Origin of the sequence: Qipengyuania sp. NPDC077563, assembly GCF_044901345.1 — a bacterium.
Taxonomy (GTDB): Bacteria; Pseudomonadota; Alphaproteobacteria; order Sphingomonadales; family Sphingomonadaceae; genus Qipengyuania; species Qipengyuania aestuarii.
In genome coordinates this window covers 334,861-390,325 of the sequence record NZ_JBJDPC010000003.1, presented here as the reverse complement: position 1 = coordinate 390,325, position 55,465 = coordinate 334,861, and the positions used below count along the sequence as shown (strand labels likewise).

Here is a 55,465-nt window from a genome sequence, read left to right as displayed (position 1 = left end):
GCTGTAGGCAGGACGGGCGAAACCCGCATTGCCCTTCTTCGCCGGGATTGCGTCAAGGAAGAGCTCCACTGCCATCACCGGGCCATCGACATCGAAGGCCTTGAGTGTGGCAGGGTGAAGCGCACCGAAGCGAGCTAGCACGTTCTTGGGGCCGAGCCGCAGGGTGGCCGACTGGCCCGGGTGGAACTGGTCTCCTGCTTCTCCCATGACCATCAGGTTGGCAACCGGTGCGCCCGCCGCTTCGAGCAGCGCCATGGCTTCGGCCTTCGCGTCATAGGCATCGAACATGCGTGCCTTGCCCTGCGCCCAGCCACGTGCGTCCCTCTGTCCGGCGAGGACAACACCCAGCGTCGGCCGTTCGTCGCTGGCGCCGTTCTTGCCGCGGAAATAGCGCCGTCCGATCTCGAACAGACGCGCGCCAGCTGCGCCGCGATCGGCGTTGCGCTTGGCAGCTGCAAGCAGGCCGGGAATAAGCGAGGGCCGCATTGCCTTCATGTCTTCGCTGATCGGGTTGTCGAGCACCCACAGCGCGTCGGCATCCTCCGCGAAATGCGCGGCATCTCCTGTCGGCAGGAAGGACCAGGTGACCGCTTCGTTCAGCCCGCGGGCCGCAGCAGCACGGCGCAGCTTGCGCTCAAGCTTCTGCAATGGGGTTGCGGTCGGCCGGGCAACGCCGGGCTGACGCGGCAGCGGCACGCTCTCGACCTTGTCGAGCCCGTAGATGCGGACCACTTCCTCGACCAGATCGGCCGCGCCTTCGATATCGTGGCGGCGCGGCGGACAGGTCACCGACCAGTCGGCACCGACGGTGAAATCGAGCGATTCGAGGATGGCACGTTGGGTATCGTCGGCAACCTCGACCCCGCCGAGCCGCGCTGTCAGCGCAGGATCAAATGCGATCACCTGCGCTTCAACCGGCGGCTGACCGGCGCGAACGACCTCGCTCGGCGTGCCGCCGCAAGTCTTGACAATCAGGTTGGTCAGCAATGCCAGCCCTTCATCGAGGAAGGCCGGATCGACGCCGCGCTCGAAGCGCGTGCGCGCGTCGGAGGCGAGGCCCAGCTTGCGACCAGTTACGCCGATGCGTTCGGGATCGAAATAGGCGATTTCGAGCAGCACGTCGGTCGTGTCTGTCGTCGCCCCTGAATGCTCGCCGCCCATGATGCCGGCGATATCATGAACACCCTCATCGTCCGCGATGACAGTCATCGTGTCGTCGAGCGTGTAGGTCTTCTCGTTCAGCGCCTCGACCGTTTCGCCGTTCTTCGCCCGGCGCGCCACCACGCCGCCCGAAAGCTTGGCAAGATCATAGACATGCGCGGGGCGCCCGAAGGCGAGCATGAGATAGTTGGTCGCGTCGACCAGCGCCGAGATCGGCCGCTGGCCCGCCGCGATCAGGCGGCGCTGCATCCATTCGGGCGATGGCCTGGTGTTGTCCACCCCGCGGATGACCCGGCCATAGAACGCCGGGCAGCCCTGCGGATCGTCGGTTCTGATATCCACCGGGCACGGTCCGGAGGCGGCGACATCATCCGCCTCAACCGGCTTCAGCGTGCCAAGGCCGGCCGCCGCAAGATCGCGCGCGATGCCCTGCACGCCCATGCAATCGGGACGATTGGGCGTGATCGCTACATCGAGGATCGGAGAGGCTGAGTGATAATCTGCGAAGCTCTGCCCAACCGGCGCATCTTCCGGCAACTCGATGATGCCGTCGTGCTCGTCGCCCAGCTCGAGCTCGCGAACCGAACACATCATGCCGTTGCTTTCGACGCCGCGGATCGCGCTCTTGCGCAATTCCATCCCGTTGGCGGGCACGACTGCGCCGGGCAGACCGAGCACGCCCTTCATCCCGGCGCGCGCATTGGGGGCGCCGCAGACCACCTGCAGCGGATCGCCCTCGCCCGTGTCGACGGTGAGGACCTGCAGCTTGTCGGCATCGGGATGCTTGGCAGCGGTCAGAACCTTGGCGACACGGAACCCGGCCAGCCGTTCCGCGGGATCCTCAATCCCTTCGACCTCATGGCCGATCTGGTTCAGCGCGGCGGCGATCTCCGCCACCGATGCGTCGGTATCGAGGAAGTATTCGAGCCATTCGACGGAGAATTTCATGCGCCTGCTCCCACGCCTGCCGACAGCGTCGGTTGGTCGAAGGGCGAGAAGCCGTAATGATCGGCCCAGCGGTAATCGCCGTCGAAGAAGGCGCGCAAATCATCCATCCCGTATTTGAGCATGGCGAGGCGGTCGACGCCAAGTCCCCATGCAAAACCCTGCCATTCGTCGGGATCGAGCCCGGCGAATTCGATCACGCGGCGATTGACCATGCCGCTGCCGAGCAATTCCATCCAGCCATGGCCCGGCGCATCGCCGTCTCCGCCCAGAACCTTGCGGCCATTCACATCCTGCCACCCCACATCGACCTCGACACTCGGTTCGGTGAAAGGGAAGTAGGACGGACGCAGGCGCAGCACGATGTCCTCGCGCTCGAAGAAGGCTTTCAGGAACGTCTCCAGCGTCCATTTGAGATGACCGAGGTTGATATCGCGGTCGATCACCAGCCCTTCGACCTGGTGGAACATCGGCGTGTGGGTCGCATCGCTGTCGCTGCGATAGACGCGGCCCGGAGCGATGATGCGGATCGGGGCACCCTGCTCTACCAAGGAGCGGATTTGCACCGGCGACGTATGTGTCCTCAACAGCATCCGGTTTCCGTCGGCATCGCGATCGGGGAAATAGAAGGTGTCGTGCATGGCGCGCGCGGGATGCGTTTCGGCCATGTTGAGCGCGGTGAAATTGTGCCAGTCGTCCTCGATCTCGGGCCCGGTGGCGACCGAGAAGCCGAGGTCGGCGAAGATTTCCGCCAGTTCGTCCATCACCTGGCTGACCGGGTGGACCGAGCCCTTGGGTGCTTGCGGAGCGGGCAGGGTCAGGTCCAGCGTTTCCGAGGACAGCTTCTGCGCCAGCGCTTCCGTTTCGAATTGCGCCTTGCGGGCAGCGATGGCTTCGGTGACTGCGCTGCGCGCACCCTGAATTTTCGGCGCCTGCTCCTGCCGCTCTTCCGGGCTCATCTTGCCCAGAGTTTTCATCAGGGCCGAAATGGAACCCTGCTTGCCTAGATATTCGATCCGCAGGCCTTCCAGCTCATCGGCATCCGCGGTTTCGGCAATGCGCGCGAGCGCATCGGTCTGCAATGTGAGAAGGTCGGTCATCTAACTCTCGGAGAAAATAGGTCTGCCGCCAGCCCCTAGCGGCATTGGCGCGATAGCTAAAGCCCGGTCTGGCGGATTAACCGGCTTGCGTCGTGCTGGCGGGAATATCGGCAGAAGTCGGCGCCGGAAGGCCCCATATCCGGCGGCGCTCCGCTACGAATGCGTCGAGGATCGGATGATCCATTTGCGCATATTGCGTGGGGCTCATGCCCATGAAGCTATGGAATTCGCGGACGAAATGGGCGTGGTCGTGATAATGCCTGTCCATCGTCCTGGACCAGTTCTGCGCGCCATCGGCAAGAAACGCGGTAAGGCTTCTGATGAGGCGCTGACGCCGCAGCATGAGCCGCGGCGGGAACCCGAAATAGCGGGCGCACATCCGCTCCAATGTCCTGACGGTCATCCCGATCCGGTCCGCAAGCTCCGGCACCTCGATCAGAAAAGGGTCGGCCATCGCTGTATGAATGGCCGTTATTCTTGCCTCGTCTTTTGGCGGCGGCGCAAGTGCGCGAGAGAATTCGACGATACGGGCGAAGTCTTCGTCCTCCGACGCTTGCGAGGCACACAGCTCCTTGCAGAGCGGAGTGAAGCCGGAAAACGGGCTCAGGGCCATGCCGTCGAATACGCGGTCGGCACAGTCCTTGGCCGAAGCGTTGATATATCTCGCCCAGCCGACAGGAAGGATTGCCATGCCCCACAAGGTGCAGGGACCGACCTCGAAATTCACCGGATGGGAGCGCGGGCCCGTTGCCGCGAAGTGGCTGGTTACTTCCCGGCCGGTGGACAAAGTAAATGTAGGAGGGTTTTTGATAACCATTCGCATGTTGCCCCATTCCGGCAACAAGCAATCATCGACCTTTCCGCCAGGAATCGGCTGAACAGTCACCTTGTAAATAGTGCTGAAGCAATTCGCGAGATCATCAGGCAGCGCAAAAAAGCGCACATTTACTGCCCCGGACAGACCCTTTGTCGCAACCTCTCTCACAAGACTACTGTAGCGACACTTTCATATTCGCGCCAGCTTACATTACAAAAAAGCGAGCGCTTCCCATTTTGGGAAACGCTCGCTTTTTGATTTTCCATCGAATTTTTGTTTAGGCGGGAAGCGCCTTCTTGGCCTGTTCGATGATAGCCTTGAATGCCGCACCTTCGTTCATGGCGAGATCGGCCATGACCTTGCGGTCGAGTTCGATGCCCGCCAGCTTGGTGCCGTGCATGAACTGCGAATAGGTGAGGCCTTCTGCGCGGACGGCAGCGTTGATACGCTGGATCCACAGGGCGCGGAAATTGCGCTTCTTAACCTTGCGGTCGCGATAGGCGTACTGGCCGGCCTTCTCGACGGCCTGACGAGCAACGCGAATCGTATTCTTACGACGGCCGCGATAGCCCTTGGCCTGATCTAGGAGCCGCTTGTGCTTCTGGCGCGTGGTGACGCCGCGTTTAATGCGAGGCATATCTTTTTCTCCTTAGTTCGCGATCAGTCGAGGCCGTACGGCGCCCACTTTTTCACTGCTTTCCAGTCCGCTTCGGACAGGACAGTCGTGCCGCGGTTCTGGCGGATATACTTCGCATTGTGACTGGACAGACGGTGGCGCTTGCCGGCGACACCATGCTTGACCTTGCCGGTTGCGGTGAGTTTGAAGCGCTTCTTCACACCGCTCTTGGTCTTCAGCTTGGGCATTTTCATCTCCTTTGTCAGAGACACGTTCGAACCAGCCCTGGCAGCCCTTGTCGCCAGGCCGGCTGAGAATCACGTGTCGGTGAAGCCGCGCGAAATAGCGCTTCTCCGCGCAAATGCAAGTCAGAAGTGGGTTACATAGCCCCCGTCGACCACCAGCGTATGGCCGGTGACGTAGGAGGCGTCGGGGGAGGCGAGGAAGGCGACGGGGCCGGCGATTTCCTCCGGCCTCGCCCACCGGCCGAGCGAAGTGCGGCCCTCGAGGTGGTCGGCGACCTCGGATGTCCGGGTGAACCATTCCTCGTTCCGCTCGGTCAGGACGAAGCCCGGGGCGACCGAATTCACGGTAATCCCGTCCGGCCCGAGCTCGGCGGAAAGGGCGCGAGTCAGGCCGTCCAGCGCGGCTTTGCTGGCGGTATAGGAGGCATCGCCGCGCGCGATCAGCGAGGCGATCGAGGTGATGTTGATGATCCGGCCATAGCCGCGGGAGCGCATCAGCGGGGCGGCGTGGCGGGCCAGATCGAAGGGCGCGACGAGGTTGGTTTCGAGCAGGCGCCGCATGTCCTCCCGCCCGATTTCCGCGAACGGACGCCGGTCCCGTTCGCCTGCATTGTTCACCAGAATGTCGAGACCTGTTCCGGAAAAGGCCCCGAACACCTTCTTGATCGGGGCCTGATCGGCCAGATCGAAGGCCAGCGGCCGAACAGTGCCGCCGATCGCGTGACAGGCCTCCTCGAGCGCCGATCCGTCCCGCCCGCCAAGCCAGACCTCGGCGCCGTCCGCCGCCAGCCGCTGCGCGATCGCGAAGCCCAATCCGCGCGCCGCGCCGGTGACCAGCGCGATCCGGCCCTCGAGTGCTTTTCCCCCAGCCATGGTCAATGCTCGTAGATCATCTTGACGGTCATCCCGCCATCGACATTAAGATGCTGGCCGGTGACGAAGCCCGCCCCGTGCAGATAGTCGACCGCCGCGGCGATGTCTTCGGGCGTCCCGATCCGCCCGACCGGATGCTGGTCACGGTCCTTGTCGCGGTGGTCCGGATGCGAGCGCGCGGCGCTCTTCTGCCACGGCCCCGTTTCGATCCAGCCGGGGCGGATCGCATTGACGCGGACCTTGGGGCCGAGCGTCACCGCCATGGAGTGCGTCAGCGCATCGAGCCCGCCCTTGGCCGCCGCATAGGCGAAGGTTTCAGGCTCGCTCATCACCGCGCGGGTGGAGGAGATGTTGGCGATGCTGGCCGTTTCTGCGCGGCGCAGCAGGGGGATGGCCGCGCGGCTGACGAGGAAGGCCGCCGTCAGGCTGGCATCGATCCACCCCTGCCACTGCGCCAGCTCGACATCTTCCAGCGGCCCGCAATAAGGATCGGCAATGCCCGAATTGTTGACCAGGCAATCGATCGGGCGGCCATCCAGCCATTCATCGATCCGCTCGAACGCGCGGGCGACTTCGCCTTCCTTGCCGACATCGCAGGTGAGCAGCAGCGCTTTCTCGCGCGGCAGCGCTTCCCGCAGTTCGGCCAGCGCATCGGCATCCTTGTCGAGGCCGATCACGTTCCAGCCCTTGCCGGCAAAATGCATCAGGGTGGCGCGGCCGATTCCGTTGCCCGCGCCGGTGATCATGATGGTGGTTTCCTGAGTCATGCCATCCTAACGCGCAAGCCGGGAAAAGGGCGGGAGCAGTAAGGCCCGGTCAGTCGTGGCCCATGGCCTCCAGCACGTCTTCCAGCCGCGCCGGATCGCCGATGGCCAGCACGGTGCCATCGCTTTCGGCATGCAGCGGTTCGCCCGCCCAGTCGCACATCAGGCCGCCCGCGCCTTCGACGATCGGGGCCAGCGCGGCGAAATCATGCAGCTTGAGGCCCGCTTCGCAGACGATGTCGACATGCCCGCTGGCGACGAGGCCGTAATTGTAGCAATCCCCGCCATAGATGATCTTGCGTTCGGCCACGGCCTTGGCGAGGCCCATGAAATGGTCTGCCTCGTGGTCGGAGAAGTGGTGCGGGCTCGTCGTGCCCAAGACGGCATCGGACAGTTCGCGGCAGGGCGCAGTGCGCACCGGCTTGCCGTTGAAAGTGGTGCCTTCGCTCATCCGGCCTGCCCAGCGTTCGCGTGCGATCGGCTGGTCGATGATGCCGAGCACGGGAAAACCGTCCTGCAGCAGGCCGATCAGCGTGCCGAAGATCGGCCGTCCAGCGATGAAGCTGGTGGTGCCGTCGATCGGATCGAGCACCCACTGGCGCCGCGCCCCTTCGTTGCGGGTCCCGTATTCCTCGCCGATGATGCCATCGTCCGCACGCTCCGCCTCGAGGATGGCGCGCATCGCGGCCTCTGCCGCCTTGTCCGCTTCTGTCACGAAACTTCGGTCGGCTTTCTGCTCCTCGCTCCATTCGCCGCGGAAAAGCGGACGGATCGCCTCCCCGGCAGCATCGGCGAGGCGGTTGGCGAGTTCGAGATCAGAAGGGGTAGCCATAAGGCGCATTTGACAGGTCGAGAGCTTTGGTCAAGGTGTGAAGGAAATGCCAACTCCCTTCGGGTCGCACTGAAGGGGCGCAGATGATTATTGGTAAAAACAAGGCCGACAGGCCGCCGTCATGACCGTGCAGAACGCACCACCAGCCATGGTGTCGGCAACGGGTTCGACACTCGAGGGCATGCCCCTGTCGCACAACCGTGCGCCAAAGGAATGTCTCCAGCCGTGGATCGCGCGGCTCGGGGTGACTGCCGTCGCCCTGCCGCAGGGCCAGAGCATAGCCTGCGGGGCCTTTACCGAATTTCCGCTGATCCGGGTGATCTATGGTGCCCCGTGGACAGCCGCCACCGCCAGCGGGCTGAAGACATTCGAACCGGGCGAAAAGGGTCTGGCGCTGTATTTCGGCCCCTATACGAAGAGGATGGACCTCACCGCACACGGCAGCTTCAAGGTGGTGTCCATCAATTTCGCGCCGGGGGGCACGCGGGATCTGCGCCTGCCGGACCCGGGCACGGTGACCGACGAAGTCATGCTGCTCGACAGTGCGATCGGCGAAAAGGTGCCGGTGCCCGACCTTGCCCCGGACGATGATGCCATCACCTGGATCGGCAGCGTGGAAGACCATCTGGCCGCCGAATTCGCCCGGATAGGCCCGCCCCGCCCGCCATCGATAGTGCAGGATTTCGAGTCGCTCTGCCTGACCGATCCGGGGGCCTCGCTCGATGATTTTGCCGATGCCCACCGGATGACGCGGCGCACGCTGGAACGGGTGATCGGGCGCGAGTTCGGCGTGTCACCGCGCTTTGCCACGCGCCGCGCGCGGGCGCTCGACATGGCGGCGGCGCTGCTCAACATCGCCATGGAGGACGAGGAGGCCGAACTGCATCTGCGCTATTTCGACCAGTCCCACCTCACGCGCGAAATGCACCAGTTCTTCGGCATGACGCCGGGCAAACTGCGCAAGGGCGCGCATCCGCTGCTGCGGATCAACCTGGAAATCCGCCAGTCGCGCAGGCTGGAACTGCTCGAACGCCTGTCCGGCGACGAACCGCGCCCGTGGCGCGATCCCGACGCGGAGCCCGCCTGAAACGCCGCACGCGAAAGGCCGCGCGCGGCGAAAACGGGATCAGTCGAACAGCGAGCTGACCGAGCTTTCATCGGCAATCCGGCGCACCGCTTCACCGATCAGCGGCGCGATCGGCAGAATGCGGACCTTTTCCGAATCGCGGACGGCATCGGTCGGCCGGATCGAATCGGTGATGACCAGTTCTTTCAGCGACGAGCCGTCCACGCGGGCCACCGCGCCGCCCGACAGCACGCCGTGGGTGATATAGGCCGCGACCGAGGCCGCACCCTGATCGAGCAGAGCCTGCGCCGCATTGCACAGCGTGCCGCCCGAATCGACGATATCGTCGATCAGGATGCAGTGGCGGCCCGAGACTTCGCCGATGATGTTCATCACTTCGCTTTCGCCGGGGCGATCGCGGCGCTTGTCGACGATGGCCAGCGGCGCATTGTCGAGCCGCTTGGCCAGCGCGCGGGCGCGCACCACGCCGCCCACGTCGGGGCTGACGACCATCAGATCCTGATCGCCGTACCGCGCCTGGATGTCCGCCGCCATGACCGGCGCGGCAAAGAGGTTGTCGGTCGGAATATCGAAGAAGCCCTGGATCTGGCCGGCGTGCAGATCGACTGCCAGCACGCGGTCGGCCCCGGCTTCGGTGATCAGGTTCGCCACCAGCTTGGCCGAGATCGGCGTACGCGGACCGGGCTTGCGGTCCTGCCGCGCATAGCCGAAATAGGGAACGACCGCCGTGATCCGCCGCGCCGATGCCCGCTTCAGCGCATCGATGCAGATCAGCAGTTCCATCAGATTGTCATTGGCCGGGAAACTGGTCGACTGGACGACGAACACGTCCTCGCCGCGCACGTTCTCGTGGATTTCCACGAAGATTTCCTCATCCGCGAAACGCCGCACCTGGGCGTCGACGAGAGGCATTTCGAGATAGCCTGCAATCGCACGGGCAAGCGGCAGGTTCGAATTGGCGGCCATGATCTTCATTGGGACGAATCCTTGGGCATTTGCTGCGGTCGGCCCGCACTAGAGGGCTGACCCCAAAACGCAACAATTGGCAGGCGTGCGGGTGGGGGATAGGCCACCCGCAAGGCAGGCAGGCAGGCAGGGAGGAGGCGGCGCGCCTCCCCCGCCAGCCTCAGTCGCGGTGTTCGCCCTTGATCCAGCGCACGGTGCCGCTGGACGCGCGCATCACCACGCTTTCGGTCGTCATCGTGCCGTCCCGGCGATATTTCACGCCTTCGAGCAGGCTGCCGCTGGTCACGCCGGTGGCCGCGAAGATGCAGTCGCCGCGCACCAGATCGTCGCGCGTGTAGATACGGTCGAGATCCTCGATCCCCCATTTGCGCGCCCGGGCCTTTTCGTCATCGTTGCGGAAGACGAGGCGGCCGTTGAACTGGCCGCCGACGCAGCGCAGCGCCGCCGCGGCCAGCACGCCTTCGGGGGCGCCGCCCTGACCCATATACATGTCGATAGTGGTGTCCTCATCGGTCACCGCGATCACGCCCGCGACATCGCCATCGCCGATCAGCACCACGCCGCAGCCGATCCCGCGCAGTTCGGCGATCAGATCGGCATGGCGCGGCCGGTCGAGCACGCAGACGATGATATCGGACGGCTTCACGCCTTTGGCCTCGGCCACGGCGGTCACATTCTCGGTCGGCGTTTTGGCGAGGTCGATGATGCCGTCGGGATAGCCGGGGCCGACCGCGATCTTGTCCATATAGACGTCGGGCGCGTTGAGCAGGCAGCCTTCCGCCGCCGCTGCGAGCACGGCCAGCGAGTTGGGGCCGGCCTTGGCGGTGATGGTGGTGCCTTCGAGCGGGTCGAGCGCGATGTCGATCTTCGGCCCCTTGCCCGGCGCGCCGCCGACCTTCTCGCCGATGAACAGCATGGGCGCCTCGTCGCGCTCGCCCTCGCCGATGACCACGGTGCCGTCCATATAGAGCGTGTCGAAGGCCTTGCGCATGGCTTCCACCGCAGCGGCGTCGGCGGCCTTTTCATCGCCGCGCCCGATGAGTTTCGATGCCGCCACCGCGGCAGCCTCGGTCACGCGGACCATTTCGAGCACAAGGACACGATCGAGCGGATTCGAAGATGGCGAATTCATTGAAGGTTCATTCCTTGAGCCAGAGGTGCGAGTATGCGGTTCGCGATTGCATGAAATCGTATGCGCGGCGGATAGCCAGAGAGGGGTGGAATGTCGAGACTGGCGCTGTTGGCCCTGGGCTTTCCCTTATTCGTGCCCCTGTTCGTGGTCGCTGCGGTGCCGGGCGCCGCCCAGACCATGCCGCCGGCGCAGACGGGCCGGGCGCCGGGCAAAATCGACATCAGGGTCGATACGACGCCCGAAGCCGGGACCTATGAGGATTGCGAAGACGATCAGGACGCCGCGATCATCACCGGCGAGATTGTCGTCTGCCGCAAGCGTTCGGATGAAGAGAATCGCCTCTATGACAAGGAAAGCGCCGAGCGGCGTCATGCGCAGCGCACGATGAACCACAATGAGATACCGGCACCCGATGTTGCAGGGGACGGGATTTTTCGGGGGCCCGCGACCGTTTCGGGGCTCTGCTTCATTCCCCCTTGTCCCAAGCCGCCGGCCTACATGATCGATTTTGCCACACTGCCCGATGCTCCGCCCGGCTCCGACGCTGACCGGATCGCGCGCGGGCTCGCGCCGCGCGGCAACAGTAATGGCACGGTCACGCCGCCGCCCGCCCCGGCGCAGGGCCAGCAGGACAATGCCGAGGTGCTGGGCCTGCCGCCGCCGCTGGAGACGGACGAGGCCAGTCGCCCGGAAGAGGTCAATCGCTCAGGATCGGCATCACCAGAGGACGAGCCGTCAGGCTAGGCGAGCCGTCGAGCAGGTCGAGCGCCTTGGTGACGCAGCGCTCGGGCCCCTCATGCGTGACCATCGCCACCTGCACATCGCCGCCGTCTTTGTCACGCCCGCGCTGGATCAGGCTCTCGATCGAGACATCGGCATCGCGCATGGCGGCCGTGATCTCGGCGAGGACGCCGGGCCGGTCGGCTACGGTGAAGCGGATATAGTCGCGCCCGATGCGCGTGCCGGGATCGGCGGGGGCGCATTGGACGAGGCTGGTCGTCGGGACGGAGAACGGCGCCCCGCTCTGCCCGCGGGCGATGTCGATAAGGTCGGCCACCACGGCGCTGGCCGTGGGCTTGTCGCCCGCCCCGGCGCCCTGGAAGAGAAGACGGCCCGAAAAATCGCCTTCCGCCACCACGGCATTGGTCGGCCCGGTGACGGCGGCCAGCGGATGGCGGAACGGTACGAGGCAGGGCCGCACGCGCTGGAGCAGGCGGCAGTCCTCGCCTTCGCCCACCAGCGCCGCGATCCCGACCAGCCGGATGACATAGCCGAGCGTGTCCGCCTGCTGGATATCGCTGGCCCGGACCTGGGTGATACCTTCGGTCTTCACATTGGGAAAGTCGATCGTCGTGCCGAACCCGATCGCGGCGAGAATCGCCAGCTTGTGGGCCGCATCGACGCCCTCGATATCGAAAGCCGGATCGGCTTCGGCATAGCCCTTGTCCTGCGCCGCCGAGAGCATTTCGGCAAAATCGGCCCCGGTCTGCTCCATCTCGGACAGGACGTAATTGCAGGTGCCGTTGAGAATGCCGTAAATCCGCGTCAGCGCATTGGCCGCCGTCCCTTCGCGCAGGCCCTTGAGCACCGGAATGCCGCCCGCAACCGCCGCTTCGAAGGCGAAAGGCGCGTTGTGGATCGCCGCCGCTTCGGCCAGCTCCAGCCCGTGATGCGCAACCATCGCCTTGTTGGCGGTGACCAGCCCCTTGCCCGCATCGAAAGCCGAGCGCGCCAGCGTCAGCGCCGGACCGTCGGACCCGCCGACGAGTTCCACCACCACGTCGACATCCTGCCGCTGCGCCATGGCCTGCATGTCGTCGACCCAGGCATAGGGCGCCAGATCCACCCCCCGGTCCTTGCCGCGTTCGCGGGCGGAAACGGCCACGATCTCGATCGGCCGTCCGGCGCGCGCGGCGATCATGTCGCGGTTCGTCTCGATCAGGCGGATAACGCCCGCTCCGACGGTCCCGAGCCCGGCAATGGCGATTCTCAGCGCATCAGCCACGGGCGCCGCCCTGTTTCAGAGAGCAGGGTGCTACGCTTGCCGCGCAAAGTTTTTCAACGAGCGGGTCGGCTTCATCACGAATACATGTCATGGCCGGGGGCCTAGCGCATGGCCGCGGCATCCGTGAACCAGTTTGTCTTGAGCCCGGCTAAGCTGCGCATTCAGAGCGAGCGTTCGCATGCCCCCAGCTGCTGGATCACGAACGCATAGTCGCGGCTGGCAATCTCCCGTGCCCGCGTATCGCGCGACAGGTTCGCTTCTCCGGGAAGCTCGGCCGGCAGGCTGCAGGCCAGACGGTACCATTCCACCGTGTTTTTCTGCGGCGGGCGCGCGGACTGGTCGACGATTTCGGTCCAGGAAACACCCCAGCGCGGCTGCTGATTGGGCCGCCGGACAACTGTGATCGAAACCGGCTCGTTATTCGCGGTGTCGAGGAAAAGCTGGGTTTCCGATTCGCCCGTCAGCGCACCTTCCACTGCCAAGGCATCGGCGATCCGGGTGATCCGGGGCGGCGCGTCGGCGGCCACGAGCGATGCCAGAACCGGCCTCAGGCGCGCTTCCAGTTCGGGAGTATAAGGCTGCTGCGCGTCCGGCCCCACCAATTGCAGCGAACTGGGCTTGCCCGGAACGCTGCGTGCAAAGAGCAGGACTTCCTGCTTCTTCAGCTTGGGCACCTTGCCCTTCTGCGTCAGCGGGACATCGACCAGATAGGTCAGCTCCTTGCCCAGCGGGACATTGCCGGAAAGCAGGGCGACCGTTTCGGCTTCGACGAAAAGGCGCACATGACCGGGCGCGAGACCGGGGGCGCGCTCAGGCTTGAGCGCGACCTGGTCCGCGATCCTGGCCCGGACCACCAGAGGCGCCCCGTCCGCCAGATCGACGATGTCCGCATACGTAAGCGCGGCGGGAGCGGGAGCCTGGGCGAATCCGGGAGCGGCGAGGGCCAGAAGGGCGGCGGCTCCCAGCAAGGGCTTATTCAATGAATACAAAGCAGACCTTCCGAAAATTCCTGACGTTGACACAATCTTGCAAACCAATCGAAGTAATTATCCGTTCCCTTCACACAAGGCCGTGAATCGGCGCTTAACCGATAAAGCGTTTGCTCCACATGTCCTGCGACGCTAAGGGGTGCGGCAGGACTGTGCTAATGATACAATATTGCCGGATCGTTGCGTTTTGCGACGTTATCGGGAACAAGCCCAGCCATGCGCCATCGTACCTCGAACGGGATCGCGAAGGTGTTATACGGAATGCGGCGTCGGGGACACGGGCTGGTGTCCACCCCCACGGCGCCGAAAAATGGCCCGATGCAAATCGGGCGGACACGATGGAGTGATGCAACCGAATGGCTTATGCTGACCAACAGATGAGTGGGAATCGCGTCGTCGCGATCATCATCGTTGCCATTATCCACATTGCCCTCGGTTACTTGCTCATCACAGGTCTCGCTATCGATGCGGTGAAGAATGTGGTTGAGCGCGTAACGACGATCGACGTGGAAGAACCCCCGCCACCGCCGCCGCCGGAAGACGAACCGCCGCCGCCACCGGAAGACATTCCGGAGCCGACGAGCCCGCCTCCGCCGGTTTCGCCGCCGCCGCCGATGAACATTTCGCCAGCGCCGCCGACGATCCGGACGACTCCGAATATTCCGCCGCCGGCTCCGCCGACGCTGCGTATTCCGCCTCCGGCACCGCCGGCACCGCCAGCGCCCGCGCCGGCACCGCCAGCACCTTCGAAGGCTCGTGGTGCATCGCCGGACGGCCTGAACCGCTGGGCTGCGCGAATCCAGGGTGACTATCCCTCCAGCGCGCTTCGTCGCGAAGAATCGGGAACCGTCTCCATGCGCATCACGATCGGTGCCAACGGCCGCGTCGAGGCGTGTTCGGTAACCGGCAGCTCGGGTTCGAGTGCGCTCGACGACGCAGCCTGCCGCGGCATGCAGCGTTACGCACGGTACAATCCGGCACTCAACGCAGCCGGGGACCCGATCTCTTCTACCACAACTCAATCGATCCGTTACGTGCTGCCCGACTAAGGGACGTCGGCAGCCTAAAAACGTCTATTTCAAGAGGATAATCCGCTATGTTTTTCACACTTCTCGCTGCTGGAGCTGATGCGCCGCAGAGCTCGTTCGGCTTCCTTCAGGCAATGGAAGAAGGCGGCCCCGTTGCGTGGTCGATCCTTGCGGTCATGATCATCATGTCGGTCGGTTCGTTCTACATCCTGTTCACCAAGTTCTTCGAACAGCGTAAGGTCATGAGCCAGTACAAGGACGTGCGCGGCGGCTTCTGGCGCGCCAACACGCTCAAGGAAGGCTCGACCAAGCTCGAAAAGAACAGCGCATGGCGCCAGCTGGTGGATGATGCCGTGTCTGCCGAAGAAAAGCATGCCAAGCTGAACGACAGCCTCGAAGCCCACGACTGGCTGCACGGCTCGCTCGAACGTTCGGAGCACGCCATCATGGCCAAGCTCAACGGCGGTCTGCCCTTCCTCGCAACCGTGGGTGCTACCGCACCGTTCGTCGGTCTGCTCGGTACGGTTATCGGTATCTACCGCGCCCTGATCAACATCGGCATGGCCGGCTCGGCCTCGATCGACAAGGTTGCCGGCCCGGTTGGTGAAGCACTCATCATGACCGCCATCGGTCTGCTGGTCGCAGTTCCGGCCGTGTTCGCCTACAACTGGCTGCAGAGCCGCAACCGTCGCATCGCCGACATGATGAGCGGCTTCTCGACCGACCTGCTTGCAAACATCAACTCGAGCGGCGCCATCAAGCCCGCAACGATGACTGCAACCTCGACGCAGGCTTCGGGCAAGGCAGCTGCTGGCCGCACCACCACCACGGCGACCACGCCTGCTGCCGGTGCGACCACCACCACCACCACGACCAAGCGCTAAGCAGGGTACGCGGGCGGCAGGCGCCGCCCGCGTCCTTCGCGTCAATCGTGTGAAATTGAATACGGATAGGATGTAAATATGGCGATCCAGATGGGAGGCGGGGCAGACTCGCCGATGTCGGACATCAACACCACTCCGCTCGTGGACGTGATGCTGGTGCTTCTGATCATCTTCCTGATCGCGGTTCCGGTCGCGATCCAGACCATCGAGCAGCTGGAAATTCCGGTGATCGAATCGGTCGAATCGAAGGATAAGGTGGAAAACCTCCTCCTGACGGTCAGCACCAGCGACGATGCGGGCCTTAGCGCCGGCGATTCCGGTTACAGCGGTGCATCGCGCACCGGCGAATGCCGCGTCTACTTCAACAACCTTACCCCTGTGACCTCCGAAGAACTTTATGATCGCGCGTTCGAGCGCCTGGACACCATCGTCCAGCGTGCCGGCGGACCCGAAGCGATCATGGACGACCCGGAAAAGATCCCCCAGGTCCACATTCGCGGCGACGTCAACGCTCCGTGGTCCTGTGTTGCAGGGGCGATCTATAACGTTCAGGCTGCCGGTTATCCGATCGTCGGCTTCATTTCGAACCCGATTGATCCCAACGCCTGAGCGTAACCCGCGACGGCCCCGGACAAGAATTCAGGAGTAAACCACCATGGCTATGGCAGGCGGCAAGGATGATGGCGCCCCGATGATGGACATGAACATGACGCCGTTGATCGACGTCCTGCTCGTGCTCCTCATCATGTTCATCATCACCATTCCGATCGCGACCCATTCGGTCGACATCGATCTTCCGCAACCCAATCCCAATCCGCCCCCGGTGGATGTGGAGCCCGACAAGAACAAGCTCGTTCTCACGCAGGATGACCGGATGCTCTGGAACGGTGAGGAAATCCAGATGGGCGACCTCGTCAACCTTCTCGAGCAGTCGACCCGGATCAACCCCGAGCCGGAACTTCAGTTCGAGCCGGAAGCCCTCGCAAGCTACGACCTTTCGGCCAGCGTGCTTCAGGTCATCAAGGCCAGCGGCGTTTCCAAGTTCGGCTTCGTCGGCAACGAGCGCTACCGCACCTTCGGCAAGGCCGGGATGCAGTGAGGCGCGAAAACCAGACTACTTGCAAAGAGGGGCGGAGCGATCCGCCCCTTTTTCTTTGCCCCACGCAAATTTCCCAGCCCCTCCCACGAGGCCTGCGATAACGGCGTGATCGGCGGCAGATATTCAGCTCGGAGTGACGCATGGTCGGTGCGGGGCACCGGCCCGCACTTGAAGCGCTACTCCAGGAAATCCTCGTCGAGAGCGCTCACCCGCATGGCGGCGCTGGCGAGGTCTTCCGCTTCTAGCAGCAATTCATCGTCCACGGCGCCCTGAGGGGTCGCCTCGCGCCCGATCATCACCATGACTGGCACGGCCAAGGGGCTAACCCTGTCGAGTTCCACATGCACCAGTTCGCGAGCCGAGCGATCAAGCAGATCGCCGAGCCTCCCGACATCGGTCATCCGCTCACGGGCATCGGCCCACGCGGCTTCGAGAAGGACATGGTCGGGCTCGTATTTGCGCAGGACGTCGTAGATGAGATCGGTCGAGAACGTGACCTGCTTGCCGGTCTTGCGTTTTCCCGGGTGCTGGCGTTCGACCAGCCCGCCGATCACCGCCACCTCGCGAAAGGCGCGCCGCAGGAGGTGGGAATTCTGGACCCATTCCATAAATTCATCCTGCAAGATGTCAGGTGAAAGCAGCGGGGCCGGATCCTCGACGGGTTTGAGCCCCCAGACTGCCAGCGAATAGTCATTGGCGACGAAACCGCCGGGCAGCAGCCCCCTGTCCTCCATTCGGCGGGTAATGAGCATGCCGAGGCTCTGGTTCGCATTCCAGCCCTCGAAAGTATAATAGACACTGTAATGCCGCTTGGCATGGGGGAAGCTCTCGACCAGCAGCTGGCCCGGCCCGGGCATCTGGCTGCGCCAGTCCTGTACTTCGAGCCATTCGCGCACATCGTCGGGAAAGCGCGCCCAGCCCGGCCGATCGACCAGCATTGTGCGCACCCGCTCGGCCAGATGCGTCGTCAGCGGCATGCGTTGGCCGCCGTAACTCGGGATCATCGCATTGGAGGTGGCCGCCTTGACCAGCACTTCCATGTCCTGCAGCTTGACGACCTCGAGGCTCATCCCGGCAAAGGCGAAGGTATCGCCCGGAGAGAGCGAGGCGGCAAACCGTTCCTCGATCTTGCCCAGGCTACGCCCTCCCCGCCCGCGGCCGGAATTGATCCGCACTTCGAGCATTTCGCTGTCGATAATGATGCCTGCATTGAGCCGGTGCCGCGCTGCCTGATCGGGATGGGTCAGCCGCCAGACGCCGTCCTTGTCGCGCACTATCCGCTTGAACTTGTCATAGGCCTTGAGCGAATAGCCGCCGGTCGCGACGAAGGTCAGCACGCGGTGCCAGATCTCCTCGTCGACCCAGGCATAGGACAGGCTGGAGCGAATCTCGCCCAGCAGCGCCTCTTCCTGGAATGGACCGGCGCAAGCGCATGCCATGACATGCTGCGCCAGCACGTCGAGCCCGCCCGGCCTAAAATCCTCGCCATCGCGCTGGCCTTCATCCACGGCTTCCTTCGCAGCCGTCGCCTCGAGGAATTCGAACCGGTTTCCCGGCACCAGCAGCGCCCGGCTTGGCTGGTCGAGCCGGTGATTGGCCCGCCCGATACGCTGGAGCAGCCGGGAGGAACCCTTCGGCGCGCCCATCTGGACGACCAGGTCGATGTCCCCCCAATCGACGCCCAGATCGAGGCTGGCGGTCGCGACCAGGGCGCGCAGTTCCCCCCGGGCCATCGCACCTTCGACCTTGCGGCGTGCCTCCTTCGAAAGCGACCCGTGATGGATTCCGATCGGCAGGGTGTCCTCGTTCACATCCCACAGATGCTGGAAGATATATTCCGCCAGAAAGCGCGTGTTGGTAAAGACCAGCGTGGTTCTGTTCTGCCGAATCTCTTCATAAAGCTGCGGTATCGCCCATGTCGCCGCGTGGCCGCCCCAAGGTACGCGCTGTTCCTCGGGCAACAGGATCTCGACTTCGGCAGGCGCACCTTCTTCACCGTTCACCAGCGCCACGCTGTCGATGTCACCCCACGGTGCCAGCCACTCGCGGAAGGCCTCGGGATTGGCGACAGTTGCCGATAGCGCCGCCCGCTGCAGATCGGGCGCCAGCGCTTGCAGCCGGGACAGCGCGAGCGCGAGAAGATCGCCGCGCTTTCCGGTGGCGAAGGCGTGGACCTCGTCGATCACGATGCGTTTCAGGCCAGCGAACATCTCTGCGCTGTCGGGATAGGACAGCAGCAGCGAGAGGCTTTCCGGGGTCGTCAGAAGAATGTTCGGAGGCTTCGTGCGCTGGCGTTTCTTGCGGTCGGAAGGCGTATCGCCGCTCCGCGTCTCCACCGTGATGGGCAGAGACATCTCATCCACGGGCGTAAGCAGATTGCGTTGGACATCGTGGGCCAGCGCCTTGAGCGGCGAAACATACAGCGTGTGCAATCCCTCCGGCGCATTACCGCCATTGCGCGAGGGTGCGAATGCCGCGAGCGTAGGCAGAAAACCGGCCAGCGTCTTACCGGCACCCGTGTCCGCCACGAGAAGGCTGTGCCGGCCTTCGTCGCTGGCGTGAAGCATGTCCCGTTGATGGCGCCGTATGCGCCAGCCCCGGCTCGCGAACCAGTCGGCGATTTCAGAAGGAACGGCGCTCTGCATCTCTGCTCAAGCGAAGGAGCGAGAACGCGGTTCCCCCGATTGCCAAGCGGGCGAAGAAGTTCTCAATCGACCTCGACCGCTTCTTCCGGCGGTCTCGGCGGTTTGATCACGCTGGCCAGTTCATCCTGATCGATACCCAGCAGTTCACTCATCCGCTGCCGCTGGGCCGCGGTAAGGTCCGCATAGGCCCGCTCCTGCGGAAGATCCGCCATCGCCTCGGTCATGGCCGTTTCCATATTCCCGAAACCGCTCATCATCGTCGGCAGAGCCTTCATGCTCGCCTGCATTACCTGCGGGTCGGAAAACAGCGCCATCGATTCGCGCGCGTAAACGCCGCCCGTCGGCGTCGCGAAGAAAGCGGCGATATCGGCCAGTTGCCGATCATCGAAACGGACCGCGTAGGCTTTGGACAGGCCTTCGCGCACCGGCTCTTCCATCACGGCGAACATGCCGCCCATCCTGCCCGTCATCACATCGATGATTGCATCGACCCGCCGGTCGAGCGCCGGATCGAGCATGGCGGAAATCTCGGCCTGCTCTTCCTCTGTCAGTCTGCCGATAGCCTCTTCGTCCAGATCGAGACGGGCTGCCAGAACGAAGTCCGGCGATGAAAACATGCTCATCATGGGCCGGATCATCTTGTCGACCATTTTGCCCATCATGGTGCCGTAAAACCCGTCGGGCATCATCGTGCCCACCACGGCCTGCGCCGCGGGAAGCCGGGCTTCCTGCTCGGCGGTCAGGGGATCCGCGATGAACAGATTGCTCATCATGCCGGCGATCTCGTCGAGCTGCGGTTGCGAGACCTCTTCTGTTTCTGCCCCGGCCTGCTCTTGCGCCGCAAGAGGTGCTGCAATGAGAGCGGCGCCACACGCAGCGACATGAAAGAGATTTCGCATAGTCATACCCCCGTCTGAAATTCCGAGCTTAGTGCCCCACGCTTTCACCGCGCTCGAGGCCCGAAAGCCGCAGCTGCTCGTCGATCTGGGCCATGAGACGCGCCAGGCCATCTTCACTGTCGCTTTCGGCGCGAGCGACCAGAACATCCTGCGTGTTCGAAGCGCGCAGCAGCCACCAGCCGTCCGCCGTGTTGACCCGGACACCGTCCGTCCCATTTACATCGGCATCGGTGTTCGAAAGCCGGTCCTTGACCTCCTCGATCGCGGCAAACTTGCGGCTTTCATCGACCTGGAAACGCATTTCGGGCGTGTTGATCATCTGCGGCATATCGCTGCGCAGCTGTGTGACGGATTTACCCAGCCTCGCCGCGGAGGTCATGAGACGCACCCCGGCATACAGCGCATCATCGAAGCCGTAATAATCATCGGCGAAAAAGACATGGCCGCTCATCTCTCCGGCCAGCGGAGAACCGGTCTCCTTCATCTTCGACTTGATGAGCGAATGGCCTGTCTTCCACATCAGGGGTTCGCCGCCGCACGCTTCGACATGATCGTAGAGGACTCTGCTTGCCTTCACATCGGCGATGATCGTCGCGCCCTTGCGTGTCCGAAGCAGGTCCTCCGCATAGATCATCAACAGCTGATCGCCCCAGATAACACGGCCTTCGCCGTCGATCGCCCCGATACGATCGCCATCGCCGTCGAACGCTATGCCGAAATCCAACGATTTCTCGGCTACCAGCGCGCGCAGGTCGGCGAGGTTTTCCTCCACGGTGGGGTCGGGATGGTGGTTGGGAAAGGCCCCATCCACGTCGGTGTACAGCAGATGGTGTTCACCCGGCAGGCGCGCCGCGAGCTTTTCGAGCGCCGGTCCGGCCGCACCGTTCCCCGCGTCCCATCCGATCCGCATGCCCGCCAGAGCCGCAGTATCAACGCCAGCGATGGCCTGCAGCATGCGCTCGACATATTCGTCGAGAATGTCGCGCTCTTCGACATCTCCGGCACCATCGGACCATTCGCCGGCAGCCGAACGTCGGCCCAGTTCCTGAATGTCGCTTCCGAAGAACGGCCGCCCCTGGAAGACCATTTTGAAGCCATTGTAATTGGGAGGATTGTGGCTTCCGGTAATCTGGATCCCGCCATCGACACTTTGATCGCTAGCTTCGGCGTAATAGAGCATGGGAGTCGCGCCAAGGCCGATCCTCACGACGTCGCAGCCGCTTGCCGTAAGCCCCTCGACGAGCGCGTGTTCGAGCATGGGCGAAGACCGCCTGCCATCATATCCAACGGCAACCTTGTTACCGCCCTTTTCGCGCAGCATCGAACCGAAAGTCCGGCCGATCGCGCGGGCATCGTCCGCGCCCAGGGTCTCACCGATGATACCCCTGATGTCGTATTCGCGAAGGACGGTTGAATGGAATGCGTGTGTCATCGGGGAGGCTCCGGAATTTCATAGGGTAGATCGTCTAGAAGAAGGTCGCGAGCAGCGTTGAGTTCCTGCATCTGCGCCTTGCTCCCACCCCGATCTGGATGAGCGAGCGCGGCCATGCGGCGATGGGCTTCGCGGATTTCCTTATGGTCTGCCCGCGCGGACACATTGAGCAATTTGCGCGCCCGGAAGATCGCCTGACTGCGCGTCGATGGCGCGCGAAGATAATCCCAGGGCCATTTGCCGAGCGCCCAGCGGCACAGGAACGACAGCCCGATCGCCAGCGCCAGCAGCTTGATCACGCGTCGACCTTTTCGGCAGCAGCCTCTGATCTTTGGATATCGGGAAAACGAAGAGCTGCCATGAGCTGGCGCAGCTCCTGGCGCGCGACCAGATGGCTGGTTCCCAGATCGCCCAGATGGCCCTTGTCGAGCAGGGTCAGGCCGGAAGGAAAGAGTTCGCGGTAAATCACCCGCTCCGAAAGGCCCTGCGTGACGCGGAAGCCCACACGCTTCGACATCTCACCCAGCGCCTGTTCGATCCGGTTGCGGTTGCGCGCTTCGGTATGTCCGGTGCGGTTGCGGACCACGACCCAATCCATTTCGGCGCGCCCTTCCTCGATCGCGAGGCGGCTGCGCTTGATCCGTGCCTCCCAGATCAGCTCGGCATAGAACGAGAGCTTGCGCACTTTGAAATTCTCACCCTCGACCTGGCCGATGAGATCGAAATCGACAAAGCTGTCGTTCATCGGTGTCACCAGCGTGTCGGCATGCGTGGCGGCAAAGCGCGCCAGTGGATCGTCACGTCCCGGCGTATCGATAATGATGAAATCGGCGTCTGCAGCATGGCACTTGAGGATATCGCCGAATTCGTCGTCGGGAATGGGCGGGATCGTCTGGCATTCGATCGTCGGAAGATCGATTTTGCGCCGCTGCATGGTTTCGGCGCGATTTTCGACATAGCGGGCGAAGGTGCGCTGTCGGTGGTCGAGATCGAAGCCGACTACTTTCGCACCGCGATAGGCCAGCGCAATCGCTACGTGGATCGCAGTCGTCGATTTACCTGTCCCGCCCTTTTCGTTGGCGAAAGTAATCCAATGGGGGCCGGTCTGGGACAAGACGTGTCGCTCTTCTTCTCGTTGTATTCGATGCCGCTGGGGTATTAGGGCAATTCTTCCTAAACCATAATCGAGGGGAGTCGGTGTTGCAAATCGCTCGCACACTGGAAATGTTGAGGAAACGCCTGGATGATCTGCGGACTAAAGGCGAAACGATCGGGCTGGTCCCGACGATGGGAGCGCTTCACGAAGGCCATCTGACGCTGGTCCGGCGCGCTGCAGCGCAGGCGGACCATGTGGTGGTCTCCATATTCGTCAATCCCCGCCAGTTCGGCGCAGGCGAAGATCTCGATGCCTACCCTCGCCAGCTGGAGCAGGATAGCCGCCTGCTCGAACGGGAAGGCGTCGCATTGGTATGGGCCCCTTCGCCGGACGTGATTTATCCCGCAGGCTATGCGACCAATATTTCCGTTGGCGGGGTCAGCGAAGGCCTGTGCGGCGGGGACCGGCCCGGCCACTTCGATGGGGTGGCGACAATCGTCTGCAAGCTCTTCAATCAGGTCATGCCCGACATGGCCTTTTTCGGAGAAAAGGATTGGCAGCAGCTCGCGGTCATCCGGCGAATGGCAAGGGATCTCGACCTGACCCGGCCCCATGTGGAAGCCATCCACGGCGTCCCGATCGTCCGTGAAGCCGATGGTCTCGCGATGAGCAGTCGCAATGCGTATCTCTCACCGGAGCAGCGCGAGCAGGCGGCGGCGTTACCGCGCGCGATGAAGGCCGCGCTGGTCGAAATGGCGGGAGGGGAAGCTGTCGAACCTGCGCTCGAAAGCCTGCGAGACAAGCTGCTGGCCAGCGGCTTTGACAGGATCGACTATGTGGACTTGCGCGACGGCGACAGCCTCGCCCTGCTGGAGGCGGATAATGGCAATGCGCGCCTGTTTGCCGCGGCCAGGATTGGCGGAACCCGCCTGATCGACAACATGCCCCTTAGCTGAAGAGGGCCATCGATGGGCCGGCGTGGCCTGTGGCGATTTTTACGAAGGAAACGCTGGAGCGGGTAAGGGGAATCGAACCCCTCTAGCCAGCTTGGAAGGCTGGAGCATTACCACTATGCTATACCCGCTCAGCGGAGGAGGGCAGATGCCTTCCTTCGCGGGATTCGTCAACATTCATTCTGCGGTTTTCGGTGCCGCCTTTGGCTTGGGTGTTTGACCTGCCGAGCCGCTGGCAGCCGGTTCGGGCCGGCTCAAGGTCTCGATCAGGGTTTTTTCCCTGGCGTTGCTTTCCCCGGTCTCCACGATCAGGTCGACACGGCGATTGGCGGCGCGGCCTTCCTCATTGGCAGTTCCATCGGGAAGGGCATTGGGTTCGAGCGGGTTTTGCTCGCCGAATGCGATGACTTCGATCCGCTCTTCGTCGATCCCGCCATCCACCAAAAAATCCTTCACGGCGTTCGCAAGATCGCGCGATCTTTCGAGATTTTCTTCGTCGCTGCCAGCCGAATCCGAATGACCGCGCAGGACGATCTCACCGCCTGAGGCGACCTGGGGGGAACGCAGGACAGTCGCCAGTTCGGCGCGGACAGCTTCGGTCAGCTCCGCCGTCCCGTCGGCAAAGGGAAGCACCGTCTCCAGCGGCGGAAGCGTGTCCGAGGGGAGCATGGAATCTTCCGCAGTTGGCTCTTCCTGGAAAATCGAACGCGGCGCATCGGTCGGCGTCGTCGGCTCGGGCGCAGGATCTGGTTCCACCTTGCAGCCCGCTAGCCCCAGGGACCCGGCCAGAGCCAGTCCCGCGGCGGTTAGTCTTGCTGTTGCCCTCATGTCGTCTGAACCCCCTGCTTTTTCCCGGCCTTTTTCGCCGCCTTTTCTTCCGCGGTTTTGGTTTGCGGTGGCGAAAAGCTCAAGATTATATCCCCCGCACGCGGTTCGGGCCGCGCGGCGTGAGTGAAGAACCGTATATTCCCATTGTCGCGCACCAGCAGCAGCATATTCGCCGCATCGGGCAGTTTTTCCTGCATCTTTTCGAAGTCGAATTCCTCGGACAGGCGGGTTTTGCGGAACACCCATCCCTGACGCTGGCGCTCGCTCACATCCTCGACGCCGAACCCGCTTTCGAACAATGCACGGCCGCGCAGGCTTTCGGGGAGTGCGTGGCGGTCTTCGCCATCAGCGCTCTCGCCGAGCTGGAATACGCTATCGCGGCCGATCTCATGCGCGAATTCATTGCAGACGAGGGCGTTGTAGGCCTCGTTTTCGGTGGCTGCCACGAGGTTCTGATAAGGCGCGAGTTCGAGATTATGTTCGGTCGCTTCGTTCAGAATTTCACCGTGATAAGTGGGAATTCCCTTCTGCCGTGCCAGGGCAAGGCGCTGCCAGCTGGGGTCCACAACCATCACGGGGGCCTTCATGTCGCGCATCTGCTCGGCGAGCGCGACAGTCCAGGGAGTGCTGCCGACGATCAGGATACCGGGCCTGGTCGTTCCCTTCACCTTCAGCAGTTTCGCGACCAGATCCACGGTAAAGCCGTGCGCCACAATGGTCACAACGACGACCGCGAAGCTCAAGCCGATGAGCAGGTTGCCGTCGCTGAAACCCAGATCGGAAAGGCGCAGGGCAAACAGGCCGGAGATTGCCACAAGCACGATGCCGCGCGGCGCGATCCAGGCGAGGAACAGACGCTCGTTCCAAGGGATGTTGCTGCCGAGGAGGCTCAGGATGATTGTCGCAGGACGCACAACGAACAGCAGTGCCAGCAGGAACCACGCGATCGGCCAGTTGATGTAGCGAATGTCCTCGATGCTGAGCGAGGCGGACAGCAGGATGAATATGCCGGAGACGAGCAGGACCGCGATATTCTCCTTGAACGGATGGATGGATCGCAGGCTGGTTACGTTCATATTGGCCAGGGCCACACCCATCACAGTGACGGCGACCAAACCTGCCTCATGCTCGATCAGGTTGGATATGACGAACACGCCGATCACGGCCGTCAGCAACACGGGTACCTTGAGGTATTCGGGTACGGCCCCGCGCGGGAAGGACCAGGCGATGGCGAGCGCGGCGACATAGCCGATCAGGCCGGCGATGATCGCGGCAATGATGAGCGGCGGTACAACTTCGAACAGCGTCGCGCCGGGCTGCTCGGCAACCTTGCGGAAATATTCATAGGCGATGACGGCACAAAGAGCGCCGGTAGGGTCGTTGACGATGGCTTCCCACTTGAGGATCGATGCCGGCCGCGATTTGATCGAGCTTTGCCGCAGCAGCGGGATGACCACTGTCGGGCCGGTCACCACGAGAATACCGCCAAACAGGATCGCCACTTCGGGGGCGAGGCCCGCGATATGAATGCCGGCCAGAGCACCGAACAGCCATCCAAGCGCCACCCCCACGGTAGCAAGACGGCCGACGGCACTGCCGGTGTGTCTCAGCTCGCGAAAGTCGAGGCTGAGGCCGCCTTCGAAAAGGATGAGAGCAACACCGATAGCCACCATCGGTTCGAGGAGACCGCCAAAGGCGTGCTCGGGATCGAAGACACCGAGAACCGGGCCGGCGAGAAAGCCGGCAATCAGCATGAGGACGATGGCTGGGAGCCCGGTTCGCCACGCCAACCATTGCGCGCCAATGCCGAGTATGCCCACCAAGGCGATTACTAATGTTTGTTCCATGCCCCTCGTCGCGTTTCGCCCGCGTGGCGGGCCGCTCGGGCTAACAATGCCCTAGGCGGGAACTTTATCCAAGGTCTCGTGGAAAAAGCTCAGTCGCCCTCGAATTGCATGAGTGCGGCGACCGATATGCCGTCCTTGTGCAACCGTTCCGCACCGCCCAGGTCGGGCAGGTCGATGACGAAAAAGGCGTCGGCAACATCGGCCCCTGCCTGCCGGAGCAGTTCTACCGTCGCGCAAGCGGTGCCCCCGGTGGCGAGGAGATCGTCGACGATCGCCACTTTCTGGTCACGCGAAACACTGGCCGGATCCATTTCAAGCCTATTGGCCCCGTATTCCAGCGCATAGTCGACACCAATGGTTTCGCAGGGCAGTTTTCCGGGCTTGCGGATCGGCAGGAAAGGAAGGCCCAGCTTGGCGGCAACCGACGCACCGAAAATGAAGCCGCGCGCTTCCATCCCGGCTATCGCCTCAGCACCCGAATGACGAACATTCTCGGCCAGCCAGCCCACCGTGGCGGCGAAGCCTTCTCCGTGCCCGATAAGGGTCGTGATGTCGCGGAACTGAATTCCCGCAACAGGGAAGTCCGGAATGGTCCGTACGAGCGATTTCAGTTGATCGGGGGTGATCGAAAATCTCCGAGTGACGAAAACGCCCCTCGCATCGTTTCGATGGAGGGGCGCCTTGTAAACCTGAAATCCGGTTCTGTTATTTCTTGCGCTTCACTGCCGACCAGATCTGGCGCTTGGACATATAGGCCAGCACCGTGGCGAAGAGCAGGAAGATGAGCACTGGCCAACCGGTCTGCTTGCGCTTCACCAGTGTAGGCTCGGCCGTCCAAGTGAGGAACGCCGCAACGTCGGTCGCCATCTGTTCGACGGTCGCTTCGGTGCCATCGTCATACGTCACCTGACCTGCGCTTGTCAGCGGTGGTGCCATCGCAAGATTGAGGTTCGGGAAGTAGGGATTGTGGTGAAGCCCCGGCGCCGGGGCCGCTTCGGGATGCTCTTCCAGAAGCTCGGCTGAGGGTTCCTGATATCCAGTGAGCAGCGAAGCAACATAGTTCGTGCCATCGCCGCGCGCCTTGGTGATCAGCGAAAGGTCAGGCGGAATGGCATTGTTGTTCGCCGCAGCAGCTGCAACCGCATTGGGATAGGGCGACGGGAAGTAATCCGTCGGCAATCCGGCCCGCGTGGTCGCTTCACCTGTGTTCGGGTCGATGCCGGGCACCTGCTTCGAAGCTGCGAAAGCCTTCACCTGGCCTTCGGAATAGCCCAGCTGTTCAAGATCGCGGAACGCCACGAACTTGAGGCTGTGACATGCCGAGCAGACTTCGTTGTAGACCTTCAGGCCGCGCTGAAGCTGGGCCTGGTCCCATTTACCGAACGGGCCGTTGAAGGAATAGTCGATGTCACGCGGATGCTCGTAAGGCAGGTGGCCCGGAGCCTCTTCCGTGGCGGCGTTATAGGCACCGACGAGGAAGCCCCACAGGACGGCAACGGCAAAACCGAGGCCGACGAGGATGGCAACAAGGCGGACGCTGAGAAGCTTGGTCATGGATCTCTCGTTACTCGCTTAGACGGCCGGCGACGTTTGTTCGCCTTTGACCATCTTCTTGTCCGAGCCGAGGACGGCTTCGGTGATCGAATAGGGCAGCGGTTCGGGTTTCTCGACGCTCGAGATGATCGGGAGGATCACCAGGAAGTGGAGGAAGTAATAGGCCGTCGCGAGCTGGCTGAGCATCACGTAGGGTTCTTCCGCCGGAGCGCCGCCGCAGATGAACAGGACGATCATCGTCGGGATCAGGCCGAACCAGAAGAACTTGCGGAACAGCGGGCGGTAATGACCGCTGCGCACCGGCGACTTGTCGAGCCAGGGCAGGAAGAACCACAGCAGGATCGACGAGAACATCGCGAGGACACCCATCAGCTTCGCCGGGATGAAGAAGAAGTCCACGGTGAAGGCACGCAGGATCGCATAGAACGGCCAGAAGTACCATTCGGGCACGATGTGAGCCGGAGTCGAGAGCGGGTTCGCCTCGATGTAGTTATCCGGATGGCCGAGTGCATTGGGCAGGAAGAAGACCAGTGCGAAATAGGCGAGCAGCGCGATGCCGAGCCCGAAGCCGTCCTTCGCCGTGTAATACGGGTGGAAGGGAACGGTGTCGCTTTCGCTCTTCACTTCGACGCCCGTCGGGTTCGAGGAACCCGGAATGTGAAGCGCCCAGATGTGGAGGATCACCACGCCGGCAATCACGAAGGGCAGCAGGAAGTGCAGCGAGAAGAAGCGGTTCAGGGCGGCGTTGTCGGGCGCGAATCCGCCGAGCAGCCACACCTGGATCGGTTCACCTACCAGCGGGATGGCGCCGAACAGGCCGGTGATCACCTTGGCACCCCAGAAGCTCATCTGGCCCCAGGGCAGCACGTAGCCCATGAATGCGGTTGCCATCATCAGCAGGAAGATGACGACGCCGAGCAGCCAGATCATCTCGCGCGGGGCCTTGTAGCTCGAGTAGAACAGGCCGCGGAAGATGTGCAGGTAGACGACGATGAAGAAGAAGCTCGCGCCATTGGCATGGGCGTAGCGCATCATCCAGCCCCAATTGACGTCGCGCATGATGTGCTCGGTCGTGGCGAAGGCCACCTGCGCGTTCGCCGCGTAATGCATGGCAAGCACGACGCCGGTGACGATCTGCACCATGAGGAAGAAACCGGCGAGGACGCCGAAATTCCAGAAATACGAAAGATTGCGCGGAACCGGATAACCCGCGCCGACCGCATTGTAGACGAGACGCGGAAGCGGCAGTTTCTCGTCGAGGAACTTGGTCAACCCGTTGGTGGGTTCATACTGGCGTGCCCAGGGAAAGCTCATGTCTTAGTCTCTCGTCTTCTAGCTCAGCCGACCTGGATGACCGTATCCGAGGTGAATTCATATTCCGGCACTTCGAGATTGGACGGCGCCGGACCTTTGCGGATGCGTCCGGCGGTGTCGTAGTGCGATCCGTGGCACGGACAGAAATAACCGCCGAACTCGCCCTTAACTTCGCCTTCGGCAGCACCCAGAGGCACGCAGCCGAGATGGGTGCAGACACCCATGGTCACGAGCATGTCGGTGTGCCCTTCCTTCGTGCGCTCTTCCAGCGTCTGCGGATCGCGGAGCGAGGATGCAGGAACGGCATTGGCGGCCTGGATTTCTGCCGGCGTCAGGCGACGCACGAACAGCGGCTGCTTGCGGAACACGGCCTTGATGGCCTGCCCCGGTTCAATGGCAGATACATCGACTTCGGTCGAGCTGGCGGCAAGAACATCCTTCGACGGAGCCATTTGCGATACCAGCGGATACACCACTGCCAGGCCGCCGATACCGGCAGCACTGATCGCAGCGATATCGAGGAAGTCGCGACGACGGATGCCGTCTTCGCTTGTCGTCACCGTCTCGGGAGTAGCGGTTGCAGTCGTGTCTGCCATCAGCGCCTTGCCTTGCCTGCCTTAACTTGCCGCACCGGATGGTGCGGGAGAAATGTTGCGATCCACATGTCCGGATGAGGCCGATTGCGAGCGCCGAAAAAACGTGCGCGAATGCCCCCGGTTTATCCGGTTTGGTCGCGCCTCTAGCCGCTATGCGGCCCCTTGCCAACCGCCATTTTGGCGAGGAGCGCATGTCCGGCGAAGCGTTGGCTTGTTGGCGCTAGGGCAGAGCGATGGCGCTGATCTGCCGCCCTTGGGTAGACTGACCGCGATGGGTAGCCCGCCGATAGGAATGGAATTGCGCTTCGTTGGCATAGGTGTCCAGCGCGAGATCGGCGATTCGCCCGGTGCCGGCGGCGGCCAGCCGATGGGCGACATAGGCGGGAAGGTCGAACTGGTAATGGCCCGGACTGCCGGGAGCGAAAAACCGGTCGTCACCGGCGTCAAACTGGCGGCGCATGTCCTCTGCGACCTCATAGCTGGCCTGGGCGATCGCCGGGCCGATGGCTGCGCTGATGCGCACGCGATCGGCGCCAAGATCCTCCATCGCCGAAAGCGTGGCCTCCAGCACGCCCGCCCGCGCGCCCTTCCAACCGGCATGCGCGGCGCCGATCACCCCGGCCTCGATGTCAGCGAAAAGAACCGGGGCGCAATCGGCAGTCACGATTCCCAGCAATAACCCTGGCCGGTCGGTCACCAGCGCGTCGCCCTCCCTGACATCGCCCCCCGCCTCGCGCATGACGCAGACGTCGGCCGAATGGATCTGCTTGAGTTTGACGAGCGGTGCACCGGCGAGAACATCCGCGCTTTCCAGCCCCTCGCGCATCGAGAACCCGTGAGGTACACCTGCCAGCACCTCGCTAGTGAAAACCTTAGCCAAGGGAACGGGTGACCTGTTCGAATGTGTCGCGCGAAAGCTTCGGCGCCGCCGCGATCCGCTCCAATTGCTCGCGCATCAGGGCCGACCTGCCCGGCTCCATCTTCCGCCAGCGCCCAAGCGCCGGCACGAATCGTGCAGCAGTCTGAGCGTTGATCGGATCGAGTTCGAGAATGAGATCGGCTATCATCCGATAACCTTCTCCGCTCTCGGTATGGAAACCGTGCGGATTGGCAGCGAAGGCCATATACAGCGACCGCACGCGGTTGGGGTTCTTGAGAGTGAAGTCCTCATGCTCGGCCAGCGCCTTCACATGCTCGATCACCTCAGGATGCAGCGACATGGCCTGCAACGAGAACCACTTGTCGATCACCAGCGGATTGCCGCGATAGCGATTGTAGAAGTCCAGCAAGGCCTCGGTTCGTTCGGCGCCGTCGACACCCGTCAGTACCATCAGCGCGCCCTGCCGGTCGGTCATATTGTTCGCGTTTTCATACTGTTTAGCCGCAAGCGCGGAGGCTCCTTGCGGATCGCTTGCGACCAGATAGGAGAGGACGAGTGTCTTGAGCTTGCGCGCGCCCTTGGCTTCGGCGCTCCGCGAATAGGGGAGCTTTTCGGAACGCTGGTAGAGCTGCCGCAGACCATCCGCCAATTCGCGGCCGATCACTGCCTTGAGCTCCTCCCGGCGCTCGAAAATACGCGCCGGGTCTGCTTCGTCGATCTGCTCCATGATATAGGTCTGGCTGGGCATCGACATCAGTTCGCCGCGCATCAGGTCTTCGATGGCTTCGTCATCGATCACGCGTCCGATGGCGCGCACGATGTCGGCCTGCTTTGCCGCGCGGGTTTCTTCGTCGAGGTCTCCTTTGCTGGCCGAGACCAGATAGGCCACCATCAGATCCTGCATCGCTTCATAGCGCGCGAACGGATCATCGTCCGTGGCGGCCAGGAAGACCAGCTCGTCTCCGGGGATATCGCGCTGGATCGAAACCGGTGCGGAGAAACCGCGGTTGATGGAAAGCACGGGCTTCGTGGCAAATCCCGGGAAGCGGAAGGTGTCGCTTGCCTTGTCCAGCACGATCAGCTGCTCACCCGCGTGCGTGCCCTTGTCACGGTCGAAGAGCGCGATTTTCAACGGGATCGGCATGGGCTTCTTGCCCGATTGTCCGGGGGTATCCGGGACATTCTGCGAGAGTTCGAGGATCGCCTCGTCGCCGTGATGAGTGAGGTTTACCGACACTTTCGGTGTGCCTGCCTGCGAATACCACAGGCGGAACTGCGTAAGGTCCAGGCCAGCACCATCCTCAATCGACCTGACGAAATCCTCGCAGGTCGCCGCTTCGCCGTCGTGGCGGTCGAAATAGGTGTCGGTGCCCTGCCGGAATGCCTCGTCGCCGGCCAGCGTCTTCATCATGCGGATGACCTCGGCGCCCTTGTTATAAACGGTCGCCGTGTAGAAATTGCTGATCTCGCGGTAGCTGTCGGGACGAATCGGGTGCGCCAGCGGGCCGCTGTCTTCGGGGAACTGGGCGCCGCGCAAGACGCGGACGTCTTCGATGCGTTTGACCGGTGCGCTGCTCATGTCCTGGCTGAACAACTGGTCGCGCAGCACGGTGAAACCTTCCTTGAGGCTCAGCTGGAACCAGTCGCGGCACGTGATGCGGTTGCCCGACCAGTTATGGAAGTATTCGTGGCCGATCACGCCTTCTATTCCGTCGTAATCGCCGTCGGTGGCGGTTTCGGGGTCGGCGAGAACGTATTTGGTGTTGAAGACGTTGAGGCCCTTGTTCTCCATCGCGCCCATGTTGAAATCGCTCACGGCGACGATGTTGAACAGGTCGAGATCGTATTCGCGGCCGAAGGTTTCCTCGTCCCACTTCATGCTGCGCTTGAGGCTTTCCATCGCATGTTCGGTGCGTTCGAGATCACCGTCGCGGACCCAGACGTTGAGCTCTACCTCGCGTCCCGACATGGTCGTGAAGTGATCCGTACGGGCCACGAGATCGCCCGCGACGAGCGCGAAGAGATAGGAGGGCTTGGGCCAGGGATCGTGCCATTCGGCGGTCAGAAGCTCGCCATCATCATCCATACGGACGCGGTTGCCGTTGGAGAGGAGGACGGGGAAATCCTTCTTCGGTGCACGCATGGTGACGGTGTAGGTCGAGAGGACATCGGGCCGGTCGGGGAAGAAGGTGATGCGGCGGAAGCCCTCCGCCTCGCACTGGGTGCACAGCATGCCGCCCGAGGCGTAGAGGCCCATCAGCTGCGAGTTGGCGCTGGGGTGGAGCTCGGTAACGATTTCCAGCGTATGGCTGTCACCTTCGAGCGTCACCACGAGGTCATCGCCATCCATCATGTGGCCGGCACAGTCGCCGCCGTCGCATTTCAGCGAGACCAGCTCCAGCCCGTCGCCGTTGAGGCGGATCGTGGGCGAGACATCGGCCGCAGGATTGCGCTCGACCTCCAGCGTCGCCGTAACGCGCGTCTTCTCCAGCCCCAGCGCGAAGTCGAGCCTGGTGGCCGGCACCAGCCACGCGAAGGGGGTGTAGTCCTCGCGCCGGATTTCCGGCGGGGCCTTGGGCTCGACCGCCGCATCGGCCATTTCGATATTGCCGTCGGGCGTGGAGGGGGTGCGCGCGATATCCATGGTGGTCCTGTTCATTTGAGGGCTTTGGGCTATTACGCCCGGATGCCTCGTTTGTTCATCTTCGGCCTCGGCTACACGGCAAAGCATCTCGCACACAAGATAAGCGGCAATGGCTGGCAGATCGACGCCACCGGCAGCGACGGAGCGGTCCATTTCGGTGATCGCGAGGCCGTGCAAGCCCATCTCGCCCGGGCCGATGCCGTGCTGAGCTCGGTCCCGCCAGCCGATGGCAGCGATCCGGTGCTGGACCGCTATGAAAGCGCGCTCGCGCGCAAATGGCTCGCCTATCTGTCCTCTACCGGTGTCTACGGCGATGCGGACGGAGCCTGGGTGGACGAACACGCTCCCACGGGCACGGGCCGCCGGACAGCGCGCGCGCAGTGCGATGCACGCTGGATGGACCTTGGCGCGCGGGTCTTCCGCCTGCCTGGCATTTACGGCCCCGGAAGAAGCGCACTCGACAAGGTCCGCGAGGGCAGCGCCCACCGGATCGACATGCCCGGACAGGTCTTCAGCCGCATACATGTGGAGGATATCGTGTCGGGCCTCGAGGCCGCGCTGCGGCACGACGCTCCGCCCGGCGCCTACAATCTCGCCGACGATCTACCCGCCAGCCACAATGCCGTGACCGAGGAAGCCTGCCGTCTGCTGGGCACCGCGCCGCCTCCGCTCCAGACGATGGATGAGGCGGGCCTTTCGCCCATGGCGCGGGGTTTCTATGCGGAAAACCGAAGGGTGGCGAACGGCAAGGCGAAACGCGTGCTCGGCTGGGAACCGCGCTATCCCACTTACCGCGAAGGGCTGGCCGCCATCATGGCTCGGGCGTAGCGCGTCTGGGCGGAGGGGCGGCGCGGCCGCGCATCGCCACCACCATGCCGATCAGCGTGATGGCTGCCCCGGCTGCGGGCAGCGGGCCCCAGATATATCCTTCGAACAGGGTCGACAGGATCATCGCCACGATCGGCACGATCACCGAACTATAGGCCGCCGTGCCCGCTCCCACCTTGCGCACCAGCCCGTAATAGAGCGGGAAGGTCACGACCGAACCAAGCAGGCCGAGATAGAGAATGCCCATGGCATAGGCGGGCCTCTCGTCGAACTGCGGCGGGCCCTGCGTAACCAGCGCGAAGCCTGCATTGAGCACCACGCCGACCGCCATCGACCACGCCAGCAGCGTGAGCAGCGGCTGGCGCTTGGCCCCTTCGGTGGCCTGGATGATATTGGCCGCGCTGGCCGACAGGATGCCGCACACAGTCAGCGCCGCCCCGCCCAGCACTTCGCCCAGCGTGGCGGGCGACGCGCGCCATTCCTGGGCGAAAAGCATGGCGACGCCCAGTGCGGCGATGGAAGATCCGATCACGAATTCGCGGCGGATCGGCTGGCCCAGCACCAGCCGCCCGAAGATCGCATTGGGCACCACCAGCAGTGCGAACATCACCGCGACGAGGCCCGAGGTGATGAATTTCTCCGCATTGTAGACGAAGCTGAAATTGAGGCAGAACTGGAACAGCCCCAGCGCAAAGGCCCAGCGCCAGCCCGCGCGCGGCAGGCGCAGCGGTTCTCCCCGAAGCTTAGCCAGAGCGAACATGCCCAGCGCGGCGACGACGAAGCGCCAGGTGATGGACCAGCTTGCCGGGACCGAGGAGATCTGGTCACGGATGACCAGCCACGTCCCGCCCCAGATCACGCTGACCAGCAGGAAGGCGGCAAGGTTGCGGGGGGCGAGCAGGCTTTCGCCGCCGGATTGCGCGCTCATAGGTCCGAAATCGCCTGAGCCAGCGCACGGGCATCGTCTTCCCGCGTATTCCAGGCGGACACGAAGCGGGCGGCATCCGCGCCCCAGTCGTAAAAACCGAAGCCGCGCCGGCGCAAAACATCTCGCTCATCCGCTGTACAGCGCACGAATACCTCATTGGCTTCGACCGGATGCATGAGCCGGTCGCCGCAAGCCGCTGCAATCTCGGCGGCCGCCGCATTGGCCGCGCGGGCATTGTGAAGCCAGACATCACCATCCAGCATGGCGTGGATCTGCGCGGCAAGGAAACGCCCCTTGCTTTGCAGATGCCCGGCCCGCTTGCGGCGATACTGCGCCACATCGGCCAGGGAGGGATCGAAGAAAACGATCGCTTCGGCGGTCATCCCGCCATTCTTCACGAAGCCGAAGCTCAGCGCATCGACCTGCCCCGCGGCATCGGCCGGCGGCAGATCGAGAAAGGCCACCGCATTGGCGAAGCGCGCGCCGTCCATGTGGAAACGCAGGCCGCGCTCGTCCGCCAGCGCGCGAATCGCCGCAATGTCTTCGGGCCGGTAGACGCGGCCATATTCGCTGGCCTGCGTGATGGAGATCGCATGCGGCTGCACCTGATGCACATCGTCGCGGATAGGATCGATCACCGCGCGAATGCCATCGACGTCCAGCCTCGCCCCCTCGCCCTGTCCCAGCAGCAGCTTGGCACCGTGCAGATAGAAACCGGGCGCCCCGCCCTCGTCCATTTCGATATGCGCTTCTTCATGGCACACCACCGCGCCATGCGGCTGCACCATCGTTGCCAGCGCCAGGCAATTGGCGGCCGTACCCGTGGCCACCCACAAAACGGAGCACTCGCGGCCGAACAGGGCGCTCATCCGCTCGTCGAGCGCGGCGCTCAGCGCGTCGCCGTCATAGGGCGTGTCGCTCGCATCGGCGGCGCGCATCGCGTCCCAGATCGCAGGGTGAACGGATGCGGAATTGTCGGACAGGAAGTGCATGGAACGCGCATAGCGACTGGGGCGTTGAACCGACAACCACAGAAAGACGATTATGAGCACAAGTCAGGTAGAAATCGAACGTCACGCCAATGGCAGCCAGGGCGAATACATCGCCAAGCTGGCCGGTAGCGAGGAGAAGGCGGAGCTGAGCTGGTCCGACCGGAACGGCGTGCGCCACGCGACACACACTTTCGTGCCGCCCAGCCATCGCGGCAAGGGCGTGGCCGAAGAACTGGTGAAGGCGCTCGTCGCCGATGCGCGCGAACAGGATTTCAAGATCGCGCCCGACTGTTCCTATGTCGAACGCTGGTTCGACCGCCACAAGGATTATGCCGACTTGCGCGCCTAGGCAGCAGCGGAGCCTTTGGTATCGAGCAGGCGGGAAAAGTCCGTGCCTGCCATGCTGCGGCAAATATGCGCTCGCCAGTCTTCAGCCTGTGCCAGCGGTACGCCCTTGATCCGGAATTTACCCCCCGCCAGGCCGAGATGCAGCGTGGCATAGCCGCGCCAGCGGGCAATCGGCCCCTGCGCGATTTCCACCGACTGCAGCTTTACCCGTGACGCGATTGAAAGCTTGGGGGCAAGGCTGCCGATGCGGTTGTAGATCTGATCCTGATCCAGCGCGCGGCGGTCCCGCTTCCAGCGCCACCATCCCAGCCCTGCAATGGGCACAATCGCCAGCAGCGGCAGGATCCACAGCGGTTCCTCCACGGCGATTGCCGCCACGATGGCGAGAATGACCAGCGCGATGCTTGCGCCGACGACCCGATCGATAAAATAGCGCGGCGTCGCCCGCAGCCATGTCACATCCTCTGCGGGCCGGTGGAATCCCGTCAGGCCGATCAAGCGATCGATTTCCGCCAGCGTGCCGAAGGGCACGGCATCGTGATTCGCGCCTTCGCTGTCGCTTGCTAGGCTGACGATCTTGAGCGCATGCCAGCCGAAGCGCCTGCGTATAAAGCCCGTCTCCATGCGCAAGGCCTGCACCCGGTGCAGCGGCATGACGAGATCGGTGCGGGTGAGCAGGCCGCGGCGGCGGCGCAATCCCTTGGGCGTATGCTCCAGCCGGAAATCCCACTCGCGCAAAGCGGTGCGGATCACTCCGGTAGCAATTCCCACCGGCACCAGCGCGGCAATCGCCAGTGCAATACCGGCGGCCTTTGCCACCGGCCCGAGACCGGCGAGCCACTGGCCGGGGCCCGCCAGCTGCTGCTGCCAGCCCTCGACGTCCCACGGATCGAAAGGGAGCAGGAAATCGAGCTGCTGCGCGGCGCCGAACAGGACCGCGACGACGGCCAGCGAGAATTCGAACAGGCCGAAGGTCAGGATGCGCCCGGTATCCATGGCGAAGACGGTCTCGGCCTGCGGAGCCGGCTTCGTTTCCTTGGCCATTTCCGCGCTCGATACGAAAGGAGCGCCGGACAGGACCGGGGCCCGCGCCGGTTCATCGTCCTTGCGGTCGCGCACGACTTCGCGCAGCCGCTCGCCCTCGGCTTCCGACAGATAGGCCAGCGTGAGATCATCCCCGCCTCCGGCGCCGGTCTCGAACTTGACCTCGACCAGGCCGAACAGCCGCGGCAGCAGCTTCTGTTCGAGGCTGACATCCTGGATGCGGTCATAGGGCACTGACCGCGCCGACCGGGACAGAACGCCGCTTTCCACCCGCACATCGCTCTCGCCGATCGTATAGGTCAGCCGGGCCCATTGCAGATAGGCGACAAGCACGTTGAGGAGGATGACGACGATCAGGATCGGCACGGCGAAGGCAAGAAATCCGGCATCTCCTTCGCGGTTCAGGATCGCCACACCGCCCAGTACGACCGGGACGACGAGCTGGGCCAGCAGACCGACCGCCCGCACTGCGAAACTCATCGGATTGGTCCGCCGGGGGGCGGCCGCTTCGCCGGTCATTGCGTGTCGCGCCGGATGGCGGTCCGGATCTCCTCGCGCATGGCGAGCGCATCCTCATGCGCCAGCCCGCCCAGCGAGACGGAGGCATTGTGCGATCCTGCCGTATGCACCGTTACCGTGGCGAGGCCGAACATCCGTTCGAGCGGTCCGCGATCAACATCGATATGCTGGACCCGGCCGAACGGCACCACGGTATCCGAACGGAACATCACGCCGCGCACCACCCGCAGCCGCTCTTCGGCCAGCGAATAGCCGCGCGTGCTGAAGCGGCGCATCGGCAGATAGACGACAAGAAAGATGGCCAGCAGGAGCGCGGGCACCCAGACCACGCCGGTCCAGCCGGGAATGGCGACTTCCGCAATGGTCGATGCGATCACCAGCAGCACGGCCGGAATGGAATAGACCAGCCGCATCATCGATTTGTAGCGCGGGTCTAGTTGGGTGAGATCGTGGCTGCCGTCCATGCGCCTTGCATATGCAATACACCCGCCGCGTCAACGCCTTTGATCGACGGGGCTGGTCGGGAAAGGCGGTTGCAATCCACCTTGTCCGCGAAGTGATCGGGATTTGATCTTTCCGATGCCTAGACGCGCCCGATTCCCGTCCGAAAATCTTGCCCCTTAAATCTACGTAGTGCCCCTTATATTGGCGGTTAATTTAGGTTAATCAGGGGTTTATTCATATTGCATTCCTCTTATATAAAGTTAAGTTCCTCTCCTGGGTCGCTTCGAATGAAAGCTTAGGGAAGCGGTTGAGGCATAGGAATGAGGATTTATATCGTCGAGGCAGATGAATCTGTCCGCGCGACGCTGAAGCAGCTCTTGGAAGACACTGATCACGAGGTTGAATGGTACAAATCGGGTCGTAATTTCGTCCGGAAATCCCGGAAGGTTCCTCCGGGTTGCATCGTCGCCGACAAGAATCTTCCGGACCTTCAGGCGAGCCATGCTCAGTGCGAACTGCTGCAGGAATGCAAGGATCGTCACGAGGTCATCTTGCTTAGCAGACCGTGCGATGTTTGCGATGCGGTCGCTGCGATGCGGGCCGGCGTGCTCGATTTTTTCGAGCTCCCCTACCGGCGAGCTGAATTGCTCGATGCCATAACCCGGGCGCAGTTGCGCCTGGAGGAACGCGTCGCCGAGAAGCGCGAGGATGCGAAGAACCTTCAGCTGTTCGGAAAACTGACCAAGCGGGAGCTGTCGGTGCTGCGCGCGTCGAAAGATGGCGAGAGCAGCAAGATCGCCGCCTATAAACTCGGCCTCAGCCCGCGCACCGTCGAAATGTATCGGTCGCGCATCCTGCAGAAGCTTAAAGTCCCATCATTTTCCGCTGCGCTGGTCAAAGCGCAAGCCGCCCGGCTCCTCCATTCGTAGGAATTCTGGGCGGCTTGTACGCGGCTCCCAGATGCGCCCGTAATTCCACCGTAATTCCAGCGATTTGCCGTTGAATTGCGGCATTCCGGTACATCCAATTTTCCGACAGCTTCGAAGCTCAACAAGGGCAAGAGGAGGCCGGAATGCCGATGCGGAATGCGCTCCCGTCACGCCAGCAGCGAGCTCGCCGCACGTCTTTCGGCGACTTCTACTACCGGACCCCTGCCCACGCCAGGGAGCGGCCGGTATGGCTCCGCTTCCTTCACCTTTCCCGCCAGATCTATGGCTCGCCGTTTTCCGCCTTGGTAGCGCTCGGCTCAGGGTGTCCGCAGGTGCTGGACTGGGTCGATAACCGCCTTGACGGAGCATTCTCCGACTACGTCGAAAAGCTGGAAACAGAAGTGTCTCTGGCGCCTCCCCCACGCCCGCTGCACCCACTGAATTCGATCATGATTTCCGGCGACTGGATTTGCGTACGTTTGTCCTTTTTCGGTTCGCGCACACCGATCGGCATCGCGGTCTTTTTGGAAGATGCCGCCAACAGCCTGCTCGACACCGCTTCCCTGCATTCGCTCGAGAAGGTGCTGACAGCCTTTCTCCGCTCCCGCCTTCCCCACGAAGACCCAAAGGCGCCGTCTTCGTGGCCGCACGAGTTGTCCGGGCACGCCACTGCCCCGGCACAGATCACCGGCGCCAATACAACGAAGAGAGGCTGAATAATGATGAATTCCAAAACAGGTAGAGCGTCGGGTATCGGCGCTCTCAGGATCGCTGCTCTTGCCACTGTAGCAACCAGCGCTTTCACATTGCCGGGATTTGAGAACCAGGCTCACGCCCAGGCTCTTGCTCCCGTAGCGGACGTTTGTACCGGGTTGAGTTTGAACGAATCGCAGCTGACAAATTTGCTTGGCGCGGTGAATCAACCAATCGTCACGCCGATCCAAGGCACTGTTAACGGGATACTGGACATTCTTGGCGTCGTCGACGGTGCATTGCCATTGGTCAGCTTGGGAATTCTCGCCGATCTGAATATCGACGTCACGACAATCGTCGATGACGCCGTGGCCGGTAATCCGGTCAGCGTGCAATTGGTAGATTCCAGCGGCACGGTGCTGGGCGCCGGCGAGTGTAACCTGGCCGCCGACGCCTATACGTTGAACACCCAATCCGGCATCCAGATCGGCGGCAATCAGATTTCGGGCCTCGGTGCCAATGGACAGGCAGATTCGGCCGGAGAACTGGATGCCATCGCTTTCGGCAATAACGCAAGCACTGCGGCGGGAGCGACTGGTGCCATTGCGCTCGGCACGAATGCCTCCGTCACCGCGCCGAACAGCGTTGCGCTGGGTGCCGATTCCATCGCCGACCGCGCCAACACCGTTTCGGTCGGGTCAGCGGGCGCCGAGCGCCAGATCACCAATGTCGCAGCGGGCACCGCACCAACCGATGCGGCAACCGTGGGCCAAGTAGATACAGCCATTGCCGCGGCGACGAGCAATTCCGTCCAATACGATGGTGCCGGGCAGACATCGGTAACATTGGCCGGCGCAGGGGGCACTACGCTGACGAACGTTGCCGATGGAGCGCTGTCCGCTACCTCAAGCGATGCCGTAAACGGCTCGCAGCTATTTGCCACCAATCAAGATGTCGCGGCGAATGCCGGCGACATCAGCGCCCTCGATGGCAGGGTAACCACCAATGACGCCGACATTGCTTCGCTTGACGGCCGAGTGACCACGAATGAAAGCGACATTGCGTCTCTGGACGGTCGAACCACGACCAACGAAACCGATATCGCAGACTTGCAGGCTTTAGGCGTGCAATATGACGACGCCAGCCAAGGTTCCATCACGCTTGGTGGCGCGGACGGTACCATCGTAACCAATGTCGCACCTGGGGCGCTGAATGCGACCTCGACGGACGCTGTAAACGGAGCGCAGCTCTTCGCGACGAATCAGGCTGTGGGCGCTCTGGACACACGCGTGACTCAGAATGAAGCCGATATCGCCACCAATACCGCCGACATCGCAGCCCTCCAGGTGACTACAGGAGGTTTCGACACCAGAATTACGCAGAACGAAGATGATATCGCAGCCCTCGACGGTCGCGTCACGACCAATGAAAGCGACATCGCAGCACTCGACGGAAGGGTGACTACCAACGAGGCTGACATCGCCACCCTCGATGGTCGGGTGACGACAAACGAGACCGACATTGCAAACCTGGACGGTCGCGTCACCACCAACGAAACCGATATCGCCAATCTCGACGGGCGGGTGACAACCAATGAGGGAGACATCGCCAATCTGGATGGCCGTGTCACGGTCAATGAGGGGGACATCGCCAGCCTGGACGGTCGCGTCACGACAAATGAGGGGGACATTACCAACCTCGACACCCGCGTTACGACTGCGGAGGGAAATATCTCCAGCATCGACAGCCGGGTGACAGTCAACGAAGGCAGTATAGTCAGCATACAGGCGCAGTTGGCCAATGTGCCGGTAACGTATGTGTCCGATGCTGATGGAGCGACCCCGAGCGCAACGCCGACCGATACTGTCGCCTTCCAGTCTGCCAGTGGCGGAGCCGCGCGGGTGACCAATGTGGCGGCCGGAGCGCTGACGGCCACGTCCACCGATGCGGTGAACGGCAGCCAACTGTTCGAGACGAATGGGCAGGTTGCTCAGAACACTTCGGATATCACCACTGTCCGCAACAATCTGCAGGGCAGCACCGTGGTAGCAGTGCAATATTCGGATCCCGACAATCCCAACGTCAGCAATGGCGGCACGATCACCAATGATGTCGCCCTGGTAGGGGCCGACTTCTCCGCCCCGGTGGTGTTGCACAATGTCGCCAACGGTACGCTGGCCAACGACGCTGCCAATATCGGCCAACTTCAGGCTGGTCTCGCCGACGTCATGGCCACCTCGATGGGCTATACCGATACCCGCGTTATGGAAGCCATGGCCTATACCGATATGCGGGTGGCCGATCTTACCTTCGACCTCGCCGATCTGCGCGACGATGCTTTCGCTGGCACTGCCGCAGCCATGGCCATGTCGGCCATTCCGCAGTCGGTCGATCCGAGCAAGTCGACGATCGGCGGCGGGGTTGGCCATTATCGCGGCGAAACGGCCTTCGGCTTCGGCTATTCCGGCCTCACCGGAGACGGCAAAATGTCATTCAACGTAAGAGGTACGATCGATACCCACGGCAAGGGAGGCGTCGCAGCAGGAGCCGGCTTCCACTTCTGACAGTTATCGGCTTCAAGCCCCCACTGGGGTCGGCTCCGCGCCGGCCCCTTTTTTCGGCATCACGATAATGCTGAGAAATGGTGCTGCTGGGGAGGATTGAACTCCCGGCCTCACCCTTACCAAGGGTGCGCTCTACCACTGAGCTACAGCAGCACATGTCGCCGCGGGGAAATCCGTCGCGGGGTGGAGGCGGGCGCTATTGGCAGAAGCGAGCCATAAGTCAACCTTCGCTTGCGGCCAGACGCGATTTTCGCAAGAGGAGTGCGCCATGAGCGCTGCAAACGACAAGATGACACGCGAGGAACGCCTCGCCGCGAAACTTCGTGAGAACCTGCGTCGCAGGAAAACCCAGACGCGCGAATTGCGCGAATCGGGCGAAGGTGGGGTTTCCAACGATGATGCGGGCCGCTAACGCACGGCCCTCCTAAAGAAATCCGGAGCCATCATGTCGAAGCTGATCCTCGTTCGCCACGGCCAGAGCGAGTGGAATCTCGCCAATCGTTTCACCGGCTGGTGGGATGTCGACCTCACGGAAAAGGGCGAGGCCGAGGCCCGCGCCGCCGGAGAGCTGATGAAAGCCAGGGGCGTTCTGCCCACCACCGCCTTCACCTCGCTCCAGAAACGCGCCATCAAGACGCTGAACCTGGCGCTCGAGGAATGCGACCGGCTGTGGATCCCGGTGACGCGCGACTGGCATCTCAACGAACGGCATTACGGCGGCCTCACCGGCCTCGACAAGCAGCAGACCCGCGAGAAGCACGGCGACGAGCAGGTCCATATCTGGCGCCGCAGCTTCGACGTGCCGCCGCCCGAGATGGAGCGCGGCAGCGAATTCGACCTGTCGGACGATCCGCGCTACGCCGGGATCGACGTGCCGATGACCGAGAGCCTGAAGCTCACGATCGAGCGCGTTCTGCCCTATTGGGAGGAGGCAATTCTTCCGCTGCTGGGTAAGGGCGAGACGGTCATTATCTCGGCCCATGGCAACAGCCTGCGTGCCTTGGTGAAGCATCTGTCGAACATCTCCGATGACGACATCACCGGCCTCGAAATCCCGACCGGCCAGCCGATCATCTATGAATTCGACGGCACGCAGGTGGCCGGAGAGCGCTATTACCTGAAGGACGCGTAAGATGGCTGCGGGGGAGGCAAAGGTCGCCATCGTCATGGGTAGCCAGTCCGACTGGTCGACCATGAAATGCACCGCCGATGTGCTCGAGGAACTGGGCGTGGAAATCGATGTCCGCATCGTGTCGGCGCATCGCACGCCCGACCGGATGTATGATTTCGCCAAGGCTGCCGAGGCGGACGGATTTCACGTGATCATCGCCGGTGCCGGGGGCGCCGCGCATCTGCCGGGCATGATCGCGGCACTGACTCATGTGCCGGTGCTGGGCGTGCCGGTGAAATCGCGGGCGCTTTCGGGCCAGGACAGCCTGCTCTCAATCGTTCAGATGCCTGCCGGAGTGCCGGTGGGCACGCTGGCCATCGGCGAAGCCGGCGCGACCAATGCCGGCCTGATGGCTGCCGCGATCCTCGCCAATAGCGATGAGGAGCTCAAGCAGCGCCTAAAGGAGTGGCGCCGGGCGCGCAGCGAAGCCGTCACCGAAAGGCCCGCCGACTGATGCTGAAGCGAGGGTCCACGATCGGCATTCTGGGCGGCGGCCAACTCGGCCGGATGATGGCAACCAGCGCCGCACAGCTGGGTTATCGCGTGATCGGCTATGCCCCCGATGGCGACAATGTCATGGGCGATGTGGCGGAGGATTTCGTCACCGCCGCATGGGACGACGAGGCCGCCCTCGCCGCTTTTGCCGCCCGCTGCGATGTGGTGACCTGGGAATTCGAGAATGTGCCGGTCGCCACCGCGCGCGGCATCGCGGGTCCGGCGATCTTCCCCGACCCGAAAGCGCTGGAAACGGCGCAGGACCGGCTGGACGAGAAGCGCTTTATCGAAGAGCTCGGCGGCAGGCCTGCAGCCTATGCGAAGGTCGATTCAAGCTACGACCTGATCGCCGCCGCCGACAGGTTGGGTGCGCCCGGCATCCTCAAGACCCGCCGCGACGGCTATGACGGCAAGGGCCAGTGGCGCATTGCCAACGGGCGCGAGGCAGAGGCGCTCAACGTGCCGGAAACGCCTTGTATCTACGAAGCTTTTGTCGAGTTTGAGGCCGAGTTCTCGGTCATCCTCGTGCGCAGCCAGGACGGCGAAACACGCTTCTGGGATTCGACCCGCAACGAACACCGCGGCGGTATCCTGGCCGCGTCGCATTTTCCCGCCGGCGAGCCGATCGCGGCGCAGATCGCGGAGGCACGCGAACTTGCCCGCAAGGTTGCCGATGCTCTGAATTATGTCGGCGTGCTGACGCTCGAATTCTTTGCCACCCACGAGGGCCCCATCTTCAACGAGATGGCGCCACGGGTGCACAATTCGGGCCATTGGACGATCGAGGGCGCGGCCACCAGCCAGTTCGAGAACCATATCCGCGCCGTCGCGGGCCTGCCCCTGGGGGATACGCGGACCACCGCCGCTCAGATCGAAATGCGCAATATCCTCGGCAGCGATATCGAGAATGCCCATTCCGCGCTGGGCGATGCGCGGCTGCATCTCCATGATTACGGCAAGGCGGAGGCCAGCGAAGGCCGCAAGATGGGCCATGCGACGCTGATTACCCACGACGCCGGCCTATGAGCCTGTTCCTGATCTATGCCCGCGCCGCCAATGGCGCGATCGGCAAGGAGGGCCGCCTGCCCTGGCACCTGCCCGCCGATCTCAAGCGATTCAAGGCACTTACCATGGGCGCGGACCGGCAGGGACGGCCAATGATCATGGGCCGCAAGACGTTTGAGAGCCTGCCCGGCCTGCTGCCCGGCCGCCGCCATATCGTGCTGACCCGGCGCGAGCGGTGGGATTCGACGGGCGCCGACGTGGTCCGTTCGGTCGAGGAAGCGCTGGCGAAAGCGGGCGATGGCGACGTGGCCGTGATCGGCGGCGCGGCCATTTTCGATGTCTTCATGCCGCTCGCCAGCACGGTCGAACTCACTGAAATCCATCGCGATTTCGACGGCGACGTGTTCATGCCCCCGCTCGGCCCCGAATGGGAAATTTGCGGGCGGGAGGACTTTGCGGCGGAGGGTGAGAGGCCGTCTTATTCCTTCCTGACCTATACCAGGGTGGGAGAGACCGCGGCGTGAGGTTTCTCGATCACCGCGAGCCCTTGCCGCAATCGCTGCGCGGGGCGATCATCGCGCTGGGCAATTTCGACGGCTTCCACCTCGGGCACCAGGCAGTGGCGCAGGAAGCCATTGATTGGGCACGGGAAACCGGGCGGCCGAGCATCATCGCCACCTTCGATCCGCACCCCGTGCGCCACTTCAAACCCGAGGTCCCGTCCTTCCGCCTGACCACGCTGGAGCAGCGCCAGGAGCTTTATCTGGCGGCCGGCGCCACGGCGATGCTGGTCTTCCATTTCGACCAGAAACTGTCCGAAACTACGGCCGAACACTTTCTTGATCGGATCTTGATCGACCGAATGGGCGCCAGCGGCGTCGTAACCGGCGACGATTTCCGGTTCGGCAAGGGCGCGGCGGGCGATGTGGCCAGATTGCGCGAATCGCCGCTGGAAGTCCGCACGGTCGATCCGGTGATGGATGGCGGCAGGCCCGTGTCATCCAGCCGGGTGCGCGAGGCGCTGCGCGAAGGCGATCCGCAGGAGGCGGCCCGGCTGCTCACCCGCCCCTTCGCCATCCGCGGCGTGGTCGAGCATGGGGACAAGCGCGGGCGCACGATCGGCTATCCCACGGCCAATCTGTCGATCGAGAGCTATCTGCGGCCCAAATACGGGATCTATGCCGTCACCGGGCGCATCCTGGCGACCGGGCAGGTGCTGAAAGGCGCGGCCAATATCGGCGTGCGCCCGCAGTTCGAGCCGCCCAAGGAATTGCTCGAGCCCTATTTCTTCGATTTCTCCGGCGATCTGTACGGGCAGGAGATCGAGGTGGCCTTCCACCACTTCCTGCGCGGCGAGGCGAAGTTCGACAGTCTCGACGCGCTGACCGTGCAGATGGAGAAGGATTGCGACGAGGCGCGGCGGTTGCTGGGCTGACGGTTTGCCGGGCTTTACATTTTCTCCGTACGTCATTGCGAGCGGAGCGAAGCAATCCATCGTGAGACGTTGCGACCGGTGGTGAGGGATGGATTGCCGCGTCGCCTGCGGCTCCTCGCAATGACTCGGGTTTTGGGGCTTGTCGCCCACCCCTACCCCGCCTCTTCCCGATGACGAGTATTTGCACGGCGCGCGCAAGCGGCTAAGGCGCGCAGCCTATGGCCGATAGCAACGACACCAGCCGCGATTACCGGGACACGGTCTTCCTTCCCAAGACCGATTTCCCCATGAAAGCCGGGCTTCCGCAGAAGGAACCGAAGATCCTTGCGCGCTGGCAGGAAGAAAAGCTGTACGAACAGCTTCGCGAAGACCGTGCCGGGCGAGAGAAGTTCATCCTCCACGACGGCCCGCCTTATGCCAATGGCGACATGCATATCGGCCACGCGCTGAACCGTATCCTGAAGGACATGGTGGTGCGTTCGCAGACGCTGCTGGGCAAGGACGCGCCCTTCGTGCCGGGCTGGGACTGCCACGGCCTGCCGATCGAATGGAAGGTCGAGGAAAAGTACCGCAAGAAGAAGAAGGACAAGAAGTCCGTCCCCGCGGCCGAATTCCGCCAGGAATGCCGCGACTATGCCGCGCATTGGGTCGATGTGCAGCGCGAACAGCTCAAGCGGCTCGGCCTGATGGCGGATTTCGACAATCCGTACCTCACCATGCAGTTCGAGAGCGAGGCGACCATCGTTGCCGAGCTGATGAAGTTTGCCGAGGCCGGCAATCTCTATCGCGGATCGAAGCCGGTCATGTGGTCGCCGGTGGAAGAAACCGCGCTGGCCGAGGCCGAGGTCGAATACGAGGACATCACCTCGACCCAGATCGACGTGGCGTTCGAAATCGTGGAATCGCCGATTGAGGAACTGGTCGGCGCGCATGCGGTGATCTGGACCACCACGCCATGGACGATCCCGGTGAACCAGGCTTTGGCCTATGGGCCGGAAGTCGAGTATGTCGCTGTAAATTTCAGCCTTGATTGGGACGCTCCCGAAGAGCCTTCGGAAGAGGCGCAGCAGTTCGTCAAACGCTTCATCTCGACCGAAACCCACAACGCAAGTTTCCTGATCGCAGTTGAGCTTCTGGACAGCTTCCGAGCACGCTTTGCGGCGGCCATCGCTGCAATGGGAGAACAGCTTGGCCTAGAAGGCTTGAAGCTGGACGACGTTCATCTCGGCAAGCGTTTCAAAGGGTCCGACCTCGCTGGAACGTTCGTAAGCCATCCCATGGCGAACAAACTTCGTCATTCCCGCGAAGGCGGGATTCCAAATGCTACGCCGAAACTGGATCCCCGCCTTCGCGGGGATGACGGGAATTGGGATGTGCAGGCCGTTATCGCTTCGCAGAAGGAATTGCCCTTCTACGAACGCCTCCGCCCCCTCCTCGCTGGCGATTTCGTCACCACCGACAGCGGTACGGGCCTCGTCCACATGTCGCCCGATCACGGCGAGGACGACTTCCTGCTGTGCCGCGCCAACGGCATCGAACCGCAATTCGCCGTCATGGGCGACGGGCGCTATCGCGACGACTGGCCGTGGCTGGGCGGAGACGACGAGCGTCGCCGTGCGGTCATCAACAAGCAGTTCAACGCGCCCGATGGCCCGATCTGTTCGGATCTGCGCGAAGCGGGCGCTCTGCTTTCCGCCAGCGACGATTACCAGCATTCCTATCCGCATAGCTGGCGTTCGAAAGCCAAGGTCATCTATCGCTGCACGCCGCAATGGTTCGTGCCGATGGACAGGGATCTTGGGGGAACCTCCCAGCCCGTTCGCCCTGAGCCTGTCGAAGGGCCGCACTTCACTTCTGACGCAGCGCCACAAGAAAAGGACGGGGCTTCGACAAGCTCAGCCCGAACGGCTGGTGGGGGCACGCTCAGGCAGATCGCCATGCGCGAAATCGAGCGGGTCAAATTCTATCCCGAAAAGGGCCGCCGCCGCATCGGGTCGATGGTCGAGGGCCGCCCCGACTGGGTGCTGTCGCGCCAGCGTGCGTGGGGCGTGCCGATCACATTGTTCGTGCGCAAGGACGGCAGCTATCTGCAGGATGCAGCCGTCAATGCCCGCGTGATCGAGGCGGTGAAGCAGCAGGGCGTCGATGCCTGGGTGGAAAGCCGCAAGGAAGAATTTCTGGGCGCGGATCACGATCCTGCCGAATTCGAGATGGTCAGCGACATTCTCGACGTATGGTTCGATTCGGGCTGCACCCATGCCTTTACGCTGGAAAGCGGCCGCTGGCCCGAAATGCGCTGGCCCGCCGACCTCTATCTGGAAGGCAGCGACCAGCATCGCGGCTGGTTCCAGTCCTCCCTGCTCGAAAGTTCCGCCACGCGGGGCCGCGCGCCCTATGACGCGGTGCTGACCCACGGTTTCACCATGGCGAGCGACGGCAAGAAGATGTCGAAGAGCCTCGGCAACACCATCGATCCGCTCAAGGTGATGGAACAGTACGGCGCCGACATCATCCGCCTGTGGGCGCTCAGCGTCGATTTCACCGAAGACCACCGCATCGGCGATGAGATCCTCAAAGGCGTGGGCGACCAGTATCGCCGCCTGCGCAACACGTTCCGCTATCTCCTCGGCGCGCTCGACGGGTTTGTCGGCGACATGGGCGATATGGGCGAAGTTCCCGAGCTGGAAGTCTATGTCCTCGCCCTGCTGGCCGATCTCGACGGCAAGCTGAAGGCCGCGCTCGAAGCGTATGACTTCAACACCTACACGCGCCTGCTGGTCGATTTCTGCAATGAGGATCTGTCGGCCTTCTATTTCGATATCCGCAAGGACACGCTCTATTGCGATGGCCCGGATTCGACCCGCCGCAACGCCTATCGCACCGTGCTGGACCTGCTGTTCCATTCGCTGGTCCGCTATGCCGCGCCGGTGCTGGTGTTCACTGCCGAAGAGGTGTGGACCACGCGCTATCCCGAAGGTGGCAGCGTCCATCTGCTCGAATGGCCTGCGGTCCCCGGCGTATCGGCCGATGGCGCGCGCTGGGACAAGCTGCGCGATCTGCGCGAGCGCGTGACCGAGGCGATCGAGCCGCTGCGCCGCGACAAGACCATCCGTTCGAGCCTCGAAGCGGATGTGACGGTGCCGGCCAATGCCGTGCCCGAAGGCTTTTCCGACGACGATCTTGCCGAGCTGTTCATCACCGCGTCAGTGACGCGCGGGCAGGTGGGCGAGGTGTCCGTTACCCGTACAGACGAAAACAAATGCGGCCGTTGCTGGCGCCTGCTGCCCTCGGTTTCCGAGGACGGGGCGCTGTGCGATCGCTGCGAGGATGTCGTCGCCCAGATGGATGCTGCCTGACATGAACCCGCTGCTGCGCCTGCGCCTTTTCGGCGTGCTGTTCGCCTTTGCGATCTATGCCCTCGACCAGTGGGTCAAATGGCTGATGGTCGTGCCCCTGCAGCTGCGCCAGAAGGGCGTGATCGACCTGCTGCCCTTCTTCGATTTGCGCTGGACGCAGAATTTCGGCGTGTCCATGGGCCTATTCGAAGCCGATAGCATGGAATCGCGCTATATCTTGGTGGGCGTGACCGCGCTGATCGCGCTGGTGGTCACCATCTGGATGTTCCGCGAAAAGGCCTGGGGCGATATCCTGGGCCTGTCGATGATCCTCGGCGGGGCGCTGGGCAATATCAAGGACCGCTACGAACTCGGCTATGTCATCGACTATGCCGATTTCCATATCGGGGAATTCCGCCCCTTCCTGATCTTCAACATCGCCGATGCCGCGATCACCATCGGCGTCCTGATAATTCTTGCCCGCGCCTTCTTCATGCGCGACAAGGATACCGAAGAGGTCGATGACCTCATGCACGGCAAACCGGCAGACGCCGCGGAGAGCAATTGATGAATACCCTTACCCGTATCGCCCTTCTCGGCGCGACCTCGAGCATGCTGGCGGCCTGCGGCGGCGGCGGTTTCCTGAACCGCGAACGCCCCGATGAATTCGCCGTGCAGCGCCAGGCGCCGCTGGTGGTACCGCCCGATTTCAACCTCACGCCCCCGGCCGCCGGCGCGCCGCGCCCGGCCGAAGGCACCGCTGCCGAACAGACGCTCGAAGCGCTCTTCGGCGGACCGGCAGACCGTAGCGCGGTGGAAACCAGCGCGCTCGACCGGGCCGGTGCGGCCGAACCCGGCATCCGTTCCTCGGTGGGTTCGGAAGACACCAACACGGTCGCCAAGGGCACCGTCACCCGCGACATCATCGCCGCCCCCGAAGGCGACGGCGGTACGGCGCAGGCCGTAATTCCGGGCTGACGCCCGGGGATTATTGATTCTTGTTTTAAGAGCCCGCCTCCGCGGGCTCATCCTCGGTGCCATTCGGCGCGTCCCGCGCCGGGCACCTGCGGGCGGCCGCTTGGCCTTGCCGGGCCTGATAGCCCGGTTGGCCGCCGGCGGCCTCTTACGGCAGATTTGGTCGCGAAATTGCAGGCGCTTGATCAGCAACCGTCGTGGCTCCGCAGTTATTTGTTTTCGCCCTCAAACGCCGGGCGCAACGCATCCGCGTTGCTTGGCTTCGCCGCATAAGCGGCGGCGCGCGGTCGCGCTTTGGCTGCCGCGACCAGGAACAGGACCTTCCATCTCGCGCTGATGATCCGGTTCGCGACAAGCGAACCGCAAGGGCAAGCGCCCGCCCGCAGGGGCCCGTAGCGCAGCGAAGGAACCGCCCCGAGGACGAACCGACGGAGGTCGGTTCGCAAAACAAAAACTAACCCTGATCCCCGGCGACTTCGTCCGCTTCGGGCTTGCCGTCAATCTCGCTCACCAGCACCTTGTCGATGCGGCGTTCGTCGAGATCGACCACTTCGAAGCGCCAGCCCTGTTCCTCGAACCATTCGCCTTCGGACGGCAGCTTTTTCATCACGGCGAGGCAATAGCCCGCCACGGTCGCGAATTCGCGGTCGTCGCCATAGTCCAGCCCCAGCCGGTCGGCGAGCGCGTCGGCGGAGAGCGAGCCTGCCACCAGCAGCGTGCCGTCCTCGCGCTCCACGATACCGGGCGTGTCGTCGGGGTCCTGATCGCTGGCGAAATCGCCGACCAGCGCGGTGAGCAGGTCGACCGGGGTCACGATCCCGTCGAGATGGCCGTATTCGTCATGCACCATGGCCATGGCGACATCGGCCTGCTGTAGCACACGCAGCGCGTCGACCGCATCGAGCTGGTCGGGGACCACCTCGGCCTTGCGCATCAGCGCCTCCAGCCGCAGCCCCTCGCCCGCCAGCAGCGCGCCGAGCACCTCGCGTACGCGCACGAGGCCCATGACCTTGTCGGGCGTGCCGTCGGCCACGGGCCAGACCGAATGCGGGCTGTCTTCGAGCAGTTGGCGGACGGCTTCTTCATCGGCATTCACGTCGATCCAGTCGAGATCGGTGCGCGGCGTCATCACTTCGCGCACGGGGCGCTGGGCGAGCCGGACCACCCCGGCGAGCATCTGGTGCTGTTCGGTTTCGATCACGCCGCTGCGCGTGGCTTCGGCGAAGAGCATCTGCAATTCTTCCGCCGTGACCGAGCTCTGGCCGCCGGGCTTCACGCCCAGCAGGCGAATCAGCGCGCCCGAAGACGCATCGAGCAGCCACACCACCGGCGCGGCGATCTTGGCGAGAATGGCCATCGGCAGCGCCATGGCGATCGCGATGGGCACCGCCGCCCGCAGCGCCACCTGCTTGGGCACGAGCTCACCGACGACGAGGCTGAAATAGGTGGTCAGCGCGATGACCAGCGCGAAGCCGGCCTCGTCCGCCCAGTCCGCGGGAAGGCCGAGCGCGGTCAGCCGCTCGCCCGTCGGCCCGCCGAGGCTGGCGCCCGAATAGGCACCGGCGATGATCCCCACCAAGGTGATGCCGATCTGCACGGTCGATAGGAACTTGCCCGGATCGGCGGCCAGCTCGATCGCGGTCTTCGCGCCCGCGCTGCCCTTCTGCGCGGCGGTCCGCAGCCGCCCCGTGCGTGCGGAAACGATGGCCAGTTCGCTCATGGCGAAGACGCCGTTGAGCAGGATGAGGCCGGCGATGACGAGCAGATCTGTCCAGGGAAAGGGTGTCACGCGCCCTCGCTAGCATAAAAGCGGCGCGGCGCCAGTGCTTCGGGGGAACAGGCGCCGATTTGAGTGGTTGGGTGCTTCTAGAGACGCAGGTGGGCGCGTCCCATCTAACGCGGGCGTGGACGGTCGAAGGGCTGGGAAACCCCGTCTCGCAAAAAGGGAACAGATATTATGAAGACATCACGCTTTTTCCTCGCCGGCCTTTCCTCGGTCGCCCTGCTCGGCACCTCGGCCTGTGTGACCGACCCCAACACGGGTGAACAGAAGATCTCGCGCACCGTCCTCGGCGGTGTCGGCGGCGCGGTTGCCGGCGGCCTGCTCGGCGGCGTGATCGGCGGCAAGACCGGACGCATCATCGGCGCAGCGGCTGGCGCGGCAGGCGGCGGCTATGTCGGTTACCGCATGGACCAGCAGATCAAGGAACTCAAAGAGCAGACGGCCGGTTCGGGCGTCGATGTCTCGGAAACTGACGGCGGTGAAGCCATCCTCGTCAACCTGCCGAACGGCGTGACCTTCGCCACCGGCAGCTACACGATCAACCAGACCTTCCGCCAGACGCTCGACAATGTCGCCGCCAACCTCGTCCAGTATCCCAACAGCCTGGTCGACGTTTACGGCTACACCGACACCGTCGGTTCGAGCGATTCGAACCAGCGCCTGTCGGAACAGCGTGCACAGGCCGTGTCCAACTATCTCACCAGCCGCGGCGTGAGTTCCTCGCGTATCCGCTGGATGGGCTTCGGCGAAACGCGCCTGGCCGTGCAGACCGGCGACAATGTGGCCGAGCCGCTGAACCGCCGCGTCGAAATCAAGATCATTCCGTTCGATCAGGACGACGTGAACGCAGCGCGCGCCAATCAGTAAGCGCCGCATCGCAGACTGACGTGACAGTCACCAGAGGGGTCGGGCTTAGCCCGGCCCCTTTTTCATTCCGTGGGACTTACTGGTAGGCGACCTTGTTGGCGCGATCGGAAAGGTGCTCGATCGTTGCCGCATGGATACCGGGTGCACAGGCAACCACGCCGAACGCCCGGGGATCGCGCTTGTTATAGTCCAGTTTCCGGCCGAAACTGTCCGAAACGGCCGCACCCGCCTCGCGCGCGATCAGGCCCGCTGCGGCGATGTCCCATTCGAAGCCCCAGCGCAGCGTGGCGACCAGATCGGCGCGGTCATCGGCCACCATGGCGATTCGCAAAGCAATGGAATTGGGCTGGTCGACCTTCTCCAGCATCCGGTCCTGCTTCATCAGATCGTTGGCAGGCACGCGCGCGCCCTCGAACTCGGTGCGGGTGGAAGCCTTGAGAGCCTGGCCGTTGAGCGTTGCGCCGCGCCCCGCCACCGCCTGCCACATCTCGCCGCGCGCCGGGGCGCACAGCGTGCCGAGCAGCGGCCGCCCCCCACTGATCAGCGCGACGCTCACTGCCCAGCCATCACGCCCGCGAATGAAATCGCGGGTCCCGTCGACCGGATCGACCAGCCAGATCAGATCGCGCTCGAGTCGCTTGGGGTCATCGACCGTCTCTTCCGACAGCCATCCGGCCGAGGGAAGCAGCGCGCCCAGTTCGCGTTTTAGAAAGGCATCGACGACCAGATCCGCATCGCACACCGGGTTGCCCGGCGATTTCTCCCACGCCTGCAATTCGGCGCCCGCGCCGGGCCACAGGCCAAGTGCGATCTTGCCGGCCTGAGCGACGATGGATTCGAGGCGTTTGCTGTCAATCATGGGACGCCGCCGCCCCTGCACCCGAAACCCGCTCTTTTCAAGCGCGCCCAGACATGCTTATGCGCGAAGCGCAATTCCCACCCCGAATAGCGCTAACACGCGCGAAGGATCAGCGATCGACATGAACATTCACGAATATCAGGCCAAGGAACTCCTCGCGAAATACGGCATCGCCGTTCCCGCAGGTCACGCAGCGCTCACCGTCGAAGAAGCAGTCGAAGGCGCGAAAAAGCTCCCCGGGCCGCTTTATGTCGTGAAGGCGCAGATCCACGCCGGCGGCCGCGGCAAGGGCAAGTTCAAGGAACTCGGCCCCGACGGCAAGGGCGGCGTGCGCCTGTCGAAGAGCGTCGAGGAAGTCGAAGCCAATGCCAAGGAAATGCTCGGCAACACGCTCGTCACCATCCAGACCGGCGATGACGGCAAGCAGGTCAACCGCCTCTACGTGACCGACGGCGTGGACATCGCGCATGAATATTATCTTTCCATGCTCGTTGACCGCGCCAGCGGCGAAGTGGCGATGATCGCTTCGACCGAAGGCGGCATGGACATCGAGGACGTGGCCCACGAAACGCCCGAGAAGATCACCACCATCACGATCGACCCGGCGCAGGGCTTCATGCCGCACCACGGCCGCGCGGTGGCCTTCGCGCTCAAGCTGGAAGGGGAAACCAACAAGCAGTGCCAGAAGCTGGCCAAGCAGCTTTACACCGCCTTCATGGAACTCGACATGGAAATGCTCGAGATCAATCCGCTGGTCGAAGACAAGGACGGCAATCTGTCCGTGCTCGACACCAAGATGAGCTTCGACGGCAACGCGCTCTATCGCCACAAGGACGTGGAAGAGATGCGCGACGAGACCGAGGAAGATCCGGCCGAAGTCGAAGCCAGCGAATACGACCTCGCCTACATCAAGCTCGACGGCAACATCGGCTGCATGGTCAACGGCGCGGGCCTGGCCATGGCAACCATGGACATCATCAAGCTCAACGGCGCCTTCCCCGCCAACTTCCTCGACGTGGG

At 63.3% G+C, this 55,465-nt stretch carries 55 protein-coding genes and 2 tRNA genes (2 of these 57 running past the window's edge); 24 read left to right on the top strand and 33 right to left on the bottom strand.

Features of this window, described 5'->3' with window-relative positions; all coding sequences use genetic code 11:
* The 3 genes from pheT to ACI2I1_RS13020 form a co-directional block, all read right to left on the bottom strand.
* Positions 1–2,109, bottom strand: the 5' portion of a protein-coding gene (gene pheT / locus ACI2I1_RS13030; RefSeq protein WP_404679437.1) for a phenylalanine--tRNA ligase subunit beta. 288 nt of this gene lie to the left of the window's left edge; only the first 2,109 of its 2,397 coding nucleotides appear in the window; its start codon is at positions 2,107–2,109; the stop codon falls past the left edge of the window.
* Positions 2,106–3,206 (bottom strand): phenylalanine--tRNA ligase subunit alpha, encoded by a 1,101-nt coding sequence (gene pheS, locus ACI2I1_RS13025; protein ID WP_404679436.1) that lies wholly within the window; start codon positions 3,204–3,206, stop codon positions 2,106–2,108. Before pheS ends, pheT begins: the two co-directional genes overlap by 4 nt.
* 76 nt (positions 3,207–3,282) lie before the next feature.
* Positions 3,283–3,897, bottom strand: a complete 615-nt coding sequence (locus ACI2I1_RS13020; RefSeq protein ID WP_404679435.1) for a helix-turn-helix domain-containing protein — start codon at positions 3,895–3,897, stop codon at positions 3,283–3,285.
* Positions 3,898–3,963: 66 nt separating this feature from the next.
* Here ACI2I1_RS13020 and ACI2I1_RS13015 point away from each other — a divergent pair, with 66 nt between their 5' ends.
* Positions 3,964–4,281, top strand: coding sequence for a hypothetical protein (locus ACI2I1_RS13015; RefSeq protein WP_404679434.1), 318 nt, complete (start codon positions 3,964–3,966; stop codon positions 4,279–4,281).
* Positions 4,282–4,300: 19 nt separating this feature from the next.
* Here ACI2I1_RS13015 and rplT read toward each other — a convergent pair whose 3' ends face one another.
* The 5 genes from rplT to ACI2I1_RS12990 form a co-directional block, all read right to left on the bottom strand.
* Positions 4,301–4,660 carry a 50S ribosomal protein L20 gene (gene rplT, locus ACI2I1_RS13010; RefSeq protein WP_067464943.1) on the bottom strand — a complete coding sequence of 120 codons (360 nt, stop codon included), beginning with the start codon at positions 4,658–4,660 and terminating at the stop codon, positions 4,301–4,303.
* 23 nt (positions 4,661–4,683) lie between these two features.
* Positions 4,684–4,887, bottom strand: a complete 204-nt coding sequence (rpmI, locus tag ACI2I1_RS13005) for a 50S ribosomal protein L35 (RefSeq protein ID WP_221426156.1) — start codon at positions 4,885–4,887, stop codon at positions 4,684–4,686.
* A gap of 120 nt (positions 4,888–5,007) precedes the next feature.
* On the bottom strand, positions 5,008–5,757 hold the full coding sequence (locus tag ACI2I1_RS13000; RefSeq protein ID WP_404679433.1) for an SDR family oxidoreductase: 750 nt from the start codon (positions 5,755–5,757) through the stop codon (positions 5,008–5,010).
* Positions 5,758–5,759: 2 nt separating this feature from the next.
* A complete protein-coding gene (locus tag ACI2I1_RS12995; protein WP_404679432.1) occupies positions 5,760–6,524 on the bottom strand; it encodes an SDR family NAD(P)-dependent oxidoreductase in 765 nt (254 codons plus the stop codon).
* A 49-nt stretch (positions 6,525–6,573) separates the two neighbouring features.
* Positions 6,574–7,353 (bottom strand): inositol monophosphatase family protein, encoded by a 780-nt coding sequence (locus ACI2I1_RS12990; protein ID WP_221543685.1) that lies wholly within the window; start codon positions 7,351–7,353, stop codon positions 6,574–6,576.
* Positions 7,354–7,474: 121 nt separating this feature from the next.
* On the opposite strand from ACI2I1_RS12990, the gene ACI2I1_RS12985 reads away from it, so the two are divergent.
* On the top strand, positions 7,475–8,440 hold the full coding sequence (locus ACI2I1_RS12985) for a helix-turn-helix domain-containing protein (protein WP_404679431.1): 966 nt from the start codon (positions 7,475–7,477) through the stop codon (positions 8,438–8,440).
* A 39-nt stretch (positions 8,441–8,479) separates the two neighbouring features.
* On the opposite strand, the gene ACI2I1_RS12980 is transcribed toward ACI2I1_RS12985, so the two are convergent.
* Positions 8,480–9,415, bottom strand: coding sequence for a ribose-phosphate pyrophosphokinase (locus ACI2I1_RS12980; RefSeq protein ID WP_221543687.1), 936 nt, complete (start codon positions 9,413–9,415; stop codon positions 8,480–8,482).
* A gap of 151 nt (positions 9,416–9,566) precedes the next feature.
* On the bottom strand, positions 9,567–10,538 hold the full coding sequence (glpX, locus tag ACI2I1_RS12975) for a class II fructose-bisphosphatase (RefSeq protein ID WP_224812885.1): 972 nt from the start codon (positions 10,536–10,538) through the stop codon (positions 9,567–9,569).
* A gap of 90 nt (positions 10,539–10,628) precedes the next feature.
* On the opposite strand from glpX, the gene ACI2I1_RS12970 reads away from it, so the two are divergent.
* Complete coding sequence (locus ACI2I1_RS12970; protein ID WP_404679430.1) at positions 10,629–11,282, top strand: hypothetical protein; 654 nt, start codon at positions 10,629–10,631, stop codon at positions 11,280–11,282.
* Here ACI2I1_RS12970 and ACI2I1_RS12965 read toward each other — a convergent pair.
* Positions 11,236–12,543, bottom strand: coding sequence for a homoserine dehydrogenase (locus ACI2I1_RS12965; protein ID WP_221543690.1), 1,308 nt, complete (start codon positions 12,541–12,543; stop codon positions 11,236–11,238). The genes ACI2I1_RS12970 and ACI2I1_RS12965 overlap by 47 nt on opposite strands.
* A 161-nt stretch (positions 12,544–12,704) precedes the next feature.
* Complete coding sequence (locus tag ACI2I1_RS12960) at positions 12,705–13,532, bottom strand: hypothetical protein (RefSeq protein ID WP_404679429.1); 828 nt, start codon at positions 13,530–13,532, stop codon at positions 12,705–12,707.
* 356 nt (positions 13,533–13,888) lie between these two features.
* On the opposite strand from ACI2I1_RS12960, the gene ACI2I1_RS12955 reads away from it, so the two are divergent.
* From ACI2I1_RS12955 to ACI2I1_RS12940, 4 genes are all read left to right on the top strand, one after another.
* Positions 13,889–14,581 carry an energy transducer TonB gene (locus tag ACI2I1_RS12955; protein ID WP_221543691.1) on the top strand — a complete coding sequence of 231 codons (693 nt, stop codon included), beginning with the start codon at positions 13,889–13,891 and terminating at the stop codon, positions 14,579–14,581.
* Positions 14,582–14,628: 47 nt separating this feature from the next.
* Positions 14,629–15,444 (top strand): MotA/TolQ/ExbB proton channel family protein, encoded by an 816-nt coding sequence (locus ACI2I1_RS12950; RefSeq protein WP_221543692.1) that lies wholly within the window; start codon positions 14,629–14,631, stop codon positions 15,442–15,444.
* 78 nt (positions 15,445–15,522) lie between these two features.
* Complete coding sequence (locus ACI2I1_RS12945; RefSeq protein ID WP_221543693.1) at positions 15,523–16,053, top strand: biopolymer transporter ExbD; 531 nt, start codon at positions 15,523–15,525, stop codon at positions 16,051–16,053.
* 46 nt (positions 16,054–16,099) lie between these two features.
* On the top strand, positions 16,100–16,543 hold the full coding sequence (locus tag ACI2I1_RS12940; protein ID WP_221543694.1) for a biopolymer transporter ExbD: 444 nt from the start codon (positions 16,100–16,102) through the stop codon (positions 16,541–16,543).
* 176 nt (positions 16,544–16,719) lie between these two features.
* Here the strand turns inward: ACI2I1_RS12940 and ACI2I1_RS12935 are convergent, their stop codons facing one another.
* The 5 genes from ACI2I1_RS12935 to ACI2I1_RS12915 all read right to left on the bottom strand — a co-directional run bounded on the left by ACI2I1_RS12935 (position 16,720) and on the right by ACI2I1_RS12915 (position 22,633).
* Positions 16,720–19,188 (bottom strand): ligase-associated DNA damage response DEXH box helicase, encoded by a 2,469-nt coding sequence (locus tag ACI2I1_RS12935; RefSeq protein ID WP_404679428.1) that lies wholly within the window; start codon positions 19,186–19,188, stop codon positions 16,720–16,722.
* Positions 19,189–19,250: 62 nt separating this feature from the next.
* Positions 19,251–20,087 (bottom strand): hypothetical protein, encoded by an 837-nt coding sequence (locus ACI2I1_RS12930; protein ID WP_404679427.1) that lies wholly within the window; start codon positions 20,085–20,087, stop codon positions 19,251–19,253.
* A gap of 28 nt (positions 20,088–20,115) precedes the next feature.
* Positions 20,116–21,519 carry a phosphoglucomutase/phosphomannomutase PgmG gene (pgmG, locus tag ACI2I1_RS12925; RefSeq protein ID WP_404679426.1) on the bottom strand — a complete coding sequence of 468 codons (1,404 nt, stop codon included), beginning with the start codon at positions 21,517–21,519 and terminating at the stop codon, positions 20,116–20,118.
* Positions 21,516–21,818, bottom strand: coding sequence for a J domain-containing protein (locus ACI2I1_RS12920; RefSeq protein ID WP_221543698.1), 303 nt, complete (start codon positions 21,816–21,818; stop codon positions 21,516–21,518). The genes pgmG and ACI2I1_RS12920 overlap by 4 nt, the downstream gene beginning before the upstream one ends.
* Entirely contained in the window at positions 21,815–22,633 is an 819-nt protein-coding gene (locus ACI2I1_RS12915; protein ID WP_404679425.1) for a division plane positioning ATPase MipZ, read from the bottom strand. The genes ACI2I1_RS12920 and ACI2I1_RS12915 overlap by 4 nt, the downstream gene beginning before the upstream one ends.
* An 86-nt stretch (positions 22,634–22,719) precedes the next feature.
* Here ACI2I1_RS12915 and panC point away from each other — a divergent pair, with 86 nt between their 5' ends.
* The gene (panC, locus tag ACI2I1_RS12910) at positions 22,720–23,571 is read left to right on the top strand and encodes a pantoate--beta-alanine ligase (RefSeq protein WP_404679663.1); all 852 of its coding nucleotides are present in this window, start codon (positions 22,720–22,722) and stop codon (positions 23,569–23,571) included.
* A gap of 54 nt (positions 23,572–23,625) precedes the next feature.
* On the opposite strand, the gene ACI2I1_RS12905 is transcribed toward panC, so the two are convergent.
* From ACI2I1_RS12905 to pepN, 9 genes are all read right to left on the bottom strand, one after another.
* A tRNA-Gly gene (locus ACI2I1_RS12905) sits at positions 23,626–23,699 on the bottom strand.
* A gap of 46 nt (positions 23,700–23,745) precedes the next feature.
* Positions 23,746–24,396 (bottom strand): OmpA family protein, encoded by a 651-nt coding sequence (locus ACI2I1_RS12900; RefSeq protein WP_404679424.1) that lies wholly within the window; start codon positions 24,394–24,396, stop codon positions 23,746–23,748.
* Positions 24,393–26,243, bottom strand: a complete 1,851-nt coding sequence (locus ACI2I1_RS12895; RefSeq protein ID WP_221543702.1) for a sodium:proton antiporter — start codon at positions 26,241–26,243, stop codon at positions 24,393–24,395. Before ACI2I1_RS12895 ends, ACI2I1_RS12900 begins: the two co-directional genes overlap by 4 nt.
* An 89-nt stretch (positions 26,244–26,332) precedes the next feature.
* A complete protein-coding gene (locus tag ACI2I1_RS12890) occupies positions 26,333–26,869 on the bottom strand; it encodes an adenine phosphoribosyltransferase (protein WP_404679662.1) in 537 nt (178 codons plus the stop codon).
* 79 nt (positions 26,870–26,948) lie between these two features.
* A complete protein-coding gene (locus ACI2I1_RS12885; protein WP_404679423.1) occupies positions 26,949–27,797 on the bottom strand; it encodes a cytochrome c1 in 849 nt (282 codons plus the stop codon).
* An 18-nt stretch (positions 27,798–27,815) separates the two neighbouring features.
* Positions 27,816–29,111, bottom strand: a complete 1,296-nt coding sequence (locus ACI2I1_RS12880) for a cytochrome b/b6 (protein ID WP_221543704.1) — start codon at positions 29,109–29,111, stop codon at positions 27,816–27,818.
* Positions 29,112–29,134: 23 nt separating this feature from the next.
* Positions 29,135–29,707: a ubiquinol-cytochrome c reductase iron-sulfur subunit gene (gene petA / locus ACI2I1_RS12875; RefSeq protein ID WP_221543705.1), complete on the bottom strand. Its 573-nt coding sequence runs from the start codon at positions 29,705–29,707 to the stop codon at positions 29,135–29,137.
* A 220-nt stretch (positions 29,708–29,927) separates the two neighbouring features.
* Positions 29,928–30,587 carry a peptidoglycan editing factor PgeF gene (gene pgeF / locus ACI2I1_RS12870; protein ID WP_404679422.1) on the bottom strand — a complete coding sequence of 220 codons (660 nt, stop codon included), beginning with the start codon at positions 30,585–30,587 and terminating at the stop codon, positions 29,928–29,930.
* Complete coding sequence (pepN, locus tag ACI2I1_RS12865) at positions 30,580–33,231, bottom strand: aminopeptidase N (RefSeq protein ID WP_404679661.1); 2,652 nt, start codon at positions 33,229–33,231, stop codon at positions 30,580–30,582. The genes pgeF and pepN overlap by 8 nt, the downstream gene beginning before the upstream one ends.
* 42 nt (positions 33,232–33,273) lie before the next feature.
* Here pepN and ACI2I1_RS12860 point away from each other — a divergent pair, with 42 nt between their 5' ends.
* On the top strand, positions 33,274–34,059 hold the full coding sequence (locus ACI2I1_RS12860) for an SDR family NAD(P)-dependent oxidoreductase (protein ID WP_404679421.1): 786 nt from the start codon (positions 33,274–33,276) through the stop codon (positions 34,057–34,059).
* Here the strand turns inward: ACI2I1_RS12860 and ACI2I1_RS12855 are convergent.
* Positions 34,043–34,987 (bottom strand): DMT family transporter, encoded by a 945-nt coding sequence (locus ACI2I1_RS12855; protein WP_221543707.1) that lies wholly within the window; start codon positions 34,985–34,987, stop codon positions 34,043–34,045. The two genes, ACI2I1_RS12860 and ACI2I1_RS12855, sit on opposite strands and share 17 nt — an antisense overlap.
* A complete protein-coding gene (locus ACI2I1_RS12850; RefSeq protein WP_404679420.1) occupies positions 34,984–35,979 on the bottom strand; it encodes a threonine aldolase family protein in 996 nt (331 codons plus the stop codon). Before ACI2I1_RS12850 ends, ACI2I1_RS12855 begins: the two co-directional genes overlap by 4 nt.
* A gap of 52 nt (positions 35,980–36,031) precedes the next feature.
* Here ACI2I1_RS12850 and ACI2I1_RS12845 point away from each other — a divergent pair, with 52 nt between their 5' ends.
* A complete protein-coding gene (locus ACI2I1_RS12845) occupies positions 36,032–36,328 on the top strand; it encodes a GNAT family N-acetyltransferase (protein WP_404679419.1) in 297 nt (98 codons plus the stop codon).
* Here the strand turns inward: ACI2I1_RS12845 and ACI2I1_RS12840 are convergent.
* On the bottom strand, positions 36,325–37,890 hold the full coding sequence (locus tag ACI2I1_RS12840) for a PH domain-containing protein (protein WP_404679418.1): 1,566 nt from the start codon (positions 37,888–37,890) through the stop codon (positions 36,325–36,327). The genes ACI2I1_RS12845 and ACI2I1_RS12840 overlap by 4 nt on opposite strands.
* Positions 37,887–38,354 carry a PH domain-containing protein gene (locus ACI2I1_RS12835; protein WP_404679417.1) on the bottom strand — a complete coding sequence of 156 codons (468 nt, stop codon included), beginning with the start codon at positions 38,352–38,354 and terminating at the stop codon, positions 37,887–37,889. Before ACI2I1_RS12835 ends, ACI2I1_RS12840 begins: the two co-directional genes overlap by 4 nt.
* 300 nt (positions 38,355–38,654) lie before the next feature.
* On the opposite strand from ACI2I1_RS12835, the gene ACI2I1_RS12830 reads away from it, so the two are divergent.
* The 3 genes from ACI2I1_RS12830 (at position 38,655) to ACI2I1_RS12820 (ending at position 42,520) form a co-directional block, all read left to right on the top strand.
* Positions 38,655–39,263 carry a response regulator transcription factor gene (locus ACI2I1_RS12830; protein ID WP_404679416.1) on the top strand — a complete coding sequence of 203 codons (609 nt, stop codon included), beginning with the start codon at positions 38,655–38,657 and terminating at the stop codon, positions 39,261–39,263.
* Positions 39,264–39,406: 143 nt separating this feature from the next.
* Positions 39,407–39,979: a hypothetical protein gene (locus tag ACI2I1_RS12825; protein WP_404679415.1), complete on the top strand. Its 573-nt coding sequence runs from the start codon at positions 39,407–39,409 to the stop codon at positions 39,977–39,979.
* 198 nt (positions 39,980–40,177) lie between these two features.
* Positions 40,178–42,520: a YadA-like family protein gene (locus ACI2I1_RS12820; protein WP_404679414.1), complete on the top strand. Its 2,343-nt coding sequence runs from the start codon at positions 40,178–40,180 to the stop codon at positions 42,518–42,520.
* Between the two features lie 78 nt (positions 42,521–42,598).
* Here ACI2I1_RS12820 and ACI2I1_RS12815 read toward each other — a convergent pair.
* Positions 42,599–42,673, bottom strand: a tRNA-Thr gene (locus tag ACI2I1_RS12815).
* A gap of 115 nt (positions 42,674–42,788) precedes the next feature.
* Between ACI2I1_RS12815 and ACI2I1_RS12810 the strand changes: the two genes are divergently transcribed.
* The 9 genes from ACI2I1_RS12810 to ACI2I1_RS12770 all read left to right on the top strand — a co-directional run bounded on the left by ACI2I1_RS12810 (position 42,789) and on the right by ACI2I1_RS12770 (position 50,939).
* Positions 42,789–42,932 carry a hypothetical protein gene (locus ACI2I1_RS12810; protein ID WP_224812865.1) on the top strand — a complete coding sequence of 48 codons (144 nt, stop codon included), beginning with the start codon at positions 42,789–42,791 and terminating at the stop codon, positions 42,930–42,932.
* A gap of 33 nt (positions 42,933–42,965) precedes the next feature.
* Positions 42,966–43,652, top strand: a complete 687-nt coding sequence (gene gpmA / locus ACI2I1_RS12805; protein WP_221543716.1) for a 2,3-diphosphoglycerate-dependent phosphoglycerate mutase — start codon at positions 42,966–42,968, stop codon at positions 43,650–43,652.
* Position 43,653: 1 nt separating this feature from the next.
* The gene (purE, locus tag ACI2I1_RS12800; protein WP_404679413.1) at positions 43,654–44,145 is read left to right on the top strand and encodes a 5-(carboxyamino)imidazole ribonucleotide mutase; all 492 of its coding nucleotides are present in this window, start codon (positions 43,654–43,656) and stop codon (positions 44,143–44,145) included.
* Entirely contained in the window at positions 44,145–45,212 is a 1,068-nt protein-coding gene (locus tag ACI2I1_RS12795; RefSeq protein ID WP_404679412.1) for a 5-(carboxyamino)imidazole ribonucleotide synthase, read from the top strand. The genes purE and ACI2I1_RS12795 overlap by 1 nt, the downstream gene beginning before the upstream one ends.
* Entirely contained in the window at positions 45,209–45,715 is a 507-nt protein-coding gene (locus ACI2I1_RS12790; protein ID WP_404679411.1) for a dihydrofolate reductase, read from the top strand. The genes ACI2I1_RS12795 and ACI2I1_RS12790 overlap by 4 nt, the downstream gene beginning before the upstream one ends.
* Positions 45,712–46,626 carry a bifunctional riboflavin kinase/FAD synthetase gene (locus ACI2I1_RS12785; protein WP_404679410.1) on the top strand — a complete coding sequence of 305 codons (915 nt, stop codon included), beginning with the start codon at positions 45,712–45,714 and terminating at the stop codon, positions 46,624–46,626. Before ACI2I1_RS12790 ends, ACI2I1_RS12785 begins: the two co-directional genes overlap by 4 nt.
* A 218-nt stretch (positions 46,627–46,844) precedes the next feature.
* Entirely contained in the window at positions 46,845–49,982 is a 3,138-nt protein-coding gene (gene ileS / locus ACI2I1_RS12780; protein ID WP_404679409.1) for an isoleucine--tRNA ligase, read from the top strand.
* Positions 49,954–50,529: a signal peptidase II gene (gene lspA, locus ACI2I1_RS12775; RefSeq protein WP_404679408.1), complete on the top strand. Its 576-nt coding sequence runs from the start codon at positions 49,954–49,956 to the stop codon at positions 50,527–50,529. Before ileS ends, lspA begins: the two co-directional genes overlap by 29 nt.
* Complete coding sequence (locus ACI2I1_RS12770) at positions 50,529–50,939, top strand: DUF3035 domain-containing protein (RefSeq protein WP_224812858.1); 411 nt, start codon at positions 50,529–50,531, stop codon at positions 50,937–50,939. Before lspA ends, ACI2I1_RS12770 begins: the two co-directional genes overlap by 1 nt.
* Positions 50,940–51,390: 451 nt before the next feature.
* Here the strand turns inward: ACI2I1_RS12770 and ACI2I1_RS12765 are convergent, their stop codons facing one another.
* Positions 51,391–52,725, bottom strand: a complete 1,335-nt coding sequence (locus ACI2I1_RS12765) for a hemolysin family protein (RefSeq protein WP_404679407.1) — start codon at positions 52,723–52,725, stop codon at positions 51,391–51,393.
* A gap of 168 nt (positions 52,726–52,893) precedes the next feature.
* On the opposite strand from ACI2I1_RS12765, the gene ACI2I1_RS12760 reads away from it, so the two are divergent.
* Entirely contained in the window at positions 52,894–53,586 is a 693-nt protein-coding gene (locus tag ACI2I1_RS12760; protein ID WP_404679406.1) for an OmpA family protein, read from the top strand.
* A gap of 76 nt (positions 53,587–53,662) precedes the next feature.
* On the opposite strand, the gene ACI2I1_RS12755 is transcribed toward ACI2I1_RS12760, so the two are convergent.
* Positions 53,663–54,445 carry a 3'(2'),5'-bisphosphate nucleotidase CysQ gene (locus ACI2I1_RS12755; RefSeq protein ID WP_221543725.1) on the bottom strand — a complete coding sequence of 261 codons (783 nt, stop codon included), beginning with the start codon at positions 54,443–54,445 and terminating at the stop codon, positions 53,663–53,665.
* Positions 54,446–54,566: 121 nt separating this feature from the next.
* Between ACI2I1_RS12755 and sucC the strand changes: the two genes are divergently transcribed.
* Positions 54,567–55,465, top strand: partial view of an ADP-forming succinate--CoA ligase subunit beta gene (gene sucC / locus ACI2I1_RS12750; RefSeq protein WP_404679405.1) — the 5' portion only. Its footprint extends 301 nt past the window's final position; only the first 899 of its 1,200 coding nucleotides appear in the window; the start codon lies at positions 54,567–54,569; its stop codon lies off the right edge, out of view.

Excerpts from the sequence above, each read along its gene's own strand:
- pheS (WP_404679436.1), bottom strand. The coding sequence starts at position 3,206 with ATGACCGACCTTCTCACATTGCAGACCGATGCGCTCGCGCGCATTGCC.
- ACI2I1_RS13020 (WP_404679435.1), bottom strand. The coding sequence starts at position 3,897 with ATGGCAATCCTTCCTGTCGGCTGGGCGAGATATATCAACGCTTCGGCC.
- rplT (WP_067464943.1), bottom strand. The coding sequence starts at position 4,660 with ATGCCTCGCATTAAACGCGGCGTCACCACGCGCCAGAAGCACAAGCGG.
- rpmI (WP_221426156.1), bottom strand. The coding sequence starts at position 4,887 with ATGCCCAAGCTGAAGACCAAGAGCGGTGTGAAGAAGCGCTTCAAACTC.
- ACI2I1_RS13000 (WP_404679433.1), bottom strand. The coding sequence starts at position 5,757 with ATGGCTGGGGGAAAAGCACTCGAGGGCCGGATCGCGCTGGTCACCGGC.
- ACI2I1_RS12995 (WP_404679432.1), bottom strand. The coding sequence starts at position 6,524 with ATGACTCAGGAAACCACCATCATGATCACCGGCGCGGGCAACGGAATC.
- ACI2I1_RS12990 (WP_221543685.1), bottom strand. The coding sequence starts at position 7,353 with ATGGCTACCCCTTCTGATCTCGAACTCGCCAACCGCCTCGCCGATGCT.
- ACI2I1_RS12985 (WP_404679431.1), top strand. The coding sequence starts at position 7,475 with ATGACCGTGCAGAACGCACCACCAGCCATGGTGTCGGCAACGGGTTCG.
- ACI2I1_RS12980 (WP_221543687.1), bottom strand. The coding sequence starts at position 9,415 with ATGAAGATCATGGCCGCCAATTCGAACCTGCCGCTTGCCCGTGCGATT.
- glpX (WP_224812885.1), bottom strand. The coding sequence starts at position 10,538 with ATGAATTCGCCATCTTCGAATCCGCTCGATCGTGTCCTTGTGCTCGAA.
- ACI2I1_RS12970 (WP_404679430.1), top strand. The coding sequence starts at position 10,629 with ATGTCGAGACTGGCGCTGTTGGCCCTGGGCTTTCCCTTATTCGTGCCC.
- ACI2I1_RS12955 (WP_221543691.1), top strand. The coding sequence starts at position 13,889 with ATGGCTTATGCTGACCAACAGATGAGTGGGAATCGCGTCGTCGCGATC.
- ACI2I1_RS12950 (WP_221543692.1), top strand. The coding sequence starts at position 14,629 with ATGTTTTTCACACTTCTCGCTGCTGGAGCTGATGCGCCGCAGAGCTCG.
- ACI2I1_RS12945 (WP_221543693.1), top strand. The coding sequence starts at position 15,523 with ATGGCGATCCAGATGGGAGGCGGGGCAGACTCGCCGATGTCGGACATC.
- ACI2I1_RS12940 (WP_221543694.1), top strand. The coding sequence starts at position 16,100 with ATGGCTATGGCAGGCGGCAAGGATGATGGCGCCCCGATGATGGACATG.
- ACI2I1_RS12935 (WP_404679428.1), bottom strand. The coding sequence starts at position 19,188 with ATGCAGAGCGCCGTTCCTTCTGAAATCGCCGACTGGTTCGCGAGCCGG.
- ACI2I1_RS12930 (WP_404679427.1), bottom strand. The coding sequence starts at position 20,087 with ATGCGAAATCTCTTTCATGTCGCTGCGTGTGGCGCCGCTCTCATTGCA.
- pgmG (WP_404679426.1), bottom strand. The coding sequence starts at position 21,519 with ATGACACACGCATTCCATTCAACCGTCCTTCGCGAATACGACATCAGG.
- ACI2I1_RS12900 (WP_404679424.1), bottom strand. The coding sequence starts at position 24,396 with ATGAGGGCAACAGCAAGACTAACCGCCGCGGGACTGGCTCTGGCCGGG.
- ACI2I1_RS12895 (WP_221543702.1), bottom strand. The coding sequence starts at position 26,243 with ATGGAACAAACATTAGTAATCGCCTTGGTGGGCATACTCGGCATTGGC.
- ACI2I1_RS12885 (WP_404679423.1), bottom strand. The coding sequence starts at position 27,797 with ATGACCAAGCTTCTCAGCGTCCGCCTTGTTGCCATCCTCGTCGGCCTC.
- ACI2I1_RS12880 (WP_221543704.1), bottom strand. The coding sequence starts at position 29,111 with ATGAGCTTTCCCTGGGCACGCCAGTATGAACCCACCAACGGGTTGACC.
- petA (WP_221543705.1), bottom strand. The coding sequence starts at position 29,707 with ATGGCAGACACGACTGCAACCGCTACTCCCGAGACGGTGACGACAAGC.
- pepN (WP_404679661.1), bottom strand. The coding sequence starts at position 33,231 with ATGGATATCGCGCGCACCCCCTCCACGCCCGACGGCAATATCGAAATG.
- ACI2I1_RS12860 (WP_404679421.1), top strand. The coding sequence starts at position 33,274 with ATGCCTCGTTTGTTCATCTTCGGCCTCGGCTACACGGCAAAGCATCTC.
- ACI2I1_RS12855 (WP_221543707.1), bottom strand. The coding sequence starts at position 34,987 with ATGAGCGCGCAATCCGGCGGCGAAAGCCTGCTCGCCCCCCGCAACCTT.
- ACI2I1_RS12850 (WP_404679420.1), bottom strand. The coding sequence starts at position 35,979 with ATGCACTTCCTGTCCGACAATTCCGCATCCGTTCACCCTGCGATCTGG.
- ACI2I1_RS12845 (WP_404679419.1), top strand. The coding sequence starts at position 36,032 with ATGAGCACAAGTCAGGTAGAAATCGAACGTCACGCCAATGGCAGCCAG.
- ACI2I1_RS12840 (WP_404679418.1), bottom strand. The coding sequence starts at position 37,890 with ATGACCGGCGAAGCGGCCGCCCCCCGGCGGACCAATCCGATGAGTTTC.
- ACI2I1_RS12835 (WP_404679417.1), bottom strand. The coding sequence starts at position 38,354 with ATGGACGGCAGCCACGATCTCACCCAACTAGACCCGCGCTACAAATCG.
- ACI2I1_RS12830 (WP_404679416.1), top strand. The coding sequence starts at position 38,655 with ATGAGGATTTATATCGTCGAGGCAGATGAATCTGTCCGCGCGACGCTG.
- ACI2I1_RS12825 (WP_404679415.1), top strand. The coding sequence starts at position 39,407 with ATGCCGATGCGGAATGCGCTCCCGTCACGCCAGCAGCGAGCTCGCCGC.
- ACI2I1_RS12810 (WP_224812865.1), top strand. The coding sequence starts at position 42,789 with ATGAGCGCTGCAAACGACAAGATGACACGCGAGGAACGCCTCGCCGCG.
- gpmA (WP_221543716.1), top strand. The coding sequence starts at position 42,966 with ATGTCGAAGCTGATCCTCGTTCGCCACGGCCAGAGCGAGTGGAATCTC.
- purE (WP_404679413.1), top strand. The coding sequence starts at position 43,654 with ATGGCTGCGGGGGAGGCAAAGGTCGCCATCGTCATGGGTAGCCAGTCC.
- ACI2I1_RS12795 (WP_404679412.1), top strand. The coding sequence starts at position 44,145 with ATGCTGAAGCGAGGGTCCACGATCGGCATTCTGGGCGGCGGCCAACTC.
- ACI2I1_RS12790 (WP_404679411.1), top strand. The coding sequence starts at position 45,209 with ATGAGCCTGTTCCTGATCTATGCCCGCGCCGCCAATGGCGCGATCGGC.
- ileS (WP_404679409.1), top strand. The coding sequence starts at position 46,845 with ATGGCCGATAGCAACGACACCAGCCGCGATTACCGGGACACGGTCTTC.
- lspA (WP_404679408.1), top strand. The coding sequence starts at position 49,954 with ATGTCGTCGCCCAGATGGATGCTGCCTGACATGAACCCGCTGCTGCGC.
- ACI2I1_RS12770 (WP_224812858.1), top strand. The coding sequence starts at position 50,529 with ATGAATACCCTTACCCGTATCGCCCTTCTCGGCGCGACCTCGAGCATG.
- ACI2I1_RS12760 (WP_404679406.1), top strand. The coding sequence starts at position 52,894 with ATGAAGACATCACGCTTTTTCCTCGCCGGCCTTTCCTCGGTCGCCCTG.
- ACI2I1_RS12755 (WP_221543725.1), bottom strand. The coding sequence starts at position 54,445 with ATGATTGACAGCAAACGCCTCGAATCCATCGTCGCTCAGGCCGGCAAG.